Raw genomic sequence first — 57,671 nt, 5'->3', positions numbered from 1 at the left:
GGCGGCATCATCGGCACGCTCGTGTCCGGAACGTTCCTGTATCTCATCGCGGCGTTGAACATCGCCGTGCTCGCGGGAATCGTCGGAGTCTGGCGACGTGCGAAACGAGGTGAGTTCACCGAAGCCGGCCTCGACGAGTTGCTGGCCAAGCGTGGGCTGATGAATCGACTGTTCCGCGGCCGCTACGACAAGCTGATCAATCACTCGTGGCAGATGTACCCGCTGGGTCTGCTGTTCGGGCTGGGATTCGACACCGCCACTCAGGTCGGTCTGCTTGCGATCGCAGGCACGACGGCCATGGCAGGCGGACTTCCGCCGATGGCGATCATCGCGCTGCCGGTTCTGTTCGCCGCGGGCATGACCACGATGGACACCATCGACGGCATCTTCATGTCCAAGGCGTACGGATGGGCGTTCGTGACGCCGGTGCGCAAGATCTACTACAACATGACGATGACGGGCCTGTCCGTCTTCGTGGCATTGGTGATCGGCACGGTGCAGTTGTTGTCGCTGCTCGCCGAGCAGTTCGAGCTGACCGGCGGCCTGTGGGACGCGCTGGCCGTCATCGATCTCAATTTGGCCGGCCAACTCGTCGTCGGCACGTTCTTCGTCGTGTGGATCGGTGCGGTCGTGTATTACAAGGTGGCGCGCATCGACGAACGCGGTGGCTTCGCGCACTCGAACGGAATGGAGACCCAGTGACCTCTCGTCGTCTGATCGGTGCTCTCGCAGTTGCCGCGACTGTCGCGTCGAGCATGGTGACGGCGCTGCTGGCCGCACCTGCTTCCGCAGCACCGGCGATCACTCAGGAGATCGGCGACGTCGTCTCCACTCGTGATCTGCCGCGGGAACTGTGGGTTCCCGGCGCGGCCTCGGCCGAAGTGCTCACCTACGTCACCACCGACACGTTCGGCGACAAAGCGCTGAGCACCGGCACCGTCTTCCTGCCGCCCGGCACGCCGCCCGCGGGTGGTTGGCCGGTGATCTCGTGGGCCCACGGCACATCCGGTCTTGGGGATTCGTGTGCGCCGTCGATGATCGGTCCGGCGTACGCCGAGCGCGATCTGCCGTACCTGGGAAACTGGCTCGCGCAGGGTTACGCCATCGTGGCCAGCGACTATGCCGGCCTCGGAACACCCGGCTTGCCGACGTATCTCGACGGTCGAACCACGGCACACAACGTCGTGGACATGGTCAAGGCGGGCCGCAACCACAGCGAAGCCCTGTCGCGATCCTGGGTGGCCGTCGGCCAATCGCAGGGCGGCGGAGCAGCGATCTACACCGCCCGGTACGCAACGGAATTCGGCGGCCCCGAGCTCGACTACCGAGGGGCGGTCGGCACCGGAACTCCCGCGTACATCGAGAAATTGGTCTCGATCGGTGGACCGGGCGTTCCGCCGGTGGAGCTGCCGTCGGGACTGACCGCCTACGTCGCGTACATCGGCGCATCACTGCGCTACGCGCATCCCGAGCTCGGACTGGACAACATCCTGACCCCGCTCGGAAAGAAGTACGCAGACCTGGCCGAGACGGAGTGCGTATCGGACTTCGAGGAACAACTCGACGGTGTGACGATCGGCGACTTCTTCACCGCGCCACTGACGAGCCTGCCCAATTTCACGGCCGTGCTCGACGACTACATGGCGATGCCCGAAACAGGATTCGACAAGCCCTTCTTCATGGGAAACGGTCTCCAGGACATCGACGTTCCGTTTCCGACCACCGCGGCCTACGTCGCGCGTCTGACCGCCAACGGTCAGCCGGTGACGTTCCGGGCCTACAACACCGACCACAGTGGAGCCCTCGTCCAGTCACAGGCCGACACGATCCCGTTCGTCGCAGGACTGCTTCGCTAGCCGACCGGGCGTTTGCCGGGCAATCCGTATGCGCGGGCCGTGAACTTCTCGAGCACGGTGCGTGGTAACAATCGCTTGGCGAGAAACACTGCGGGCGCATTGCTGCCGACGGCGTAGATCGGGAGGGTCTTCTTGTCCTCGACCGCTCTCAGCACGGTCTTCGCGACCGTCTCGGCCGTGATGCCCTGTGCCTCCTTGGCGTCGAGCTTCGCGATCACCGTGGTGAAATCGCGTAGGTAGGGCGAATGCGGTCCGCAGTACTTGGTGCGACGGGCGGACAGGCCGGTGGCGATCGAGCCGGGTTCGACTGTGGTGATGTCGATTCCGTACGGTTCGAGCTCGAACCGTGCCGCAGTGCTGAAGCCCTTGATCGCGGCCTTGGTTGCGGCGTACGAGGAACGGTAGGCCAGGGGGAAGCTCGCGAGCATCGAGCCGATGTTGACGATTCTGCCGCGGCCGCGCTCACGCATGGCCGGCAATACGGCCTGGGTCAACTCGATCGCGCCGAACACGTTGAGCTGAAACAATCGAGTGATCGCCTCGATGGGGAGTTCTTCGAGTGGGCCGCACTGGCTTTCGCCTGCGTTGTTGATCAGCACATCGATCGGGGAGTCGCCGAGTTCGTCCACGAACGCACGGATCGATTGCGGATCCGTCAGGTCCAGATCGCGGTAGTCGACCCCCGGGATCGGGGTGGCCACCTTCGAGCTGTTACGGCTGGTGCCGATGACGTGATAGCCGCGGGCGATCAGAGTTTCGGCGACGGCCTCGCCGATTCCCGACGTCGCTCCGGTGACAAGTGCAGTGTTCATCTACGCCTCTTTGTTGCTGTGCGGGTAGGGCTCGGCTTCGTCGCAACGTGTGCCGGGCAGTCTCGCCGACGAAAAGCGGTGGTCGGTACCTTGGTGTGCAGGGAAGGTACCGAGGTGCCCGACGCCATGACGGTGCGGTCCGGTCGGACTATGGCAGCGACAGCATGCCCGCTGCGCAGCCAGGCCCCGAGATCCGACGACGCCGCCACTTCGACGACGACGGCTCCGCGACGTTCGACCTCTCGACGGTGCCCGATGGACAAGGGCGTCGACGAGACGAACAGGAATTGGCCGGGCGCGAGGTCGTCCAGGCGCATTCCATTGTCCAATGTGCTGTTGGGGCAGAGCTTTCCGGCCAGAGTGCGAACCGGCACGGGCGGACGCAACACGTACTGCGATCGGCCGAGTGACGGCGTGGTGCTGGCGGTGACCTTTGCGCCGATGAACGGCAGATACCCCAGAGCGGGTGCGATGTTCGTGCGCATGATGCCGGTGAGCCGGCTGCCGCCGGTCATGGCCCATCCGATCGCGACCGCCAACTCGATCATCTGCTTGGCGTGCGTCTTTCGTTCCGTCTCGTAGCTGTCGAGCGAGGTCTCCTTCAGATGCCCGTCGAGCACGCCGACGATCTTCCAGGCCAGGTTGCGCGCATCTCGGAGCCCAGCGCCCATCCCCTGTCCGATGAAGGGCGGCGTCAGATGCGCGGAATCGCCCAGGAGGAAAACCCGGCGATCACGCCACCGGTCGGCCACCTGTGCCCGAAAGGTGTACTCGGCGCAGCGAATCAGCTCCATCTCGGGCTCGTCCACAGATTCCAGCCACGGCGCGATCAGTGGACCGATCGACGCCAGGTCGGTGAAGGCGTCCATGGTCTCGTCGTCGTGCAGACGGAATTCCCAGCGATAGCGGGTGGGGCCGATGCGCATGTAGGTCGCCGATCGCTCGGAATCGCACACCTGGTGCACGCCGTCCCACTGATCGAGGTCCGCATCGGTGGCGATGTCGACCACCAACCATCGCTGTGCGAAGCCGAGATCGTGCATCTTCGAACCGATGGAGGCTCGAACGATGCTGTTGGCCCCGTCGCAGCCGAGTACGTAGTCGGCGGTCACCCAGTGTGGGGTCCCGTCCACGGTCGAGTCGTACCGGACCCGCACCGAATTCTTCAGATTCTGGACGTCGGTGATCTCGCAATTGCCGCGCATCTCCACGCATTCGAATTGTGAGATGTGTTTGCGCATCAGCTGTTCGAGATCGGGCTGATCGAACATGTTGGCTTGCGGATACCCGTGCGGTCGATCGTCGGGATCCCGCTCGAACTCGGCAAGCGTGCGGATCTGTTTGTCGCACAATCGCAGTCCGCGACCGGGGCGCGAGATTCCCGCGAAGTCCTCGGCCAGGCCGATATCGCCGAGAATGCGGAACACCTCGTCGTCGAGATGGACCGCGCGAGGCTGTGGGTAGACGTCCTCCCACCTGTCCAACACGAGGCAGGGCACGCCGTACCGACCCAGCAGCAACGCAGCGGTCATGCCCGTCGGACCGGCGCCGACGATCACCACGGGAAAGTGGCGACCGTCGGACGTGTTTTCGGTCATCGGTAGGAGACCCGGGTGCGCTGGACTCCCAGATCGAGGGCTCCGTCGGGAGTGGAGCACGTCAGTTCGAGCACGTCACCGTCCTTCAGAAACGCCGGATTCTTGGCCTGCTTCTTGAAGAAGACCTTCCACTTGACCGACGGTGGAACCAGCGATCCGATCATTTCGATCGGCTTGGCGGGGGCCTTCAGTGCGGTGCCCCCCGGCGTACCGGTGAGCAGTAGATCGCCCGGATCGATCCGCTGAAACTTGCTCAGCGCCTTCAGCGATTCGACCGGACGGTAGATCATGTCGGCGACCGTACTGTCCTGCCGGACCGAACCGTTGACGCGCAAGGTCAATGCGAGGTCTCCGAACCGGTCGAACTCGCCGGCCTCGAGCAGTACGAGGCGCGGCCCGACCGGCGTGAAGGTGGGGTACGACTTGCCCTCGTAGAACTGAGTTTTGGGCAACTGGACATCGCGCGCCGAGACGTCGTTGGTGATCACGAGCCCGGCCACGTACTCGGCCACGTTGGACGCGTCGATCTTGGTGCCGACGGTGAGGGTCTTGCCGAAGACCAAGCCGATCTCGATCTCGTAGTCCAGCAACTTGACGTGCGCGGGCTTGATCACGTCGTCGGTGGGTCCACTGATCGAGCCCGAGGTCTTGCGGAAGAACGTCAGCGGCACCGTCTCGGGGTTCATTCCCGAGTCCTTCACATGCGAGACGAAGTTCGTCATGTTCGCCATGATTCGGCAGGGCGCGGTGACCGGCGAGATCGGCGACAACGTCTCCACGGCAACGACATCGGTGGACTCGCGCGCCGACTCGATGGCCGCTCGATCGGCGAGTAGCTCGGCGGTGGTGGTGGCCGAGGTGTCGATTCGGGACGCCCCGGCCGGGGTCTCCACCCACCAGGCGTCGGCGGTGCGCAGTACAGCGATGCTCATGAGGAAGCCACTTTCATCAGGCCGCGAAGGCGTTCGGTGTCGAATTCGTTGTCGGTGCGTAGCGAGGAGATGATCGATTTGAGCTCGTGCAGAGACGCTTTGCTCGGCGCGATCCCGAGGAAGTCCTTGGACGCAGGCGGCCCCCACTGAGCCAGGCCGGATGCGGTCATCGGTGCCCAGCCGGGCTCGAGGGAGCTGTCGAACATATCGCCGTCGCTGAAATGTTCCACCAGGAAACCGTCGGGATCCCGCCAGTAGTCGAAGATCTGGCTGCCCTGGATGTGCCTGCCGATACCCCACGAATGCCGGTACCCGCGCTGGGTCAGGTACTCCCCGCCCGCGGCGATGGCGTCGAGATCCGACACCTGGTAGGCCGAGTGTACGTACCGGTTGGACGGACCGAGAGTCATTGCGAGAGTGTGATGATCGGCCGGAGTGTTGCCACGATCGCAGCGGATGAAGCTCATCACCGGACCGCGATCACGCTGGCCGTCGTAGTAGAGGAAGTCGCTGACGATCAGTCCGAGATGATGCAGGTACCAGTTCAGGTTCTCGAGGTAGCCGGTGCGCTGGAGCACCACGTGTCCCAGACGTTGGACTCGGGCGGGCTGACGCGGAGGCCGCTGCGTCGCATTGAGTCGGTAGCGCGGGTCGCCGAAGTTGTAGGTGTGCGCTGGCTGGCCGGGCAGCTCGGGATGCTCGGTGTACCCGGACACCACCTGGACGGGTTGTCCACCCGGGTCGGTGAGATTCACGGCTACACCGCCGAGTGTGTCGGGTAGTCGTTGGACGCGCTGCCCGGTGGCCTCGGCCAGCCTCATCAGGTCGGCATCGTCTGCGGCGGCGAAGGCTGCGCCCACGAAGCGTGTTCGCTTGCCGCGACGGATGATCACGCACGGTGCGCCGACGTGCGTACCTCGCAGATGGATCTCTTCCGGAGTGCGAAGCGAGACGGTGAAACCGAAGGCCACGGCGAACGCCTCGGCCTTGGTCAGATCCGGCTTGCGAAACTCCAGCCACGCAATGTCCCGAACCTTGATGATGGGATCCTTCGCGCGACCGGGGTGCTCGCCGGTGAGCGCGCCTTGGTCCACGTGCATGTCCTTGTGGCCGTCGACGTCCTGTGCCATTGAGCCTCCCTCGTTGGTGACAATATCGTCACCTATGACAGTGCCGTCAGTCAATAGTGTTGACAGAATCGTCAGCCATGAGGAAGAGTCAGGCCGTCGACCAGCGCAGACAGAAGTAGGGACCATGACCGAAACCCCGAATCGACTCGAGCGCCGCAAGGCCCGCACGCGTGGAGCGTTGATCGAAGCGGCGCAGGGCTTCATCGCCCGCGGCGAACTGAACGCGCCGATCGCAGAGATCACCCAGGCCGCCGACGTGGGTATGGGGTCGTTCTACAACCACTTCGTCAGTCGAGAGCAGCTGTTCCAGTCGGCGGTCGACGGTGCCCTGGAGTTGCTGGGCGGCTACCTCGATTCGCTGACCGACGTCGACGCCGACCCCGCCGAGGCGTTCACTCGATCGTTTCGAATCTCCGGCCGACTCTTTCGCCTGCAACCAGAACTCAGCCGCGTGCTCATCCACTCCGGTCCCGAGTTGATCACCTCGCAGCACGGTCTCGGTCCACGTGCGGCGAGGGACATCGTCGCCGGAGTCGATGCGGGGTACTTCCGGGTCGAGGACATACAGCTGTCCTTGGCTCTGGTGGCAGGCGCATTGCTCGGTCTGGGCCAGCTACTGCTCGAGCAACCTGATCGTGACGACAACGAGGCCGTGGATCGAATGGCGTACAGCGTGCTGCTCGCGCTGGGAATGTCCGACGCCGATGCGCGTGACCTGTGCGCCCGGCCGCTCCCGCCGATGAGTGACGTTCCCAGCGTGGACGGTGAGAGCGCATAGCCCACGCGGCTACGGAACGTCAGCGTGCGTGTGTCTCCTCCAGATCCCGGATGATCTGCGCAACCCGACGGTCCCGGACGAGCCTGCGTTCCAGAATCGGGTTGAGCATTCCCCGGAACCAGAAGTACGGAGTCCACACGGCAGGGGCGATCAATCGTGCCCGACGGGTCCGGACCGCGTGTACGAGCAACTCGGCGGCTCGCTGAGACGGCAGGCGTCGGCTCAGCGGCCACGGAAGAAATCCTCCGATTCGCCGACCGATCGGATCGTCCTCGAGGGTGTGCCGTGCCAGATCGGTGTCCACCACTCCGAAGTACGCGAGACCGGCCGATGCGCCGACGGCAGCAAGTTCGATGCGCAGAGCGCGGCCCAGCTGTTCCACGGCCGCCTTGCTCACCATGTACGCGGACCCACCCATCCCGGGAGTGAATGCAGCGCAGGACGATACGAGCAGTATGTGTCCGCCGCTCGCGACGATCTCGTCGGCGGCGGCCCGCACGATGTTGAGGACGCCGCCGAAGTTCACCGCCATCACCGAGTCGAAGACGGCGCGGTCGATCGACCTGATGGTGGCCGGCGGCGGGGTGATCCCGGCATTGGCGATCACGATGTCGAGGCGGCCGAACCTGTCGATCGTTGCCGCGACGCAGTCCGCCATCGCTGCCGGATCGGTGACGTTACCGACGAGCAGAAGTGTCCTTTCCGTACCGGTCGGATCCGCGGGAAAATCTCGATCCACCACCGCGACAGACGCTCCCGCCGCGCGCAATCTCTCGACCGTCGCGGCTCCGATTCCACGGGCTCCGCCGGTGACCAGTGCCACCTTTCCCGCGAGTTCGATGGTGCCGCTCATGCGAGCTCCTTGCTGGTCGCGAGCATCGGATCTACCTCGGAAAGCGCGCTGCGGCAGTGATAATGACGCAGTTCGATGGTGGACATACGCCGGGTGAAATTGCGTACCGAACCGGGCCAGTACGTCACGTTGCGTCCGGACGGGCTCAAGTAGTAACTGCTGCATCCTCCCGAGTTCCACACCGATCCCGCAAGACGCTCGTCGGTGTGATCCGCGAATTCGATCTGTGCCCGCATGCTGACCTCTAGGGCCGCCAGTGCGTTGTCGTCCATCGCGCGCAGTGCCGCAAGGATGTAGTTCACCTGAGCCTCGATGGTGACCACCTGGGAGGTGTACACCACCGAGTTGGGGCCGAGAAGCATGAAGAAATTCGGGAAGCCGTGCACCGTGGTGCCCCGGTACGACGACATTTCCCCTTTGGGCCAGTGGTCCGCCAACGACTTTCCGTCACGACCGACGATCCGCCGGAAGCCGGTGTGGCCGGACACGGTGAATCCCGTCCCGAGGACGATGGCATCGACCTGGTGCACGGTCCCGTCGGTGGTGACGATGCCCTCGGGCACGATCCGCGCGATGCTCGTGGTTTCGACGGTGACGTTCTCACGGCACAGGGCGGGGTAGAACTTGTTCGAGAACGTCGGTCGCTTGCAACCGAATTCGTAACCAGGTGTGAGCTTCTCGCGAAGTACAGGGTCCTTCACCTGACGACGGAGATGCGCGCGCCCCAATGCCGTCAGCGGTGCGAGCAACGATCGATGGCCGATGAGTCCGGGAACCAACGCTTCCTGGAACAGATCGAACGTGCGGCGCATCGCCCGCTGGGCCCGGGGGAACTTCCTGAGCAGGGACCTGCCGGATTCGGAGATCGGCCGGTCGGGATGCGGAAGGATCCATGTCGGTGTCCGCTGGAACAGCGTCAGGTGCGCGGCCTCGGGGGCCAGACGCGGAACGAACTGCACCGCGGATGCTCCGGTGCCGATGACGGCGAGACGTCGGCCCTGGGCGGAGTGCTGATGGTCCCACTTCGCCGAGTGGAACACGGTGCCCGAGAACGATTCCAGTCCTTCGATGTCGGGAGTTGCCGGTTCACTGAACGGGCCGAGTGCTCCGATGAGGATGCGCGCAGACCATGTTCCCTCGCTCGTCCGCACCACCCACTGGGCCTGTTCGTCGTTCCACGTCGCGTCGAGTACCTCGTGCCCGAAACGGATGCGATCGCGGATACCGAAACGATCGGTGCAATCGTTGAGATACGCCTCGATCTCGGGCTGAAGCGGGTAGAGCCGCGTCCAGTCGGGGTTGGGTGCGAACGAGAACGAATACAGCGCCGACGGAATATCGCACTGCGCACCGGGATAGGTGTTCACGTGCCACGTTCCACCGACCGCCGTATCGCGCTCGAAGATCAGAAAGTCGCTGCGGCCTTCCTGCTCGAGCCTGATCGCGGCCCCGAGGCCACCGAAGCCCGCGCCGATGATCGCGACGTCGGTGTGCGGTACGGGCGTGGCACTGTCGAATGGTGTTGCAGGCATGAGGGTATGGGCTCCTTCTACAGATCGAGGACGAGAGCTTCGCCGTCGACGGCAGCGCGCGAGACACACAGGGTGAGTGAGTTCTCGCGTTCGGACGGGCTCAGGACGCGATCTCGGTGCTCGACGCGTCCGGCGACGAGACCGACGACGCACGCTCCGCAGAAGCCTTGCCGACACGAGAACGGCTGATCCGGCCTGGACCGGCGGAGTGCGTCGAGAGCGGTCTCCTGCGCACCGACCTCGATGGTGTCTCCCGAACGATCGAGCTGTAACACGAACGGCATGCCGTCGACCACCGCTGCAGGCGCGAACAACTCGGTGTGGAATTCACGAACGGCCGTACTGGCGAGGGACTCGTCGCGGAGCCTGCCCGACAGCGCCGCGGGCCCGCAGACGTACATCGCGGAGTTGCCCATCCCGAGATCGACGATGTCCTCCGGAACCGGAAATCCGTCGATATCATCGGTTTTGACGATCACATGCCCGCGCGAGGTCAGTGCCAACTGCTGCAGTAGGGCAACGAACGGCAGTCTCGCTCGAGAGCGACCGTGGTAGTACAGCGTCCACCGCGCCCCGTCCCGGACGGCGCGTTCGATCATCGCCCGGATGGGGGTGATGCCGATTCCGGCGGCCACGAAGAGGTAATGCTCGGCCTCCGCCATCGGAAAGGCATTGCGGGGCCCTCGAACTCGCAGGACATCGCCTCGTGAGAGCGCGTGGATCTCGGTGGACGCTCTACCGCCGGGGATCTTGCGGACGCTGATGCGGTAGTGATCACCTGACCCGGGTCGACCGGCGAGTGAGTACTGCCGCACCGAACCGGACGGAGTGGTGACGTCGATGTGAGCTCCGGGTTGCCATGTCGGTAGTGGTGCACCGTCCCTGCGCGACAGCAGCAGCGAGCGAACGTCCTCGGCCTCGTCGATCGTATCGTCGACGACGGTCTCGAATTCGTATCCGACGCTTCGTCGGGGCCGCGCCGGAGACAGGGCCGTCACGATCGGCGAATCGGTGACGAGCCTGGCGTAGAAACGGGACGCGGCACCGATGGCGCGAAGTCCCCGTCCCGGTGCCGTCACGGTGATCTCGCCGAGATGGCTGTGCACCGGAGGCACTGTGGTCGTCACTGCTGGGCCGCCAGCGCCGCGGGGGAGACTGCCAGGTACTGCACGGCCTTGTCGATGTCGCCCATCTTCGAGGGGTGGAAGCCGGGACGGATGTACAGGGCGAGCTGCACGAACAGGAACGACAGGCCCGGTATCAGGTGCTTGCGTGACGCTCGTGCGAACGCGATCGGCCACGGGGCGCGCAGCCGCCGCGTACCGGTTCGTGGCGTGGCGACCGAATTCCGGTACAGGTACGCGGCGGTACTGAACCACAACACGGCCAACCCAGCGCTGGCGATCACCGCGGTTCGGGCGCGGCGGAATGCGCCACCGTCGACGTACTGGAACGCATCGAATGCGACATTGCGGTGTTCGAGTTCTTCCGCTCCGTGCCAACGCAGCAGATCCAGCATCGTCGGGTCGACGCCGATGCGGTCGAATTCGGCATTGTCGAGCAGCCACTCGCCTACCACTGCGGTGAAATGCTCTGCTGCTGCATAGATTCCGAGGCGCTCGTTGAGCCATGCTTTGCCTGCGCGGCCGGTGAGGCCGTGATCGCCGAACACCACACCCACGGCGAAGCGGATGCGCTGCAGAATCGGTTCGATGTCCACTCCGTGCGCGACGAGGTAGGTGCGGAAGCTTTCGTGAGAGGACGCGTGTGTGGCTTCCTGGCCGACGAATCCCACGACTTCCTCGTGCAGTCTGCGGTCGTCGATGTACGGCAGCGCGCGGGCGAACACGTCCGCCATCGCTCGTTCTCCCTCGGGCAGAACCAGGTGCATGACGTTCCAGAAGTGGGTGGCGTACCACTCGTGGGGGATGTACTGGAGTGGAACTCCGGACCAGTCGAATGTCACCGCGCGCGCCACTATCGCGTAGGACTCGTCCGTGTACTGCTCGTCCGAGTCGCCCGCCTTGTTCCGAGACATTCGAAACTCCGTTTCTTCGAGATCGTGCTGCTGCTGCCAGTGATGCTACATAGCAACATATTATGTTGCAATGTTGCACAGAATCGACGGTGGACGGCCGATAGGATCAAGCGATGCATCCAGATGGGGACGACGGGCCGATTCTCGATGCCGCCTTGGAACTGTTCGGTGAGGTCGGAATTCCTCGAACCACCATCGGCGACGTCGCGAAGCGCGCCAAGATCAATCGCGTGACCGTCTATCGCCGCATCGGATCGAAGGACGAACTCGTTCGGGCCGTCATGGCGCGGGAGTCGTCGCGGCTGTTCGCGGCGGTGGCAGCTGCGGCTGCCGAACAGAGGTCACGTGCGGATCGGGCGGCACACGGATTCGCCACGACCATCGACTCGGTGCGAACGAACCCTGTGCTCTTGAAGATGTTCGACTCCGAGAGCTCGCTGGTGCTCGAGCAATTGACCACCAACGCATCGGCACTGCTCGTGACCGCGATCAACGCTGCCACGCACATCACCAGGGGTGAACTGGAATCGGACACCTTCGCCGTGCCGGACGCACCGGAAATTGTTGTGCGCGTGGTCCACTCGATCCTACTGACACCCTCGGCCGCCGCCCCGCTCGATACCTACGACGAGCTGCTCGCGTTCGCGCACCGCAACATCGTGCCGTTGCTGGTCAGCGGAGACCACCGCAGCGAATAGTTCAGACCGCCCTCTGCCGGGACGAACTTGTCGTATGCGGTCACAGGAACGACTCCTCGTCGACGTTGGTGACCTCGTCGGGGTCGGGCTGGCGTTGGTCGAGCAGGATCTGTGCCTTCTCGGGGTCCCGCATCGCTCGGCGGAGGCGGTGATGGCGGTATTCGGGCCGCCGGACCAGTACACCTTCAGAACCGGACGGTTACCCAAAATCTTCACCAGAGCTACGGGTTTCGGGATCGCGGCAAGACCGTCGACGGTCATGATCGGTTGCTTTGACCCGGACTGCGACTTCGAAGTCGAGCCAGTGTCGAACATGCCGCCGTTGCGCGAGGCCGACCAGCGTTCGACATCGCGATCACCGACGAGCGCGGATAGGTCCGACAGTGTGGTCTTGTCCTTGATTCCGCCGCCGTACCAATGGAAATTCGCCGTATCCTGGAAATCGCTTGACCCCATCCTGGCCCCACACCTTCCGAGCCTGGGAGAGGTTCTGCACGATCGTCATCATGCAGATGTCCCGCGAGCCGAGGTGGGAATAATAGTAGGGTGCTTTCGCGAACTCCACGTGTGGGTCGTGGCCATCGCGGCTGTTCGAGGTGAACAACGCCGGGCCCGGCGCGGTGCGCAGATCGGCGATCGCCATCGCGGCCGTCTTACCCTTGTGGGGCTGCCAGGGCGAACATCATGTCCTCCCACAACGTGAACACCTTCTGGTTGGCTTGGACCGTGCGGCCGACTATGCCCCCGATGTAGGCGTCGTCCAGCTTGTCCCGGTCGGCGAGATCCGCACGCAGCGACTTCGCGCGGTCGCGGGCGTGCTTGCCCGTCACCCCGGACAGGTTCGACGTTGAGCTCATCAGATGAGCCTTGGCACCGACATCGTTCTTACCGCCGCGTGCCGCCCGAGCGGCCGCACCGACGCCGGCGGGACCGGAGTCGACGATCCCCGCCATCACCAAGATCAATGTCGACACTGTTGGCCAGGTGAGTTACCCGCCGACGACGGAGAACAGTGCCTCGAACGGATTGCCTGGGATCGACTCGCCGGCGCCGGCGCCCGCGCCGGCGAACGCGTGCCGAGCCACAGCGACCCGTATCCGAGGGCGATCGGCACGATCACCAGCGAGATCGCGATCAGCAGCACCATCGACGAGGATGCGCCGGTACCTTTGGCGGTCGGTCTCTTGGTCACCATGCGTCCACGCCACCCTCGATGGCCGCGTCGACGCCGCGGTCGATCTCGATGACTTGCGCGACCCGGTCGGTGATGTCGATGACCGAACCCGACGACCGCTTCTGACGCGGTGTCTCATGGAGCAGGTCGACCAGCCTCAGGGGTGCGACGTCGGCGGAGGTGTCTGAACAAGACGACGACACCACGATGCCCGTGCAACGGCGGCTGCACGGGCATCGTGGACGAACTGCTGACGGATGTCAGTGCAGAACGACGACCTTCGTCGATCGAACCGACGTCGACACCGTGATCGTGGGCTTGCTGGACTTGCTTCCCGGGCTCAGCTTGATGGTCTGTATCCCGCACTTCGCCGAGGTCTTGCCGCTGCTCAAGCAGCCGGATGTGGATGTGATGGCGCGGAACAGCTCTTCCGCGTTGCCCTTCACGTATCCAGTGCGAGATTTCGCGTCGGGCCCCGGTGCCTGCTTCGCGAGGAGAACCAACCGTTCAGGGCTATCGACCGACCCCGCCGAGACGGAAGGGATCGACGCCCAGAATTCCGCCGCAACGGCCTCCGCACTCTGCGGCCCCACGAAGTTCAACTTCTCGATGCCCTGGGCCACTACCCATTGGATGACGCCCTCCACGACGGTCTTGTAGATCCAGGTTACCGTCGACTTGACCTGTTGTGCGCTCGGTCTCTGGACGGGGATGGGCGCGTCCGCCCGGTGGAGATCGGTACGGACGATCTCACTTTGGATCGGGGCGGCATGCACAACCTCCGCACCCGCCGTAGTCGGGCCACTGATCACAACAGCTCCGGCAAGTGCCAGACCGGCGAAACCCTTGGCTGCTCGATTGGTATTCATGATGGGGTGTCCTTTCGTCGAGATAATCGGCGAATCACGCCCGGTCCGACCTTGTGTCAGTCCGTGGAATAACTATGTACTGGCCGCGAATAGACGCGCAATAGATAGTCATTAATACCGGGCAAGTGCCCAAAATTTGAAGTGGTAGGCAGATGCACCTTTTTAAAATTTAGGGCACTTGCCTGATTCTTTCAGAATGTCGGCTCGAGACTCTGGCGAGCAACGACAGAACGGTATATACCTATTCGCTATGAACCAATCTGAGCGTCGCAGCAGGATCGCCTACCAGGTCGCACTTCAGAGGGTCGGCGACTATGGGTTCCGAGCCGCTATGACGCGGCTGGGAGCGTTGGTCGTCCTTGCGGTGACCTTGGGGTTCAGCAGTCCGCCGTGGTTCGTCTGGCTGATTCTCGCGTTTGCGCTGTTCTCCACGTATCTATCGGTCAGTGACAACTTCTACACCGACAAGCCCGAGGACGTCACCCCGATCGACCCGATCGCTGCCAAGAGTCTGGCTTACTCGAACCGGACCCTCGGGCTGAACCGCCCCAATATTCCCGGCATCCTCGAAGCACTGAGCTACGTTCCGCTCGGCATACTCGGGCCTTGGCTCCTAGCCGACCAGCCCCCTGCTGTTCGGTTGGTGTGTGTCGCGGCCTCGTTGGTCTACGTCGGGAGCTGCCTCGGCGCGGTGTTCGGTGATCCCGCGTTCTACAATCCTGACGTCAGGATGCCGACCTTCATCGAGGGTGTGCGGGCGTCCGTCGGGCTGTTGAGTGCCGGCATAGCTGCTGCCGTCATCCTTCCCGCGCCCTGGAGCTCGGATGCGAGGTGGGCTGCTCTAGCACTGTGCGCCGCACTTATCGCGGTCCAGATCCGTCTCCGGGAGACGGACCGGGCATTCGTTCTCGCACGAGCATTTTCGGACAACGAGCAGATCGTCGGTCGTCAAGCGATCACGGCGTCACTGCACTCGAGGGTCGGTGCACCACTCGACGCACTGGCGCGGTACATCACCCGTAACAAGGATGCCGATCCAGATCTGCACGATCAATATCGGCTGCTGGTGGGTGGCTATCGGGAAGTGCTCGAACAGGACAGCGAAGCCGATCTCGACATCGAGTGGCCTGGCGTCCTGGCGGGTCAGTTGCAGCAACTCCTGGGTTCGCGGGGCATCGACATGACCTTCACGCATCCGGAGGACCCGCTTTCTCGGTGGGACCGCTACACCGCGACGCTGGTGCTCGCCGACTTCGCTCAAAATGCGGTGAAGGCCAATGCCACCGCGTGCACTGTGTCCTTGGGATTCGACGCGAACACGATGGTGTACACGGCCACTTCGATCGACAACGGCGACCCGATCAACGCGGATGCGTGGATGCGGGAGGGCGGCGGGCTCGTGCGACTCGATGCCAGACTGAGGGAGCGCGGCGGGCGGATTTCCTACCGGACTCTCGACGACGGGTGGAAAGAGGTAATGGGTCACTGGCAGTCGTCGAGAGACTGATAAATCGGATAATTAGCAAGGGGGAGTCATCATGGTTCGAGTTCTGCTGGTAGAGGATCACATAGCATTCGATCGTCAATTCAATGACATATTCGGTGAGACCGGAACTGTCGACAAATTCGAGAACTACGAAAGTCTGTCGGAATCAAATATGTCCGGTTGGGACTATGCTTTCGTCGACTTCGAGCTCGGGCCCGGTGAAGATGGAACTGCTGCGACCGGGTTTTCGGTGTTGGAATATCTGCGTGCCCATAGTCCGGAAACCAAAGTTATCGGTTTTACCGCCCTGACCGAAAATTCGCGCCCGCTGTTCGCCATGGCGGCGCACCATTGGTTCGGAGCGTGGGCGGTTCGGGAAAAGCGCGGATGTACAGACGAGATCCTCATCGCGATCCGCGACGAGGGTCGCAACCCGACTTCCGAGCTCATCGCGAAACTTCTGCGCGAGGAGTCCTGGCGGATCGATCAACTGTTCCCGGAAGCAAACGCTCTGGCCCTGTGGAGAGTATGGACCGAGCATCGCGGAGTGGCGCGAGTCATTGCGTCTGCTTTCGGTCACTTCAACAAGAACCAGGTCGAGGCGTTCAGCGCAAAGGCCTATGCCGCAGTTCTTGGTATTCGCGAGAAGGTGAAGGTGCTGTACGGCCAGAATCGCCGTCCGGGTATCCCGACCGGGGGCGGCCGAAACGACAACAAGGGCGTCACTCTCTCGTTCGTTCAGGAGAACTCGGAGTTCTTCTTCGCCCCCGACCTGCAGACAACCCTAACCAGAGTCAAACCGTGGGACTCTCCTGCATCCGCCCCGGCCGGCACGGATGGGGGCTGATCGTGCGCTCGACCTGTGCGCTCTACGTCGATACCGGGTACCTACTGGCGTCCGCTGCCAAACGCGTCACCGGTACCTCGCTTCGCAGTGGAATCCACGTCGACTACGCATCCCTGATCGCGTCGTTGATCGGCATTGCCGAAGCCCAATCAGGGCTACCGGCCCTCCGAGTGCACTGGTACGACTCCGCCCGCCACGGCGTGCCCGACGCCCAGCAGGAGCGCATCGGTGAACTGTCGAAGGTCAAACTCCGACTCGGGCGGTTCGGTGTGAATGGGGAGCAGAAGGGTGTCGATCTGCGCATCGGTCTCGATCTCGTCGCACATGCTCGAAACGACGCGTCGGACGTGTTCTTCCTCGTTTCGGGGGACGACGACCTCACCGAAGCCGTAGAGGAAGCACAGGCACACGGTGTGCAGGTCGTGCTGCTGGCGGTTCCCACCACAGCGGGAGCACCGCACGCGGTGAGTCGGCATCTCATGCGAGCTGCAGACGAACTCGACACAATCGACGGTGACATCGTCGATGCTGCCGTGACCAAGATCGAGCGACGATCACCGCCAGCACCCGCGATCCCGGCACCCACAGCCCCGAATGATCGCTCCTCGCGTGCTCGTCCGACTCCGCTCGACATCGTGACTTGTTCAGGACGCAACACCGCCGCACCTCGGCCCGCTCCGTCGCCCCACGCGCCGGTTCCCGCGTACAGCGGATCGACCGGGCAACCTTCATGGATTGCACCCAGTTACGAGGAGCAAACTGCGCAGGACGACCTCATCGAAAAGGTGGTGGTCAACGTCCTGGACTCGGTCCTGAACAGCAACACCCAGGACGAAGTGCGCGAACTCGAACGCGCACGTCCGTCCATCCCGCCGGACATCGACCGCGCGCTACTGCGCGACGCGTCCGATGCGTTGGGCGTCGACGACCTCGACGCGAACATCCGCCACCGCCTCCGCGCGTGCTTCTGGCGGAAGTACGAAGGATCGGTGAGTGGATGAGGCCGTAGGCGTGGATCATGAAGGGACCAATCGGTCCGGGCTGTGACCCGCGGCCTGGAACGACCACGAGGATGAGCGTGACTGGTGATTCAAAGCACTACGAGGCGATACTACGTGCAGCTCAAGCCATGGATACCGTATCGGCGATGTTCTGGAAGCTCAGCGCTACACGTCTACACGGTCCCCGTGGTGCAGCACGATTGAACGAGCCGGCGTTCACCGAGCTTCTCCTACTTCTACTCGAAGGCCACCAGGTACTTCAGCAATACCAGTTCACGGGTGGGCAAGAATCCGCAGTTGGTGCCGATTGGGAGTGGTGGATCGGAGCAGACGACCTCGGGTGGAGGTGCGCTCGTATTCAAGCCAAACGTGTTTTCCCCAGAATCGACACTGCGTCTCGACCTATTCCTGACGGTGTACCGCTTTACAAACAGCTCGACCATACCGTCGGGCGTACAGGCGGCCCGCTTCAAATGGATGTTCTCATCAATGGCGCTAACCTCGGCGTCGATCCGGATACGAAGAAGCCGGACCGTGATCTTGTTGGAGTGCTCGACCCGTACTACGTCTTTTTCAATGGATGGCCTGAACGAACCTTCTCCAGAGAGTCAATTAGTGACGTCGATGTGGCACAGGCCGATGAGCTACGCGTTGCTATCAATGCCATGATTCGCACGGATCAACCGGCCTGGGGTGATTGGGCGGTTCGCCGGTTGCAACACCAAATGTTCTGCGGTACCTGCCCGCCACCTCCCGGGCGCGTGACAAAGCAACACGAGAACGCGGCACCTGTAACCCACTTATCCAGGCTAACGCGCGAACAACTTCAATACTGGGGTGTCAGTGCGATGCCAGCCCTCACCGTCCGCAACGAGTATCGACGTACCTCGGACGTATCTGTTATGCCGTACCTCGCACAGTCTCTCCCTTTGTCGACCATATTGTTCGACCAATGGATGGTTCTGAGCCACCAGCTCGGCCCTGACCGCCGTGTCCGAAGTGCGCTACCACCATATGCCGACGCAGTACGAAACTTTGGTGGAGGAGAGGACGGCGTCGCAAATGCCCTCGGGTGGTTGTCGAACTTCGACGAACAGCGCGGGTTTGGGGTCAGCCGCGTCGCGGTCACAGACATCGGTATATACACGAATCAGCAGCAGGTCCGTCGATAAAGTAAGCATTCTTTGCTCTGCCTCCGATCGCTCTAAAGAGGTCCCGGGCGGAGTCGCCGATTGAGGCGCTTCAGACGATGCCTCTAGCTGCGAAAAAACGTATCGTAGGTGAAGAATTTCACCCTACGGTCCACGCAACGACCTCCGACAGCCGAACGCGCACCACCTTGTCTTAGCCATGCTGATCGTCCGACGTAACGGTCATATGCATGTAGTCGAAATCAGGCTCTGGGGACATCGTTCCGTTATAACCCGAGGTGATGCCCAGCTGGTTTGTCGCCCAAACCCAAAAGTCTTCGTGCGAGGTTGTGTGTCCGTGCACGTCACCCGCAGCCGTCCGAAGCTCCAGTTGGATGGATTCTTCAGCCTCGGTGGTATCACCTACGAGCTGACGAAGGAGCGGACCGATACCTGTCATGCGCCCATTCTGCCAATTCAGGGTCTTTGCCGACCCAAGAATGTTCACTCGAACGATTTGGAGTGCAGGTGACGGCGGGTCGACCGCATCTCGTAGATGTGCAGTCGACCCACCGTACCGACCGTGATCGGCTTTCGCTATGCGCCCTCTACTTCTGCCCGGTTCCGTTACAGGCGGAGCAGTTTACCCAGTTGCCAAAATCGCTGTGTCCGCCGGATCCGCCGCAACGCGGGCACGTTGCTCGCAACCGAAATGTGTTGAAGATTGCCATCTTTAGCTCCAATCATGAGATGCATGCTGAAGTAGCTACATAAGCATCCTGGGTTCCTTGCGCACCATCCGTCGTTTGATCGACACTGCTCACTCGGCCTGCGCGGGAGCGATTGTGATCGAGCGGGCCACGGCAGCTACCGCGGTGAACTCACGGTTCCTGTGTGGTGGAGGTCGACGTTTACCGACCGAGGGTCGTGGACGTTTGCCGCCGGATGCTGTTCGACTGCGATGCGTCTACGACTGACAAGGTCGTCAACAGCGTTGATTCGCAAACCATTTCGGGGTCCGCCGGTGTGAGGTTCGAATTGCTCGACGCGCCATCCTTGCACCTGGTCGCGTTCTGGCACCGGATCGGCCCGGTGAGAGCTACCCACCGGGCCGGTTTTCCCAAGGGGAGGGTGAAACTTGACGCAGGGTTTGCAAGGCCGTGGACGACTTTCCGATCGACGCGTGCGCCAAGCTTCGCGAAAGTATCTCGGGGATCCCGTCGCCGCCGGTCTATTGGAAAGTCAAAGTCAATCGTTGGCGCGGAGCAGTCTATGAAGACGCCGACGGGCAGGCGTGGCTTATCGCTGCTGGCACTCGGACAGCGGGATCTCGAAAAGACTTCTACAAGCAGTTCATGAGCTTGTCGAAGCACGCGGACATGAGTACCTTCTACCCACGGTACAAGACAAGACTCTGGAAGCGCGCGAGCTGGCCGAAGACGACCTCATTGAGTGGGAGCTTGAAATAGTTCGAGACTCGGTGAGCTGTGTTCACTCAGCGCGTAGTTCGGGCGACCTGATCACGAAGACCGTTGCAGACCCGAGCGGCAAGGCCCTCTGCATGATTTCTGTTATGTATGTGCGGGCGGAAGACGGCATGCCGCACGAGTTGCTTGTGGAAATCACCCCGTTGAGCTGGGCTGTGCCTGGATTGCTCGAATGGGCAGAGCAAATAGTACTGGCGTCCATTTGTCCACGCGAAAGCCGCTGGGGATCAACGTTTTCGGCAACTCGAATTCACTCAATCGACGTAGACAGTACTGAAGAGTTAGACGGCATTTGTCGTGGGGAGCTGTCGGCAGACCATCCGGGAAGAATGGAGCCGGGCACGCTCGCCCACGTCGTCCATACCTATCGGCTAACGGAGAGCATCGTGGATGGCGACCCGGTTCAAGGGGTCTGTGGCCAGTGGTTCGTGCCCCGTCAGGACCATGTCTCCATGCCACTGTGTGACGTATGTCGAACCGTCGGCGAAGTTTCGGTATCGCCGCTGCTGTCTCGAACACATAGGGCGACGCCCTTCTCTGTTCCGCTCGGAGCGAATTGCTGGCGTCAGAATTTCTACGAAACGCCGGGCCGGAGCTGCGGTACTTGCGACGGACCAGCGACAATAGGATGGTGTCGATCCCGGTCTCTGAGCAGCGCAAGTTGCATCAACGTTCCGGTAATCGATGTGCATTCGCAGGTTGCAGGAGAGTGCTGACCGCCGCCGCAACCCCGCACAACAGGATGGCAGTCCTTTGCGAAGACGCGCACATCGTGGCCGAAAGCCCGGCCGGCCCGCGTGGGGATTCGCCATTGACGCGCGCCGAGCGCAACCGGTACGAAAATTTGATTCTGCTGTGTAACTACCACCATCAACAGATCGACTCTCAGCCCGAGTCATTTCCCGTGGAGCTGCTCCATCAGTGGAAGGCCGACCACGAGGAGTGGGTCGAGGCGGTGCTGGCTGGTGAAGCCGCGCCTACCGCGCTGACTGCAGCTACCCCGTATGTACTTCTGGGACAGGAGAAGTACCTCGACATCGCGGCCGAGGCATCCGAGCAACGCCGCCGGCAAAGGCGTCTCGGGGCGGGACTGGAAGGCGCTCAGGTTGAGCGATCCCTGACCCAGCACATTGCGATCCCAACTGGTCTGCAAGCGCTGGCAGCCGGAGACTCTTGTGTCTTGGTCGGCCCTTTGGGGTCGGGCAAGTCGGATATGGCAGAAGAATGGCACCGCGCATCGCTCGTCACCGCGCGTAAGGACTCGTCGGCTCCAGCGCCTGTCTGGCTCAGCTCAGGGTCCCTCAACAAAACGATCGAGGACTTTATTGTCCGCGAGATCGGCGCCGAAGCACTCGCGGCTCAGGGTGTCGATGTGGTCGTCGATGGCCTCGACGAGCACACCGAGGACGCAGCCACTTTGCTTCTAGAGTCGCGGTCTTTCGTTGACCGTTGGCCGAAATCGCGGGTAGCACTCACCGCTCGGGCCATCGACAAGGGCTCACCCGTTCGCGAGGTGGCCGCACCCCTTCTTGAGGTCGGTCATGCCAATCGGTTGATGGCGACCGTTGCGGGCCAGCAACTACCACCGCTGAACGATCAGCTCGCGGAGGCTGCTCGACGCCCTCTGTTCGCGCTCCTAATCGCCCGACACGCCTCAGCGGCGGAAGGGGCAACCGGCATTCCGGAACTTGTCGACCGTGTGGTCGATGATGTTGTCGAACGCGAGGGCTTCGACCTCTACGCCGAACTGAGACGTTTGGCGGTCGAGACCATTCGCGACGGTAAGCCGATCGACCCCGCCAGATTCACCACGACGCAGATCGCCGCCCGTATACGGGGGTCGTCGCTGGTCACCCGGACAGGGCGGACGTGCGGGTTTTCGCTTGCGACCTTCGAACAGTGGTTCGCCGCCAAAGCGATCATCGAAGAAGAAGTCGACCTCGACGAGGAGCTGACCTCGCTCGAGACATTCGATCAGTGGAAATACGTTCTGGCTATCGTGCTGGCCGCGTCGGAGCCCGTCCGGGCCGACGCCGTGATGGGCAAGCTCGTCCGGTGGAATCCTGGCGCCGCAGCATGGGTCATCAAAGAAACTCATGCTGGAGGGCTTGCACGCACGAATCCCGACTACAACTCGGAGGATTGGGCCAGAATCGGTACCCGTCTGCGATTTGCTGCGGAGGCATGGATGGGGGGATTGGGACCGCTCGCCCTCGCGACAACTCCGGCGCAATTCACTGGCACGGTTAGTTTGGAGCGGATCGCGCTTGCGGTCGACGTGCAGGCATGGTCTCTGCGGATCTCGTGGCTTGTCCGGGATGAGCTGCCGGGTCGACCGCTTGACAAGGTCATCTCACTCGCCGGCACCTCACCCTTTGCTCTCGATCGATCTATCTCGATGAGAACTCACGCCATCACGACCGGACCCAACTGGGTCTGGGAAACGATGCGAGACCACCTTGGCGCTGATTTCGGCGATCGGCTCGGGCTGGTTGCTGATCGGGTGGCGACCCAGCATGCCGGGGTTCTACGCGACGAGTTCAACGACATGGTCCGATCGAAAATCCGATCTCCGAAAGGCGAGTCGACGAGCCCGACGCCTTCGCTGTACCCGGCACCAGATTTGCCCCCATATCCTGGAGCGCCATGGGGGCAATACAGTCCAAAAACAATCTTGGCCCGCGCCGAGGCGGTCGCCGCCGCAGCTATGCGGTGCTATCTCGAGCTGACGGCCCTCCTCGCTCCGAATTTCGGAGACACACTCGGTGTCCGAGGTCTGATGCCCGTCGAGTTCTACGGAGACGTGCACTACACGGCATCCGACGCAGATGATCCCGACAGTTGGGGTCCCCCGGAACCAGGTTTGGCATGGCTGATGAGGCCAATCAGTCGTCATGGGACAGCGCCGTCGGATTGCAGTTCCATAGAGAACGCGGTGTCGCTCACACTCAATGACAAGACCCGTACCACAGAGCTGCGTCACAACCGCGACGAGCTCTACACCTGGCACAAGAAGCGGATTCTCGATCGACCTGCTTATGAACCGTTCGCGGCGTCCTTCTCGACACACTTCGGTAACTTTGATGTCCTCGGCGACAGACCCGCAACCGCACTGGCACTTGGGTGGCTGTGGGCTGACCTCGTACGCCTTGGTTGGGTGAAGGGCATGGCACCCAGGTTCCATAGGTAGCGTTCCGGCCCGCAGTTTCTCGTACGCCATGCGGCGTAATTGCGTGCCGTCATGACCTCGTAGGTGGTTGTACAGCCGCCCACTGGGGTTGCTGTAATCAACGCAAGTCGAATGATCACGAAAACCACTACCTATCATATTTTTTACGACAAGCAATAGCTTGAAAAGCTTGTTATGCACAGCAGTTTCAGTCAAACTGACGCGATTCTGTCGGTACTCGACCCCGCTCTGACTGAAAATGCAACGCGGTTTGGGCGGACTCGTGTCAGTGGCAGGGCCCCGGCTCGTGCCGTGCACTCGAGCAGCTGCCTGCACCTGCGCGCGCATGCGATCGTCGAGGTGGCTCACGACGATGATGTGCTGGACGTTCGATTGGCGGCCTCGGTGACGATGGACTGGCGGGTGGCCGGAAACGGCCGCGCACCATCGGAATTGCCCGATGCCGTTCGCGCGTACGAGATACCGGCGGGAACTGGCTACGTTTGGTTCGGTGGGGAGGCCGCAGCAGCTAGAGCTGTACGCAATTACTTGCGCGGTGACATCGGCATACCCGCGAAACGGCTGGCCATCGTCGGCTACTGGCGTGACGACAAAGAGGCATGGCTCGAACGCTATGAGCGCGTTGCCGATTCACTGATCGACGACTACGACCGAATCGCGGCCACCGGAATCGGCGAGGCCGAGGCCGAGCTCCACTGGGACGAAATCCTCGAGCGCGCCGGTTTGTAGCAACGCGGACTGGAGTCAGGGCGTTCGATCGTACGAATCGAGGACCCGAAACAGCGCGTCTCGCAGTTCGGCCCGATTGCCACCCGGCGTAGGCCTGGCGATCTCGTGCAGGGTGTAGCCGTCGATCAGGGCCAGGAAATGTCGAGCCGGTAGGTGTGGTTCGGCGATCCCGAATGCCCCCAACGCCGCTTCGGCCGCCTCCTCGATCATCCGCATGATTCGGTGCACCGAATCCGCCAGCTCGGGCCGTCTACGCACGGCGAGGTACGCCTCGAACTGGACGAGGGAGTCGTCGTCCTCGGGGGAGGACAGCAACGAGACGAGGTCCATGATCGCGTCGGCCAGATCGTCGCGAGTGAGCCCGCCTGCGTTCGCGACGTCCAGTAGAGCCGTGACCTTCGCCGTCACGTTCTCGGCGATACGAGTGATTGCGGCATCGATGAGTTCGCCGACCGAGCCGAAGAAATAGCTGGTGGTCGACGGCGGGAAGCCGGCGGTTTCGGCCACGGACCGAAACGAGACGCGTTCGAGTCCGCGTGTTCCGATCACGCCGATGGCCGCGTCGACCAGCGCGTCGCGGCGCTCCCGGCCGCGCGCGTATCGAGTCTTCCGGCGCTCTTCGGTCATGGCCGCAACGTTAGTCGGAGTGCTGTCTTCCACCTCCATCGCTGTGCTCTCCAGCAGGCACTTTTCGTCAATCCTGGCCGGATGGCCAATATTGGGTTACTGTCGCCGCTACATCGAACAGCCCGGAAAGGAGTACCCATGACCGAGATGTCGCAGGCCCCGCACGTGGACGTAGTGGTCGTCGGCGCAGGACTCGCGGGTCTGACCGCCGCCAGGGAACTGACGGCCGCAGGATTGACCGTGCAGGTCCTCGAGGCCAGGAACCGGGTGGGTGGGCGCACGGTCAACCACGCACTCGGTGAGAACTCGGTCGTCGAGACCGGCGGGCAGTTCGTGGGTCCGACGCAGGACCATGTCCTCCGCCTGGCCGCATCGGTGGGCGTCGGGACGTTCCCCGCGTACGACACCGGATCGAGCATGTACGTCAAGAACGGAAACGCTCGACGCTTCGACGGCGGGGTGCCGCCGGATCTGGCGGCGCTACCCGACGTCGGTGTGCTCGTGGCGCGAATCGATCGGGCTGCCAACCAAATCCCCGTCGACCGACCGTGGTCGGCACCCCGAGCACGCGAGTGGGACACCCAGACTCTCGCCACCTGGGCCCGGAGGCACTCGGCCACCGCCGGTGGCGTGGAACTGCTCGACATCCTGCTCGGTTCGGTGTTCGGTGGCACGTCCGCCGACGCATCGGCGCTCTTCGGCCTGGCGTACGTAGCCGGGGCGGGAAACGAGTACACCCCCGGTACCGTCGATCGGTTGATGAGTGTCGCCGGTGGAGCACAACAGTGGAGATTCCTCGGTGGCTCACAGGCGATCTGCATCGAAATTACGAAGCAGCTCGGTGACGCCGTCCGGCTCGACACCCCGGTTCGACGTGTGGAGCAGCATCCGGATCGCGTGGTGGTGTGCAGCGACACCGAATCATGGATCGCTCGATCGGCGGTCGTCGCGATTCCGCCCGTTCTGGCCACCCGAATCGATTGGAGCCCTGCGCTTCCCGCACCCCAGGAGGCGTTGTTCCAGCGAATGAACTTCGGGGGCCTGGCCAAGTGCGAGGCCGTGTACCCCGAACCGTTCTGGCGCGCGAGCGGGCTGTCGGGCCAAGCGCTCTTTCGCGACAGCGACGTACCGGTGTCCTCGATGTTCGACAACTCACCCCCCGACGGAAGCCAAGGAGTGCTGATGGGATTCGTCGGCACCTGGGGTGCACGCCACCGCGGCGGCCGGAACTGGTCGGACGGCACCGACGCCGAGCGACGCGGCGAGGTGCTGCGCGCCTTCGCTTCCGCCGTCGGGCCGCGCGCGCTCGAACCGACGGAATGGATCGAGCTCGACTGGACTCGCGAGCACTGGACCCGCGGCGGGCCCACCGCCGTTCTTGCCCCCGGAGTGCTGACCGAACTCGGCCGGTGGCGAGACACTGCGTTCGGCCGAGTGCAGTGGGCTGGAGCCGAACACTCCGACTACTGGAACGGGTACATGGACGGGGCTGTGCGATCGGGTGAAAACGCAGCAGCAGCAATACTTTCGACCGAAGGAGAACTCTCGTGGAACAACGCTTCGTAGTCTCGGCCCATCGCACCCTCTCGGTGAGCCCCGAGGAAGTGTGGGCATTGACCGCCGACACCGGTCGGTACGCAGAGTGGGTCACCGACGTCCGGTCGGTCATCGCTCATCATGGCACCGCACGCACAGGTGGTGTGTACACGGAGGAGGTGGCGACGCTCGGCCGCTTCACCACTCACGCCACATGGACCGTCCGGGAGCTGGAACCGAACCGACTGCGAATCGATTCGGGTCAGGGTTTCGCGCCACTCGTCAACGTGGCGAACGTCTTTCGCTTCGCGCCGCTCGCCGGCGGTACCTCCACCGCGATGACCTTCGAATTCTGGTTCGATGTTGCACCGAGCTGGATGGGGCGTGTGGTGCGGCCCATCGCGACCGCCGGGATGTCCGCGCGATTCGACGTCTCGATGTGCAACCTCGAGGCGCTGATCCTCTCCGAGCGAACCGCGACGATCCGATGAGAGCACCGGCGGAGGTCCTCACCCTGGGGGTGCACATACTCGACACTCTGGTGCGGCCGGTGACCGAGATTCCCGACGGTCAGGCGGCGGTCCTGGCGGAGCAGATCGCGATGTCGGCCGCGGGTACGGCCGCGGGAACGGCACTGGTGCTGTCCCGACTGGGTGCCGCGGTACACACCGCGGGAGTGGTCGGTGGTGATTCGGCAGGCACGTTCCTACTGCAGCTCCTCATCGACGACGGAGTGGACGTCTCCCTCGTTCACCGCATGGACGGGGTCCAGACCTCGGCATCGGTACTGCCGATCAGGCCGGACGGATCCCGGCCGGCTCTGCACGTGATCGGAGCCAACGGCTATCTGGCTCAGCATGTTCCGTGGAACATGTTTCACAACGTCGACTTCCTGCATCTCGGGGGGCCCGAGTTCTACGGACCGGACACCGCGCGCGACATCGCGCGCCGCGCCCACGAGGACGGTGTCGTCGTCACCGTGGACAGCCTGGCCCCGTCCGGTCCGGAAGGGCTCGGTGCGTTCGCGGCCGCGCTGCCCCATGTGGACTACCTGTTGCCCAACGACGAGCAGGTCCTCGGCTGGACCGGCTGCGCCACTGTCGAGGGCGGGTGTCGTCGACTGCTCGAGCTCGGAGCGTCCTGCGTGGTGGCCACCGCGGGCGCGTCGCCCACTCTCGTCGTCACGACCGACAGTGTCGTCGAGGTCCCCGCGTTCTCCGTGGACGTGGTGGACACCAGCGGATGCGGAGATGCATTCTCGGCCGGGTTCGTTCGCGGCCTGTCCCTGAGCATGAACGTCGTCGAGGCAGCCGAACTCGGCAATGCGACCGCGGCTCAGGTTGCGCAGGGACTCGGTACCGATTTCGGCACCTACGACCTCGAGTACGTTCGGACGTTCGCACGCACCTGCCGGACTGTCTGATGTCGGTCGACGTGGAGGAGCTACGGCAGTCCGTCGCCGAGACCGCCCGGCAACTGGGCCGCAAGGGCCTGGTTCTCGGCACCGCAGGCAATGTCAGCGCACGCGCGGGTGATGTGGTGGCGGTGACGGCGACCGGGCTGGTGTTGGCGGACGCGACGATCGAGGACGTCACGCTCGTCGGTACGGACGGAATCGTCCGCGCAGGACCAGGTGAACCGACCTCGGAACTGGGTCTGCACCTCGGCATCTACGCGTCGTCCGAGGTTCGTGCCGTCGTGCATGCGCATTCCTCGGCGGCCGTTGCACTGTCGCTCGTCGCGGACGAACTGCCGCCCGTTCACTACGCGCAGCTGTCCCTCGGCGGCAGGGTTCCGGTGGTGCCGTTCGCGCCGTTCGGTACGGCCGAGCTCGCCGACCTGGTGGTGACCGCGATGCGCTCGAGGTCGGCGGTGATCATGGCCCATCACGGATCGGTGGCCACCGGTCACGATCTCGCGGCCGCACTGTCGAACATCGAACTGCTCGAATGGCTGTGCGGGGTGTATCTGTCCGCTGCCGCAGTGGCGACGCCACGCGCCATGACCGACGCGCAGTTGGCGGCGACCCTCGACGAGGTGGTGCGACGGTCGTACGGCACCACCGCGCGGCGCGCAGAGGACTGACCGATCACCGACGGTGACGGAGCCCGAGCAGGCGGTCGATCAGCGGCATGACCCAGCGCTTGCGGTGGAGCGTCACCAGCTCGAATCCGGGGATGTCGAACAGCTTCGTGACGCGGCTGTGAGTGCGGCAGAACTCGGCGAACCCCTCGTCGCCGTGTACCCGCCCGAAGCCGCTGGCACCGACGCCGCCCATCGGAACAGATCCCATTCCGGCGAACGCGATCACCGAATTGACGGTGACCTGACCGCACACCAGCTGCGCCGCAATCTCTTTGCCCTGCCTGCGGGAGAACACCGAAGCGCCGAGAGCGTACCGATGATCGTTGCTCAGCTCGATCGCCTCGTCGATGCTGTCGACCTCACGGACGGTGACCGTGGGGCCGAAGGTCTCCTCGCGAACGGCCGAACAGCTTTCGGGGGTGTCCACCAACACGGTGGGCCCGACGAATCGCTCGCCGATCGAGGACAGTCCGCCGATCAGTGCTCGACCACCCGCCGCCTCGGCGTCGGCGAGATGGCGTCGAACGATGTCGATCTGGCCGGGCATCGTCATCGGCCCGTAGGTGGCCGACGCATCACCACCGGGCCGGATGGAGCGCGCATGCTGCACGAGAGCGCCGGTGAATTGTGCTGCGACACTCCGCTCGACGTACACCCGCTCGACTCCGACGCACGTCTGCCCGCTGTTGCCGAATGCTCCCCAGGCCACCGCCTCGGCTGCTGCCGCGATGTCCGCGTCCGCAGCGATGATCACCGGATCCTTGCCGCCGCATTCCACGACCACCGGGGTGAGCGTCTCGGCGCACGTGGCCATGATCTTCGAGCCGGTTCTCGTCGAGCCCGTGAACGCGATCTTGTCCACACCCGATCGGCACAGTGCGGCACCGGTTTCGCCGTATCCGGTGACGAGCGACAGAATGCCCAGTGGCAGAGACGGATTGGCTTCGTGGAACGCGCGGACGTATCGGGCCGCTACCGCGGGGGTGTATTCGCTCGGCTTGAACACCACGCAGTTACCTGCTGCCAGCGCCGAACCGATCGCACTGTTGGGTGCATACAGGGGGTAGTTCCACGGACCGATGACGCCCACGACACCGAGTGCCACCGTCTCCACGTGAGCGGAGTAGTTCGCGAGCAGCAACCCGGGGCCGACTCGGCGTGACCGCATGAGCTTCGGTGCCTGCTTCTCCGCCCACGCGATGTGCTCGAGGGTCAGTACGATCTCGAGCAGTGCATCGTCGGCGGGTTTGCCGTTCTCGCGGTGAATGAGATCGACGAATTCGGTTCGATGACTCCAGATTTCGTGTCGCCATGCCCGCAGGTGTCGGGCGCGAGAACGTGGCGGCAGCGAGGCCCATGTGCGCTGTGTCTTTCGCGCGAGTCCGACCGTCCGCGCGACGGACTCCGCCCCATCGACGGGGAACGAGGCGACCGGACCGTCGTCGATGGGGGAGAAGGAATCGAACGTGGTTCGCGCCTGGACCTGGCTGGTCACAGGGACGCTCCGAGCGCGTCCTTCGCCACGTGGGCGACCCGCAGTTCGCGCTTGAGGATCTTTCCCGCGCCGCTCATGGGCAGCGCGGTGACGAACTCGATGGTGCGCGGGGTCTTGTATCCGGCAACGTAGCTGCGGGTGTGATCGCGAAGTTCTTCGACCGTCGGCGAGGTGCCATCGGCCAACACGACACAGGCGTGGACGCGCTCGCCCCATTCGCCGTCGGGCACACCGATCACGGCGCAGGCCAGGACGGCGGGATGGCGGCTCAGTGCGCTCTCGACCTCTGCGCTGTAGACGTTCTCGCCGCCGGTGATGATCATGTCCTTGAGTCGATCGACGACGAACAGGAATCCGTCGGCGTCGAGGTAGCCCACATCGCCGGTGTGCATCCAACCGTCGCGAACGGCCGCGGCGGTCTCGTCCGGCTTGTTCCAGTAGCCCAGCATCACGTGTCCACCGCGAACACAGATCTCGCCGACGGATCCGGTGGCCAACTGCTCGTCGTCGGGGCCGAGAATCCGGATCTCCGAGTGCGGGGCCGCGCGACCGGCCGAGCCGATGCGTTCTCCCACATGGTGTTCCGGCCAGAGCAGGGATGCGACCGGTGCGAGCTCGGTCATGCCGTAGGCCTGAGTGAGACGGGCCTGCGGGAGGCGTGCCAGGGTGCGCTCGAGGACGCCTGCGGAGATCGAGGATCCTCCGTACAGCACACGACTGAGCGAGGAGGTGTCGAACTCGCTCAATGCGGGGTGGTCGACCAGAAGCTGAATCATCGTCGGTACCAACAACACATCGGTGATCGAATGCTCGGCGATCGCGCCGAGCACGGCGGTCGGCTCGAAGAACGGAACCATGACGTGGGTACCGCCGAGCATGACCTGTCCCACCCACGCGGCCAGATCGGCGAGGTGGAACATCGGAGCGGCATGGAGCAGGATCGATGCGTCGTCGAGCAGCTGTCCGGTCGCCACCGTTCCCAGGCCGGAGGTGACGAGGTTCGCGTGCGAGAGCATGACGCCCTTGGGGAAGCCGGTGGTGCCGCCGGTGTAGAAGAGTCCTGCGAGTGCGTCGCCGCTACGGCGGGCGTCGGGGACGGGATCGTGGGACGAGACCAGGTCCTCGTACGAGACCATGCCCTCGGGGGTGGTGCCGTCTCCGCAGTAGACGATGGTCTGCAGGCCGGCACATGCCGGGCGCAGTGCCGGGACCATCGCACCGAAGGTGTCGTCGACCAGCAGGACCTTGGTGTCGGAGTCGTTGAGTGCGTACGCGACCTCCACGGGCGACCATCGGATGTTCACGGGGTTGAGCACGGCGTCGGCCCACGGCACCGCGAGCAGGTACTCCGAGTAGCGGTCGCTGTTGAACGCCAGCATCGCAACTCGATCGCCGGACTCGACGCCGATGGAGTGCAGGCCTGCCGCCAGTCGTGCCACTCTGTCGATCTGTTCGGCGAAGGTGCGAACGCGATCGCCGAACACCGTCGCTGCGCGGTTCGGAGTCGTTGCGGCGGAGCGATGCAGGCCTTGGGTGAGATACATGTCGAGTCCCTTGTGCGAGAGGGGGCGAGGGCGCCCGGGTGAATACCGTCACAGTTCCACCTTGTTGGCACTGTGTCAATAGTGGAGGTGTAGGGCGACCCGTCTGGCGATTCCGCGAAAACGGTTGTCTTGCTAACGTTCCCGAGCGTCGTCGAAGGAACGTGCGGTTGCGAGAACGGTGACGAGCACATCCGTCAGCAGGGTTTCGACCTGTTCACGCGTCAGTGTTCCGCGGACCAACCACTCGCGGCCCGCTGCCTTGACCATGCCGCCGAACGCGCGCACCGCAGACGTCGCGATGCGACGGTCACCGCCTCTGCCCTCGAATGCCGTTGCGTCGAGCACGCGTTCGGCAGCCAGATCGTCGGCCTCGTCGAGAATCTGCGCCACCTGTTCGTCCACACCCGACCCGCTCGCCATCGACACCCATGCCGTGCCGTGTGTCTCGATCACCCCCACCAGCCAGTGCACACTGCCACGGGCCCGCTCCTCGAGTGAGCCCGTGGGCAGATGTACGTCTTCGATCGGCGGCACGGTGACCAGGAATCGAACGCTCTCGAGGTACAGATCGCGTTTGCTGCCGATGTAGTGGTGAATGAGCCCGCGGGCGACGCCGGCCGAGGCGGCGACGTCCGACATCGACACCTCGGCGTACGGCTTGTCGCCGAACAACCGAACGGCGCTGGCCAGGATCTGTGTCCGACGCTCGTCCGGTTCGAGTCGATTCCACTTGGGTGTACTTGCAGCCGGCATGGTTCTCATGATCGCACCGAGCCGACTCCGTGAGGCGTCAGAGGTACCGCTCGGTGCGCGAGCGCAGTGACCTCGGTACGACGAACCGATCGCCGTACCGTGCCCGCAGCTCGTCGGCTCGATGTACGAACCCCTGCGGCCCGCCGCCGAACTGATTGACGAACTGCAGCACCCCGCCGGTCCAGGCGGGATAGCCGATGCCGAGGATGGAGCCGATGTTCGCATCGGCGACCGTGCGTAGGACTCCCTCGTCCAGGCATGCGACCGAGTCCAGGGACTGTGCGATCAACATCCGATCCATCATGTCCTCGAACGGAATTCCGTGGTCGGGGCGGTGGTAGTGCTCCACCAGGCCCGGCCACAGCCCCGCCTTGGTGCCGTCCTCGGCGTACTCGTAGAAGCCGCGACCGCCCTTGCGGCCGGGTCGATCGAACTCGTCGACCAGTCGATCGACCAGGGCATACGAGTTCGAGACGATCCACGGTCGACCCTCGGCGCGGGCGGCCTCGGCCATGCCCTCGCGGATGTGCCTGGACAGGGTCAACGAGATCTCGTCCATGAGAGCCAACGCACCGGACGGGTAGCCCGCCTGGAGAGCGGCCTGCTCGACGGTGGCGGGGTGCACGCCCTCCGCGACCAGCGAGATCGCCTCGTCCATGAACCGGCCGATGACGCGAGTGGTGAAGAAGCCGTGACTGTCTCCGACGACGATCGGCGTCTTGCCGATCAGACGGACGAAGTCGAATGCGCGGGCCAGAGTGGAATCACTGGTGTGTTCTCCCACAACGATTTCCACCAACGGCATCTTGTCCACCGGAGAGAAGAAGTGCGTGCCGACGAAGTCCGAGGTGCGCGAGACTCCCGTCGACAGCTCGGTGATGGGCAGGGTCGAGGTGTTCGAGCACAGCAGTGCGTCGGCGGTCAGATACTTCTCGACGGCCTCGAACGCTCCCTGCTTGACGGCTGGATCCTCGAACACGGCCTCGACGACCAGATCGCACCCCTCGGCATCGGCCGCGTCGGAACTGGGTGTGATCAGCGCGAGCACCGTGTCGGCGTCGGCCTGGGTCGTGCGCCCCTTCGCGACGGCCTTGCCGAGAATCGAACGCGCGTAGTCTTTTCCACGCTCGGCGGATTCGATGGAGACATCACGCAGTACGACGGGGACCGTGGCCGACGCGACGACGTAGGCGATGGCGGCACCCATCATCCCGGCACCGATCACCAGCACCTTCTCGGGTACCCGGTGCGGTTCGCCGCTCGGACGAGAGCCGCCCTTGTTGATGGATCCGAGATCGAAGAACATCGATTGGATCAGATTGCCCGAGACCGGACCGCAGGCGAGTGCCGTGCAGTGTCGGGTTTCCACGATCGACGCCGACTCGAAGTCGAGCACCGACCCTTCCACCGCGGCAGCAACCACCGCGATGGGGGCGGGCATGGGTGCACCCTTGACCTGCTTGCGCACCGTGGCCGCGAAGGCAGGCAGCTGCGCAGCCAACGCGGGTGAGGCCGCGGTGCCGCCGGGAATCTCGAACCCCTTCCTGTCCCAGGGCTGTACTGCGACGGGATTGGCGACGATCCAGGCACGTGCGTTCGCCATCATCTCCTCGTGGGTGTCGACGACCTCGTCGATCAGTCCGATCTCGAGTGCCTTGGCCGGCCGGTAGCGTTGGCCCTGGCCCACCACCTGGGTCAATGCGCCGACGATTCCGAACATCCGCACCGTTCGGGTGACGCCGCCCGTGCCAGGGAGCAGACCGAGGGTCACCTCGGGAAGGCCGAAGCGAGAGTGGCTTCTGTTCAATGCAATTCGGTGATGACAAGCCAGCGCGATCTCGAAGCCGCCACCGAGCGCGGTGCCGCCGAGTGCAGCGACGACGGGCTTGCCCAGCTTTTCGAGCCGACGGAACTTGTCCTTGGTGAAGTCGAGGGCATCGGCTATGCGTGCATGGTCTGCGGGGCCCGCGTCGCGCAACAACTCGAGGTCACCACCGGAGAAGAACGAATCCTTTCCCGAGGTGACGATGACGCCGTCGAATGCGTCTCGATTGGCCTCGAGCCAGTCGACGGTCCGACCGAGCGATTCACCGAACGCGGTGTTCATGGTGTTGGTCGACTGCGTCGGGTCGTCGATCGTCACCACGAGTACGCGGTCGGTCCCGATCTCGCCGGTGATCGTCGACGTCGTCAGTGCAGCAGAGGTATTCATCGTGTCCTCGGGTCGTTGTTCGAGCGCGGGGGTGGTCACAGGCGCTCGATGATGGTGGCGACGCCCATTCCGGCACCGATGCAGAGCGTGATCAGCGCATAGCGCTCGCCCCGGCGCTCGAGCTCGTCGAGAGCCATTCCGGTGAGCATCGCTCCCGTTGCGCCCAGTGGGTGGCCCATCGCGATCGCGCCGCCGTTGACGTTGATGCGCTCGTGGTCGATGTCCAGCTTCTTCGCGTAGTTGAGCACCACCGAAGCGAATGCCTCGTTGACCTCGAACACCGCGATGTCGTCGAGACCGAGTCCCGCCGCGGCCAACACCTTGTGGGTGGCCGGAACCGGGCCGGTGAGCATCAGCGTCGGGTCCGATCCGGCGACGACCCCGGCCACGACGCGTCCGCGTGGGGTCAATCCGCCTGCGCGACCGGCCTCTTCGGAGCCGATGAGAACCATCGCGGTGCCGTCGACGATGCCGGAGGAGTTACCGGCGTGGTGTACGTGATCGATGCGCTCGACCTCGGTGTACTTCTGCATCGCGACGGCGTCGAACCCGGCGAGCGAACCCATCTGTGCGAACGATGGTGTCAGGGCGGCGAGATCGGCAGTGGTGGTCTCGGGTCGCATGATCTCGTCGTGATCGAGCATAAGCCGGCCGTTGGCGTCGAAGACGGGGATGACCGACTTCTCGAAGTGACCCATCGACCAGGCATGCGCCGCTCGTTGCTGGCTACGTACCGCGTAGGCGTCGACCTCGTCCCGATCGAACCCCTCGATCGTCGCGATGAGATCTGCGCTGACTCCCTGTGGGACGAAGTAGCTGCCGTAGTTGGTCAGCGGGTCGCACGGCCACGCGCCGCCGTCCGCCCCGAGCGGCACACGAGACATCGATTCGACGCCACCGGCGACGATGAGCCGATCCCATCCGGACCGAACACGTTGCGCCGCAGTGTTGACGGCCTCGAGCCCCGATCCGCAGAAGCGGTTGAGCTGAACGCCGGCCACGCTGTCCGGTAGGCCGGCCGCCATCGCGACGGTTCGGGCGATGTCGCAGCCTTGATCGCCGACCGGGGTGACGACACCGAGCACGACGTCGTCGATCAGGGCCGGATCGAGCTGGGAGTGTCGAGAGAGCAACGTGGACAACGTGTTCGCGGCGAGGTCGACCGGTTTGATGGTGTGCAGTGAGCCGGAGCTCTTGCCGCGGCCACGTGGGCTGCGCACTGCGTCGTAGAGGAATGCCTCCATGGGGTGCCTTTCTAGGGCAACAAGATTGCCGAGTTCTACAGGGAACGGGAAATGAGCTCTTTCATGACTTCGTTGGCACCGGCGTAGATGCGGGCGATGCGTCCGTCGACGAACATGCGGGCGATGGGGTATTCCTCCATGTAGCCGTAGCCACCGAAGAGCTGCAGGCACCGGTCGACCACCTCGAACTGTCGGTCGGTGGTCCAGTACTTGACCATTGCGGCCGTGGTGACGTCGAGTGTGCCCGAAATATGCTGTGCCATGGCGTCGTCGACGAAGGTACGCACGACGCGGCCGATGGTGGCGCATTCGGCGAGCTCGAACTTGGTGTTCTGCAGATCGAACAGTGTCTTGCCGAACGCGCTGCGCGACTTGGTGTACTCGACGGTCTGCGCGACGGCGGCGTCGATCATCGCAGCGGCTGCGATGCCGCAGATCAAACGCTCCTGGGGGAGTTGCTGCATCAACTGCGCGAAACCGCGACCCTCATGACTTTCCTGGTCGTTCCTGCCGGCTCCACTCCCGCCCCCGAGCAGATTCGAGGCGGGAATGCGAAGACCGTCGAAGGTGAGTTCGGCTGTGTCCTGGCCCTTCTGGCCGATCTTGTGCAGCACGCGTCCGCGGTGAAAACCTTCGGTGTCATCGGAGACCTCGGCGACGAGCAATGACAGTCCCCGGGCTCCCGCGGACGGATCGGTCTTGGCGGCGATGATGAGCAGATCGCAGTGAGCTCCGTTGGAGATGAACGTCTTTCCGCCGGTCACCACGTAGTCGTCGCCGTCACGCACGGCGCGGGTTGTAATGCCTTGCAGGTCCGATCCGGTGCCCGGTTCGGTCATGGCAATGGCACCGATCCATTCGCCCGAGCACAGTTTCGGCAGCCACCGCTGCTTCTTCTCCTCGGACGCGTAGGCCAGGATGTAATGCGGAACGATGCCGCTGTGCACGCCGAGCTGCATGGCCGAGTCGCCGGCGCGGACCTGTTCTTCGAATAGCACTGCCTCGTGGCGGAAGTCGCCGCCGCCTCCGCCGTATTGCTCGGGTACCGACATGCCGAGCAGCCCGAGGCTGCCTGCGGTGCGGTAGACCTCGCGGCTGGGGCGTCCGGCCGCCGCGAATTCCTCCCGGTGCGGTGCGACCTCTTTCTCGAAGAATCCACGGGCGAGCTGGCGCACGTCGGCGAGCTCGGTGGTGAGGTCGTCGGTGGAGCGATCTGCGAGTGCAGTCATAGGGGGGTCCTTGGCTCGAAGCGCGACTGTGGTTTATTGGCGCTGTGCCAATAATGATGGCGCGACGATGTCGTGGATGTCAACCATGGGTGCTGCCCGAGCTGCCGAACTCGAAGTCATGGACGGATTCGGGTCAGAATTCATCCATGACTTCGAGCTCGGCGGGCAGTTCTCTAGCTGTCGACCGAGCGCAGTAGAGCCACATCCGAGACGAGTCGGATGTGGTCGGCCATTGCCCGGCCTGCCTCGGCCGGATCCTGATTGCGGACGGCCTCGGCGATGCGTCGATGATGCTCGAGCGAGGCCTGGGGGCGGTCGGACTGCGACAGCGACTCGATGCGGGTCTCGCGAATCAGCTCGGCGATTTCGCCCATCAGGCGGGCGAGCAGCGGTGAGTGCGCGGCCTCGGTGATGGCGTGATGGAAGAGCTCGTCGCCGGAGTCTCCGCGATCGCCGTCGGTGATCTCGGTGGCCATCACGGACACCGCGTGGTCGATGGCTGCCATCTCGTCGTCGCTGCGCCGCGTTGCGGCCAGTTCGGCGAGCTTGACCTCGAGTGCCTCGCGGGCTTCGATCACTTCGGGCAGTCGATCGGCGTGCTCGCGCAGGGCGCGAATTGCCATGTCGCCCACGGGCCGTCGGATGAGTACCGCCCCATCGCCGTGGCGCACGGCGAGGATGCCCTGCACCTCGAGTGCAACGAGGGCCTGACTCAGCGACGCTCTGCTGACTCCCAGGTGGCCGGCGAGTTCGCGCTCGGGTGGAAGTCGATCGCCGGGGTTCATGTCGCGATCGGCGATGTGCTTGCACAGCTGTTCGACGATGACCTCGTACAGCCGTGGTCGGGTCACGGGGCGAATTTGCTCAGCCACTGTGTCACTCGCTCTCTGCTCCTCTGGAACTCCACCTTAACTGTCCGGTAACCGGTGACTCAGGTCATGGCAAGTATTGACAAGTGATCCAGTTCACTGGTTGAGTCCTTAATGACTCAGTGGCCAGTCCAATTAGCCACTGAAGATCTCGGGCGACCGCTCGAGTGACACCAGAGACGGACCGGAGACCTTCGATGTCGACCGAGTTGATACCCATCCTTGCGCTCGTCGTCATGTTCCTCGCCGCAACCGTGTTCCCCGTGAACATGGGTGCGTTGGGGTTCGTGGCGGCGTTCTTCGTCGGAACACTTGCCGTGGGCATGGGTGCCGACGACATCATTGCCGGCTTCCCGAGCAGTCTCTTCCTGACGCTCGTCGGCATCACCTACCTGTTCGCCATCGCGCAGAACAACGGCACGGTCGACCTGCTGGTCCGTGGAGCCGTTCGACTCGTCGGTGGGAGGGTGGCGCTCATCCCCTGGGTGATGTTCGGCATCACCGGCGTCCTGACCTCCATCGGGGCGCTCGGGCCTGCCGCTGTGGCCATCGTGGCCCCCATCGCGCTCGGCTTTGCCGCGCGCTACAAGATCAACGCCCTGCTCATGGGCATGATGGTCATCCACGGCGCGCAGGCAGGCGGATTCTCGCCCATCAGCATCTACGGCGTCACGGTCAACAACATCGCCGCCAACGCCGGTCTGGTCAACAGCCCGCTCACGCTCTTCCTCGGCAGCCTGTTCTTCAACGCCGCAATCGGTGCGCTGCTGTTCATGTTCCTCGGTGGCCGCTCCCTCATCGGACGCAGCGTGCACGACGAGGACGGCAGTCGTCCCGACGGCGACACCGGCGGAGTCGGCGGTTCGGGTTCGCGAACGGTGATGCGCGGCTTCGGTGCCTCGACGCCTCGTCCGTCCGGTCAGACGGTCACGGTCGAGAACGCACCGCCGCTGGCCACCGCGGTCAAGGCCATCACCTTCGATCAGATTCTCACGCTCGTCGGCCTGGCCTCGCTGGCGCTGTTCGCACTCGTGCTCGATCTCGACGTCGGCTTCATCGCGATGACGGTGGCCGTGGTTCTCGCTCTCGCATCGCCGAAGGCGCAGAAGGGTGCGATCAACCAGATCAGTTGGTCGACGGTTCTGCTCATCGGCGGCGTGCTCACGTTCGTCGGGGTCCTGCAGGAAGCCGGAACGGTCGAATACGTCGGCGATTCGGTCGCGAGCATCGGTATCCCGCTCCTGGTGGCGCTGCTGCTCTGCTACATCGGTGCCATCGTCTCGGCCTTCGCATCGTCCACCGCGATCCTCGGCGTCACCATCCCGCTGGCCGTCCCGTTCCTGCTCGCGGGTGAAGTAGGTGCTATCGGAGTCATCGTGGCCCTGTCCATCGCCTCGACCATCGTCGACGTCAGCCCGTTCTCCACCAACGGAGCCCTGGTGCTCGCCAACGCCCAGGACATCGACCGAGATGTGTTCTACAAGCAGATCCTCAAGTACAGCGCTCTGGTTGTGGTCATCGGTCCACTGGTCGCCTGGGGATTGCTGGTGGTACCCGGCTGGATGTAGCTCGACAGTAGCTCGGATGCGGTTCTCGATGATGGCGGCGCGTGTGTTCGACGTGCCGCCATCACGCGTCTGAGCTGGGCAAAGTCCCGAAAATCGTTACTTGACTTCTCTGGGGTTCGCTGGTCCAATGGAATTGGCTAGTCCACTAGCCCAGTCATCCAATCGGACTTCGGGTCCGGCTCACACCTCGCTTCGACGTAAGGATCAATTCGATGCCCCTCAACACGACAGGCAGAACCGGACCGCTCGAAGGCACCGTGGTGGTCGATCTGACCCGTGCCCTCGCCGGCCCGCACGCGGCGATGATGCTCGGCGACCTCGGCGCAGACATCATCAAGGTCGAGACCCCCAAGGGCGGCGACGACACCCGAGTCTGGGGTCCACCCTTCGTCACTCCGCGCGACGCCGAACGTGAGTCGACCTACTTCCTCTCGGCCAACCGCAACAAGCGATCCATCGCACTCGATCTCAAGACCGACGACGGCCGAGAAGCGTTGGAGCACATGATCGAACGAGCCGACGTGCTGCTCGAGAACTTTCGCACCGGAGTGCTCGACCGCCTCGGCTTCTCGCCCGAACGCATCGCCGAGATCAACCCACGCACGGTCGTGCTGTCGATCAGCGGATTCGGTCACGACGGCCCCGAGGGTGGCCGCTCCGGCTACGATCAGATCGCCCAGGGCGAGGCCGGGCTGATGTCGTTCACCGGCTCCGGTCCCGAAGACGTCCAACGCGTCGGCGTTCCCATCGCAGACCTGCTGGCCGGAATGTACGGGGCCTTCGGCGTTCTCGCCGCACTGCGTGAACGCGACCGCACCGGACGCGGCAAGGTCGTCCGTACCTCCTTGCTCGCCAGCGTCGTCGGAGTACACGCCTTCCAGGGCACCAAGTGGACCGTTGCCGGCGAGATCGGCACGGCGCAGGGCAACCATCACCCATCGATCTGCCCGTACGGATTGTTTCCGACCTCGGATGGCGCAGTGCAGATCTCCGTGGGCAGCGAGGGCCTGTGGCATCGGTTCTGCGAGGGCTTCGGTATCGACCCCGATCTCGAAGGCATGGCCACCAACCCACAACGCGTCGACAGTCGCGACGACGTCATCGAACTCGTCTCCAAGATCTTCCGCACCTACGACACCGAACCGCTGCTGGCCCTTCTCGACGAGATCGGTGTTCCCGCAGGCAAAGTGCGCAACGTGCAGGAGGTGTACGAGTGGGAGCAGACCAAGTCTCAAGGCCTGCTGGTCGACGTCGAGCACGCGACGTTGGGCACGGTCACTCTTCCGGGGCCGCCGCTGCGCTTCTTCGAATCCGACGGCACCGAGGTCACCGAAACCAATCATCTGGCTCCGCCGGTACTCGGTGCCGACGACGAGCTCGTCCGCGACTGGCTGAAAGAAGCGATCCGATGACCAGAATGACCGCCCTCGAACTGCTCGATCTGGTGATCGATCCCGGCAGCTTCGACTCCTGGGACACCCCGACCGCGGACTACGTCATCGACGACCAGTACGCGAGCGAACTCGCGGCGGCCCGTGAGAAGACCGGTCTCGACGAATCCGTCCTCACCGGGTCCGCGACGATTCGGGGCCGCAAGGTCGCAATCCTGCTCGGCGAGTTCGCATTTCTGGCCGGCTCGATCGGGGTTGCGGCGGGTGAACGGCTCGTCACCGCCGTGCACCGGTCGACGGACGAGCGGTTGCCGCTGCTCGCGTTGCCGACCTCCGGCGGAACCCGCATGCAGGAGGGTACCGTCGCGTTCCTCCAGATGGTCAAGATCACCGCCGCGATCACTGCGCACAAGGCGGCGAACCTGCCGTACATCGTCTACCTGCGGCACCCCACCACCGGTGGAGTCTTCGCGTCCTGGGGATCGCTCGGACACGTCACCGTCGCCGAGCCCGGTGCCCTCGTCGGCTTCCTCGGGCCTCGCGTCTACGAGGCCCTCTACGACGCGAAATTCCCCACGGGCGTGCAGACGTCGGAGAACCTCCAGGCCCATGGGCTCATCGACGCCATCCGCCCGCCCGAGCAGCTCGGCGAAATCGTCGATCGGGCGCTGCGTATTATGACCGACATCCCGTCGTGCCGGCCCCGCACCGTCGAGGCGCTCGAATGGTCGATCGATGACGTGCCCGCATGGACGTCGATCCTGGCCTCCCGTAGGAACGATCGTCCCGGCGTGCGCGAGTTGCTGTTCAGTACGGCGGCAGATGTGCTGCCGCTCAACGGAACCGGGCAGGGGGAGTCGGATCCGGGTCTGATTCTGGCTCTCGTTCGGTTCGGCGACATGCCGTGCGTACTGCTCGGGCAGGATCGACGTGGGCAGACGACCAGGACCCCGCTCGGTCCCGCAGCGCTTCGCGAGGCCCGACGCGGTATGCGTCTGGCTCAGGATCTCAAGCTTCCGCTCGTCACCGTCATCGACACCGCGGGCGCGGCGTTGTCGAAGGAGGCCGAGGAAGGTGGCCTGGCCGGCGAGATCGCGCGGTGCATCGCGGACATGGTCGACCTCGAAACACCGACGCTGTCGTTGCTGTTGGGGCAGGGGACGGGCGGAGGCGCTCTCGCGCTGGTGCCCGCTGATCGCGTTCTCGCTGCTCAGCACGCGTGGCTCTCGCCGTTGCCGCCCGAGGGTGCGTCGGCCATCGTGCATCGGGACACTGCTCATGCGGCCGAGATGGCCACCAAGCAGGGAGTACGCTCGCTCGATCTCTTCCGAGCCGGTGTCGTCGACATCATCATTCCCGAGCTGCCCGACGCGGCGGACGAATCGCAGCAGTTCTGCGACCGGGTGGGTGCGGTGCTGCACCGGGAGCTCGCCGACCTGATCGCCCAGGATCCGTCGATGCGGATGATCGCCCGCGAAAAGCGCTTCAACAGAATCGGCTTCGCGGCTGCCGCGGTCTGATGGCCGCCGAACTCGAAGTTGTGGATGACTTTCGGCTGAAATTCGTCCATAACTTCGAGCTCGGCGATGACCGGGGAGGCTATCGTCGTGCAGGTGGCGGGCAATGCGCGGGATCCGGGGGTCTCGGTGGCGTCTCGACTGCTGGCGTTGCTCGGCGTGTTCGACGAGCAGAAGCCTGCGTTGACATTGACCGAATTGGCAGACGGCGCAGGTCTTCCCATCGCCACGGCTCACCGCTTGGTGCACGAGCTTCTCGGCTGGGGAGCACTCGTTCGCGGCGACGACGGCAAGTTCGTGGTCGGACGTCGGCTGTGGAAGCTGGGTATGTTGGCCCCGGATCAATCCGACCTGCGCGAGATCGCGTCGCCGTTCCTGCACGATCTCTACGGAGCCACGCTCGCCACGGTGCATCTGGCCATTCGTGACGGCGACGAGGTGCTCTACCTCGACAGGTTGGCCGGACACGCGTCGGTGCCCGCGATCAGCCGGGTCGGAGCCCGTCTGCCGTTGTACGCGACCGGAGTCGGAAAGGTGTTGCTGGCCTACGCCCCGCGCGAGGTGCACGACCGAGTGCTCGGGAACTTGGCCCGCATCACCCCGTACACGGTGACTCACCCGGGAAAGTTGGACAGTGAACTACGCCGAGTGCATCGCGAGGGGTATGCGCAGACGGTCGAGGAGATGACACTGGGAGCGTGTTCGGTGGCCGTACCCGTCCGCGGCGAGAGCGAGACGGTGGTGGCCGCACTGGGAATCGTGGTTCCGAGCATCGGTCGAGATCGCGCCAGACTGGTTGCAGCTCTGCAGGTTGCGGCCCGAGGAATCGAGCGAACACTACGGGGGTGAACGCGGGCTTTCACTGAGTGGAAACTGCCTCTTGTCCGGAGGTCGCATGCGCGGTGTACTCGATGCATGCGTACACAGGTCGCCATCATCGGTGCAGGGCCCGCGGGTCTGCTGCTGTCCCACCTGCTCGGGGAGCAGGGAATCGACTCCGTTCTGATCGAGTCGCGCACGCAGCAGTACGTGCTCTCGCGAATCCGCGCAGGCATCCTCGAACATTCGACGGTCCGGCTGCTCGACGACCACGGCTTGGGCGAGCGGTTGCATCGCGAAGGCCACGAGCACCGCGGAATCTATCTGCAGTGGCCGGAAGAGCGACACCACATCGACTTTCGCGATCTGGTGGACCGAAGCGTGTGGGTGTACGGGCAGACCGAGGTGACGAAGGATCTCGTTGCGGCCCGCGAGAAAGCCGGTCAGCAGATGTACTACGACGTCTCCGACACCGCGTTGCACGACGTGGAGTCCGACGCCCCGTACGTCACGTTCACCGACGCGTCGGGAACATCGATGCGGATCGACGCCGACGTCATCGCCGGATGCGACGGTTCCTTCGGTCCGAGCCGCGCGGCGATGCCGGATTCGGTGCGTAACACTTGGGAGCGAACGTACCCCTACTCCTGGCTCGGGGTGCTCGCAGACGTCGCACCGTCGACGGACGAGCTGATCTACGCCTGGCATCAGGATGGATTCGCGATGCACTCGATGCGATCGTCGACGGTCAGCCGGCTGTATCTGCAGGTTCCGAACGGCACCGACATCGCCACCTGGTCCGACGAGCGTATCTGGGATGCGTTGGCACGCAGGCTCGGTCATGGTCAGGACGGCTGGGAGCTGACACCGGGACCGATCACCGAGAAGAGCGTGCTGCCGATGCGCAGCTACGTGCAGTCGCCGATGCGACACGGCAGACTCTTTCTGGCCGGCGACGCCGCGCACATCGTGCCGCCGACCGGAGCGAAGGGCCTCAACCTCGCGGTTGCCGACGTGGCCCTGTTGGCCCCGGCGCTGACATCGTTGCTGGGCAAGAACGACTCCCGTGCCGCCGATGCCTACAGTGACGACGCACTCCGACGCGTCTGGCGCTGCACGCACTTCTCGTGGTGGATGACGACGATGCTGCACACCGGCGACGACCCGTTCGACGCGCAGTTGCAGCTCTCCCAGTTGCGTTGGGTGGCCTCCAGCGAGGCAGGAGCAACGGGACTGGCGGAGAACTATGCGGGACTGCCCATCGGATTCTGAGCGGGTGGACTGTCGAACTCGAAGTTATGGACAGAATTCGGCCGGAATCCATCCATAACTTCGAGTTCGGCGGCGATCGCTGCGGCCGGCCCCTCGTTCGTTACCCTTGCGGAACAGCGAGAGAAACAGGGTAATTCACAGTGTCTGATATCGACGCGACCTCGGCGCGCACGACCACCGCGGTACGGGCCACCTACATCGCGTTCATCGGAGCCGGTTTCGCCTTCGCCAGTTGGGCATCGCGTATTCCGCAGGTGAGGGACCGGCTCGAGCTCACGTCGTCCCAACTCGGCATCGTGCTGCTGGCCATCGCCGTCGGGTCGTTGCTCGCCCTGCCGCTGTCCGGCATCATCATCAACCGCTTCGGGTCTCGGCTCACGGTGACTGTGATGTCTGTCGTCCTCGCGGCCGGTCTGACCATCATCTCCACCGGCTATCTCGTTGGTGTGGTGCCGTTGCTTCTCGGGCTGTTCGTGCTCGGATTCGCCAACGGCGCATGGGATGTTGCCATGAACGTCCATGGCGCAGTGGCCGAACGACGGCTCGGGCGGTCGATCATGCCGCGCTTTCACGCGGGTTTCAGCGCGGGCACCGTGGTGGGAGCCCTGATCGGAACACTGATGGTGGTGCTGAACGTCTCGGTGACGGTGCATCTGCTGGCGGTCGCAGCCGCGATCGTCGGGGCCATCCCGTGGGGAGTCCGTAACTTTCTGAACGAGTCCGACGCCGAACCCGAACAGCCCGCCCCCGACACCTCGCGGCCACACGCCCTCGCTCGGTGGAAGGAGCCGCGCACCCTGTTGATCGGTGTCGTGGCCTTGTCGTTCGCGTTTGCCGAGGGCAGCGGAAACGATTGGCTCAACATCGCATTGATCGACGGATACGGTGCATCGGCCGTCGCAGGGACCCTGGCGTTCACCACGTTCCTGGTCGCCATGACCGCGGTGCGGTGGTTCGGCAACGGTCTGCTGGATCGGTACGGTCGCGTCGTCGTACTGCGAGGTCTCGCGGGAGTCTCCGTGGTCGGCGTGCTGTTGTTCGTGCTCAGTCCGATTGTGCCGCTTGCGTTTCTGGGCGCGTTTCTGTGGGGATCGGGCGTCTCCCTCGGCTTCCCGGTTGCCATGAGTGCGGCGGCCGACGAGCCGGCAGCTGCCGCCGCTCGCGTCAGTGTGGTCGCCTCCATCGGATACTTCGCCTTTCTCGGCGGTCCGCCCCTCATCGGCTTCCTCGGCGGGCACGGTGACGTACTTCGAGCGTTGCTCGTGGTCGCTGCGCTCCTGGCGTGTTCGTTGATCGTGATGGGGGCATTGCGGCCCCTCGCTGGGTCGAACTCGCGGCATTGATTCCGCTCCGAGGCCGACATGGCCTCGGATACTGTGGCCGGTATGCGCATCGACGAGTATCGCCAGTACGACGGCCTCGGTCTGGCCGGTCTCGTGGCCGCAGGAGATGTGACACCGCGCGAACTGCTCGATTGCGCACTGGCGCAGGTCGAATCGATCGATCCGCGGATCAATTCCGTGATTCGGGTGATGCGGGAGCAGGCCGACGACCAGCTGACGCGACCGTTGCAGGGCCCCTTCGCCGGCGTGCCGTTCCTGATCAAGGATCTCTCGCAGGACTACGCGGGCCTGCCCACATCGAGTGGATCGCGTGCGTTGACGAACCTGCCGATGCCCGAGCATTCCACGGTGGTGCAGCGCTGGCTCGATGCCGGCCTGGTGATCTTCGGTAAGACCAACACTCCGGAATTCGGGGCGAAGGGAATCACCGAACCGGCGGTGCACGGCGCGACTCGAAATCCATGGGATCGCAGCAGAACTCCCGGTGGATCGTCGGGTGGATCGGCCGCTGCGGTGGCGTCCGGCATCGTCCCGGTGGCGGGAGCCAACGACGGCGGCGGTTCCATCCGGATTCCGGCGTCGTGCTGCGGTCTGGTCGGACTCAAGCCGGGACGCGGACTGGTGCCGTCGGGCCCCACGTTCGGTGAACCCATGCACGGGGCAGCAGTGCAGGGCGTCGTGTCGCGGTCGGTGCGCGATACCGCCGCGATGCTCGACGTGCTGGCGGGCGGTGAGGCGACGTCCGGCTATCTGCCCGCGCGTCCGGACGGAACGTTCCTGTCCCGAGTGGGCAAGGACCCCAAGCCTTTACGCATCGGAATGTATGCCGTGACATCGGTCAATCCGTCGCCCCACCCGCAGGCCGTCGCCGCGATGGAGTCGGCTGCGAAGGCACTCACCGATCTCGGCCACACCGTCGAACTTCTCGACGCCCCACCGTACGACGACGCGAATCTCAACCGCGAATTCCTGCTGGCCTGGTTCACCTACCTGGCGTGGGAGATGGACGAGGTGAAACGCAGAACCGGTTGCGGCGACGACAGATTCGAGCGTGACACCCGCATCATGGCGGCGCTGGGCAGATCCGCCAGTGGTGTCGACTACCTCGAAGCAGTGGAAGGTCGCCATGTGCACGTGCGTGCGCTGGCCACCTTCTTCGAGACCTACGACCTGCTGCTCACGCCCACTCTCGCGGAGCTCCCCCCGAAGATCGGTGCCTTCGATCTGGCGAAGCCGTTGGAGCTGGCATCGGAGTTGTTGCTGCGCAGCCGAACTGCAGGAATCCTGCGCTACACCGGCATCGTGGATCAGATGATCGACGACAACATCTCGTGGATTCCCTACACGCAGCTGGGAAACGTCACCGGGCGTCCGGCGCTGTCGGTTCCCGTGCACTGGACCCCCGAGGGTCTTCCGATGGGCGCGCACTTCACCGCACCCCTCGGTGGCGAGGCATTGCTCGTCCAACTGGCCGGTCAGTTGGAGCGAGCCGTGCCGTGGGCCCACCACTACGCCGATATCGGCTAGCGGGTCACTCCGAGCAGAGCCTTTCCGACGATGCCCGACGGCCGTTGCCGCACATGGCCGTCGACGATATCGACGACTCCGCCTGCCCACTCGGGATCGGTGTCGGCGGCAGCCTGGGGATCGGCGTGGGCATCGGTGCCCTCCTCCGCGGTGACGGTGATCGAACGCTCCAGGGCCTCTCGGACGCTCATCAGCGGTGTATCGGGCTCGGCGAACACCTCTGTTGCTGCGTTCCCGCGGCGCACCACCATGTCGTGGGTGAGGCTGTCGACCAACGAGATCACCGTGCCGGCAGGCATGGCGGTGATCTTGGCGACGGCGCGCCCCACCAGACCGGTCGGCAACAGCGGTACCGGAACCTGGATGCGACGCAGACCGGCGACGCTGCCGTACGCCTGCAGTAGCTCGGGGTAGCTCATCGTCTCGGTTCCGCCGATGTCGAACGTTCCCGGGCGTGCGGTGTCGCCGAGAGCGCGGGCGATGATGGCGACCACGTCGACGACGGCGATGGGCTGGACCTGCCTGCGCATCCACGTCGGGATGGGCGTGAGCGGCAGCCGCTCGGTCATCCGTCGCACCAACTCGAACGACGTCGATCCGGAACCGAGAATGATCGCCGCCCGCAGCGCGGTGGCGTCGACGGAACTGTCGAGGAACGTCTCCTCTACCTGCAGGCGAGAGCGCAGGTGATCCGAGAGCGGCGTGCCGTCGTCGGGAATGAGTCCGGAGAGGTAGACGATCCGGCGCACACCGTTGCGTTCGGCCGCGGCGGCCATGGCCTGCGCGGCATGCCGATCCTTCTCGACGAAGTCGCCCTCGTCCATCGAATGCACGAGGTACACGACCGCGTCGACATTCTCGGTCGCGGTGTCGAAGGTCTCGTGCTCGTCGAGGTCGAAGTGCACGGCGGTGACGTGAGCGCCCCAGGCGAAGCGCGATTTCTTGCTCGGATCGCGCATTGCGGCGTGCACGTCGTGACCCTGTTCGAGCAGGACCGGGATCAGCCGAGACCCGATGTATCCGGTTGCGCCGGTGACCAGCACTCGCATGACTTTCTCGTTTCTGTAGACAAGGGCAATACCCCGTCGGAGCAGTCTCACTCCCCGGTGTCGGAAGCAGATGGCAGACTGTGCGGGTGAGTGCGCGTATCAGGAACAACGTCAGGGTCGTGGGGGCTGTCGACGGGCCCGTGGTGATGCTGGCTCACGGTTTCGGTTGCGACCAGACGCTGTGGCGTTCGGTGACCGATATCCTGGCTCCGAATTTCTCGGTCGTGCTCTTCGATCACGTCGGGTCGGGAGCCTCGGACCCCGCGGCGTGGGATGCCGACAAGTACGCGCCGCTGGAGGCCTACGTCCGCGACATCGTCGACATCGCCGAGGAACTCGATCTGCACGATGTGACGTTCGTGGGGCATTCGGTGGCGTCGATGATGGGTGTTCTCGCGGTCCAGGCGGCTCCCGAGCGATTCTCCAAACTCTTTCTCCTGACGCCGTCCCCCCGATACATCGACGACGGTGACTACCGGGGTGGCTTCAGCCGCGAGGACATCGACGAGTTGCTCGAGTCGTTGGACAGCAACTATCTCGGGTGGTCCGCGTCGATGGCAACGATCGTGGTGAACGCACCGGATCGGCCGGATCTCGAGAACATGTGGACCGCGAGCTTCTGCCGAACCGATCCCGAGTGCGCACGGGTGTTCGCCCGTACCACCTTCCTGTCCGACAATCGCGCCGATCTGGCCGGGGTCGCCCTGCCTACGATGATCGTCGACTGTGCTCGGGATTCGCTGGCACCGCCTCAGGTCGGCAGATACGTCCACGAACACATCGCAGGCAGCACTCTGCAGACTCTCGACGCCAGCGGGCACTGCCCGCACGTCACCCAGCCCGAACAGACCGCCGAGGCGATTGCGACCTTCGTGAGATCGTCGTGATCCACGAACTCGACATCGAGGACCTGTACGAGAACGCGCCGTGCGGCTACCTCTCGGTGCTGCCGGACATGCGGATCGTGAGACTGAACTCGACGCTGGCGAACTGGCTGGGATTCGAGGTCGACGCCTTGATCGGTACCGACTTCACCCAACTCCTCACCGCTGGTGGCCGGATTCACTACGAGACCCATTTCGGTCCGATTCTGCGGATGTACGGCCAGCTCGACGGCATCGCGATCGATTTCGTGACGTCCGATCGGCGACGGCTGCCCGTGTTCATGACCGCGAACGTCAAGACGGACGAGACGGGTGCGCCGTTACTGATTCGCATCACCGCGCTCGACGCCAGGGACCGTCGCACCTACGAACGCGAGTTGCTCGAGTCCCGAACTCGAGCGGAGCTGCTGGCGAAGACCCTGCAGCGGTCGTTGCTGCCGCCTGCCCTGCTGCCGCCGTCGGGAATGACCGCTGCCGCGCACTATCACGCGGCATCGAGCGACGAGGTGGGTGGAGACTTCTACGATCTGTTCCCGCTGTCGGACGACCGGTGGGGATTCTTCCTCGGCGACGTGTGCGGCAAGGGTGCGTCGGCCGCAGCCGTGACGTCGTTGACGCGGTACACCCTGCGCGCGGCCGCGGTGTACGACCACGATCCGGTCGCTGTTCTGCACAACCTGGACTCGGTTCTGCGGCAGGAGTTCCGCGAGAACGATGCGCAGTTCTGCACCGCGGTGTTCGGGGTGCTCAGTCGCTCGGACGGAGGATTCGAGGTGTCGATGGCCAGCGGCGGTCACCCACCTCCGCTGGTGATGCGGGCCGACGGCAGCGCGCACTACGTACACATGACGGGTGGGCAACTCGTCGGAATTCTGCGTGCCGCCCGCTTCGTGCCTGCCACCGTGACGTTGAGCGCAGGCGACACCCTGATGCTCTACACCGACGGCTTGACCGAGGCCCGGGTGGGCACGGGTCGATACGACGACGAGGGCGCGCTGCTCGAGTTCGCGACAGCCCACGCCCCGGCGACGGCAGCGATCATCGTCGAGGATCTGCGAGTCCTACTGAACAGCTTCGGCGACGGATTGGCCGACGATGCAGCAGTGATGGCGCTGGGGGTGTCGTCAGTCGAGAGCGGCGAGGGCTGACGCCAGATCTGCGTGTAGCGCGAATTCCTGATCGAGACCCATCAGTTTGATCGGGCGGCTGGTGGTCGGCCCATCGGCGACGACCGAGAAGGCGACGCTGTCCCCGTGGTTCTTCTGCGTCGATGCCAGCACCGTCATGGCAGCCGAGGCCAAGAACGAGACCTTGCTCAGATCGATGATCAACGCGGCAGGCGTGGTGGAAATCTGGGCGTCGATCGCGTTCGACAACGCGGGGGCCGTGGTGACGTCGAGTTCACCGGCGACAGCGATGACGGCCGCGCGGCCGTCGTTGCTGGACTGGATGGAGAATCCGGCGGTGTTCGTATCGGCTGACATCTGCACTCCTGAATCGTTACCCGCCGCGCTCGTCGACGGGGGATGCGGACCATTCAATCAGTTGGTCCTACTCGAACGTGACCTGCGTTCCTCTGAGCGCGGGAGCGCCGACCGTCGTGGTCCAGGACGGCACTGCGGCGGGGTCGATTCCGGTGGCCCCGCCGTAGACGACGGCCAGGGTCTGCTGCTCGGTGACCGAATTCGCGTACGAGGCGGGCACGGGGGAGAGCTGCGGTGCAGGCAGCGTCGGAATGTCCTGGTCACCGGGGTTTCGAGTCGGCACCTGGTACGAGCCGTCGTTCGCGGAGCCGCCCGGATACTGCGGAAAGTACTCGCCGGTCGAACGCTCGATGGGAGCAGGGCAGGTCGGGCCGCGGTTCTGCTCGAACAGTCTCGGCTCGTCCTGGTTCGGTAGGTACCGACCCTTCGGGTTGACGAACGGCATCGAGACGTTGATGCCGGGGTACTCGTCGCCGACGCCGGTGACGATCCGTCCACGCCTGGCCCCCTCGGCGAACTGGGCGACGGTGCAACCGAGCGCGGGTGAGAATTCGGCGAGGACTTCGAGGGCCTCTCGTGAGTTCGCGGCCAATCCGATGACGTTCGCGGAGTTGGCGTCGAGGAAATCGGCAGTGGTGGACGAGGCCGAGGTCACCGAGGCGTACAGCGATTCGAGGGCCGGACGCTTCTCGACGACGGTATTGCCGGTGGTCCGTAGGTTGTCCAGTGCGTTGATCAGCTCGGGAGCGGCATCGGCGTAGGTCTGCGAGAAATCGGCGAGCCCGCGCAGGTCTTCCTGGATTGCGGGCAACTCCGTGTTGAGGCCGGCAAAAATGTTCTCGAGTCTGTCGATCGTGAGACCGAGCTGCTCACCACGCCCGCTCAGTCCCTGAGCCAACGCACCGAGGGTGTTCGACAGGTCCTCCGGCGGAACCGCCTGGAGCAGCGGCAACAGGCCGTCGAGTACCTGCCCGACCTCGATGGCGTTACCGCTGCGATCCTGCTTCAGCACGGTGCCCTCGGTGATCGCGGACGCCGGCTTGCCCTCGGGCAGGACCAGTGCGACGTACCGCTCCCCGAACAACGTCTTCGGCAGCAGTCGCGCAGTGGCGTTCGACGGAATCATCTCGGCCATGTCCGGCTCGATGGCCAACTCCGAGGTAACGACGCCATCGGCCGTCGTCGCCGAGCGGACTTCGCCGACGATCATGCCGCGAACCTTCACATCCGCATTGCGGGGAAGCGCGTTGCCGACGCTGTCGGTCTCGAGCGACACCGTCACCACGTCCTCGAACGTCTTGTTGTACGAGGTGACGCTCCACCCGACGAACATGACGATGAGCAGGACAAGGGCGATTCCGAGGAGTCGGTTCTGGACCGGCGAGGGGGAGCCGGTCATGCGACCGTGGAGACGACAACAGCAGCCATGTCGCGAACCTTAGTGGTACACAACGTCACACTTACTACCGAAGATCGGTTTGTGAGATGGACCTAGCACTTCGGCAGAAATGTGATGGGCACCACTATCCTCAGTCGGCAACCAAGTGGGTCGAATGGAACCAGCCGCCCTGTCCGCGTTCTCGCTGCCGGCCGATGACGTATGTCCCCGGCGCGATTCCGGTGGCTCCGTGTTCGGGATGAATGAGGTATGCCGTCTGCGAGTTGGTCAGGATGCCCAGGGCCAGACCTCGGACGTCGTGCACGGGAGTGGCCCACGAGCAGACGCCACCGTCGGCCACCAGGCTGTGGGGGTTACCGCCTGCGGCGCTGCGCAGTAGTTCGATTCCCGTCAACGGCACCTTCTCGCGTCGCGTCTGGCCGGTGGGGACGACTATGCCGTCGAGCAGTACGTACGGAACGACGATCAGATCGCCTTGAGCTTGCAGCCCGTCGATGACGGGCACGGAGATCTCCTTGTCGAGATAGTCGAATACGTCGAGGCCGGTGAGGTCGATCAGTGCGGACAGTGTGATGTTCGAGTTCATGTGAGTCACCTTGGGTGTTGTCGGGGTGTGTGTAGTCGGGGTGTGGTGGCGCGGTGAGGTGTCAGGTTCTGCGGAGTAGCCGGCCGTAGTCGGCTCCGGCCAGGCCGTAGGTCCAGCCCGCGGCGTCGACCGCGGACGAGAACGCGCCGGGGACGCGAAGTCCGTAGCGTCGGCGCTCGCCGTCACGTTCACGAGAGCCGTTGACGGCGCGAAGGATTCGACCCTCGCTGCCCCAGCCCGCCGGGGTGGCGAACAGTTGCAGGGTGCAACCGGGATTGCCCGGATCGGCGTCGGTGTCGACCAGTCGCAAACCGGCTCGGTCGAGATAGTTGTCCCAACCGATTCGTTCGATGGCGCTCCGTCGGATCTCGACGTTGCGTTCGACGGTGATGCGCTCGACCGTCGGATCGTGGATCACCCACTTGGGAACCACGGTCCCGTTCAGGACATGGACGCCGCTGCCGTCACCGAACTCGACTGCTGGAGAAGACGAATTGTGCAGGCGCACTTCACCGTGCACCGGATTGGGAACCGGCTCGGTGTGCACTGCGGTGGGGCGTTCGGACATCACTGCGACGTCGTCGAACGCCCACCACCATCCCGTCGATTCGACGAGGGCCGATTGAATGTCGAGAAGCTCGTTGTCCTCGCGCTCGAACGCGGCGAGGTGAAAGGTGCGATAGATGTCGTAGTAGGCGACGCGATGCGCTTCCTGCTGGCCGTACCAGGTGATACTGCCGAACGAGTGCGGAGCGAGGCTTCTCGTCGCAGAAGCGACACCGTCGAACAGACTGGTGCGCAACGAATCCCACACTGTCCGGCGAATGATGGGATCGGGACTGATGCCGGCTCGGGCCGCGTCCTCCGGTGAACGTGTTGCAACGGTCATCCGCGCTTCTCGATCGCTCGGCATGTTCGGATTCTGGTGGAAGGACCACCGCGGCCATTCGATTCTTCGCTTGTCGATTCGCTCGTCCATTCGTCGACGGGAATTCGACAGCAACGATGCGATGCGTGCAGGTGACTTCTCGGCTTTTGCTGCGGTCGTGGGGATTTCGCTCACCAATTGCTCTGCCGTGACGAAGGACGCGGCGGCAGCGGGGGACGGTACCCACACGAACTCGGGGGCGTCGAAACCGGCTCTTCGATACAACTGTGCCACGGCTGATTCCGCCGTGGTTCTATCGGAGGGGCCGGCCTTCAGGCCGTAGCGGAGCCATCGATCACGCTGCGCGCAGACCGCACTGATGCTCTCGGCGTATTCATCGGGATTGTCACTGAATGTGCCGCGACGGGGAAATGTCGACGGCATCGGCACGGCGCTCACGTGAGGGAGGCGGTGTCCGCCTTTCCGGTTGTCATGAAGAAAAGAGTGACACGAGAATCGGGTGAGCGCAAGAGGGCACCCATGTGCACGAAACTTCGACCCCTGCTACGAAGTTCCGCTCACATGGGTCAGCCGCGTGAGCGAAGGATCAACTGGGCCGCGCTGATGTCGTCGATGACGAGGTCGGTGATCAATCCGCCGCGCAGCGCTGCGGTGAGGGCATCGAGTTTGGACGCTCCGGCGACGATGCAGACTCGGCGCGGAACCACCTTGAGCCGATCCAGGCTCGGTCCACTCGATCTGTCGTTCAACGCAATTCGGTCGTGGCTGCCATCGGAGCGCAGGAACACGGTGGCGATGTCGCCCACGACACCGTCGCGTTGGAGCTCGGCTCGATCCTCGCGCTCGAGGTAGCCGGAGCTGTAGACGTGACTCGGAACGGCACCGCTCATGACGCCGATGCTGAACACGGCGAGGTTCATCCGGTCCTGTAGTTCGAGTACTCGCTTGATGCTGCGTTCGCGCCACAGGTGTCGGCGGGTTTCGGGGTAGTCGAAGAAGGCGGGCACCGGAAACCCCTGCGCGACAGCACCGTAGGCGTCGGCAAAGGTTCGGACGATGTCGGTGGCGTAGGAGACTCCGGTGGTTCGGGTGTTCGCTGCGCCGTTGAGCTGCACGACGGTGGAGTTGTGGGTTCGTTTGGGTGCGAGCTTGCGGCTGACGGCGCTGACGGTGGTTCCCCAGGCGACGCCCATCACCATGTCGGATTCGAAGAACGACGTCAGCAATCGGCCTGCGAAGGTGGCGACGCGATCGAGGCGCTGCAATTCGTCGACGGTTTCCGATACGGGGACGACATGTGCACGAATGTCGTACAGATCGGCGAATGCACGCTCGATTCGCGGTGCCTGACCGAGCGGGGTGGAGATCTTGATTTCCACCAGTCCCGATGCCCGCGCGAACGTGATGAGTCGTGAGACCGTCGAGCGAGATACGCCCAGCTCACGGCCGATCGCCGCCATCGTCATGTCCTGGAAGTAGTACAGGCGCGCTGCCTGGGTGGCATGGCCGGTCCGTAGGTCCGATTCGGGCACGCTGAGTGGGTCGGTCACCGGCACCAGTGTACGACCGATTTGCACATATGTGCACCAGCTGTGCAACGCAGTGCAGGCCGTCTACCGTGGCAAACAGCACGCAATGTGGCGTGCATCACCAACTTTGCGGAGGCTACACAATGGCTCGTAAGGAACCGGAATGGGGACTGCCGGCGCACATGGCTGCCGAGTTCGCCGGAACCATGATTCTCATTCTGTTCGGCGTCGGCGTCGTCGCGCAGGTGGTCTCGGGCGGTGAATCGGGAAGTCTCGGAGACCACGACTCGATCGCCTGGGCATGGGGCCTGGGGGTGATGTTCGGCATCTACGTCGCCGGTCGAATCACCGGCGCGCACCTCAACCCCGCGGTCACGATCACGTTCGCACTCTTCCGCGGATTCAGCTGGAAGATGGTTGCGCCCTACATCCTCGCGCAGACCGCAGGTGCCTTCGTGGCCGCGCTGCTGGTGCGCTGGAACTACAACGACATGATCAATGCAGTCGACCCCGGGCACACCACCGCCACCCAGACGATCTTCTCGACGCTTCCCGGCAACGGAACGTTGCCCGTCAGCGTCTCCTCGGCACTGATCGATCAGATCATCGGCACCGCGATCCTGCTGTTCCTCATTGTGGCAGTGACCGATTCGCTCGGCACCGCGCCGATGGCCAACATGGCTCCACTGATCGTCGGCCTCATCGTGGTCGCCATCGGCTTCGCATGGGCCACCAACGCCGGATACGCGATCAATCCGGCCCGAGATTTCGGACCTCGCCTGGCGTCGTACATCACCGGATACGGTGGAGCCTGGCGAGATCAATACGGCGGCCTGTACTTCTGGGTCCCGATCGTCGGACCTCTAGTAGGCGGACCGATAGGAGTGTTGTTGTACGACCTGCTCATCGGTAGGAACCTGCGCAAAGACGAAGGTTCGACGCCCGAGCCGCCATCACGACTCCCAGCAGACACCCAGACCACAGGAGAGAAGCCATGACCGAGTTCGCAGGAAAGTACGTCGCCGCGATCGATCAGGGAACCACGTCCTCACGCTGCATGATCTTCGATCACGCCGGTACCGTCGTCGCGGTCGATCAGAAGGAACACAAGCAGATCTTCCCGCAGGCCGGCTGGGTCGAGCACGACGCGTCGGAGATCTGGGACAACGTGCGCGCCGTCGCGGCCGGTGCCATGGCCGCTGCCGATCTGACGCGCGAGGACATCGCTGCAGTCGGTATCACCAACCAGCGTGAGACGGCGCTGGTGTGGGAGCGCGCGACGGGCAAGCCGATCTACAACGCCATCGTCTGGCAGGACACCCGTACCGATCGGATCGCCACCGCACTGGGTGGGGGCGACGCCAACAAGTACACCGCGAAGACCGGGCTGCCCCTGGCGACCTACTTCTCCGGACCCAAGGTCAAGTGGATCCTCGACAACGTCGACGGTGCACGCGCCAAAGCCGAAGCGGGAGAACTGTGTTTCGGCAACATGGACACGTGGGTGCTGTGGAACATGACCGGCGGAACCGACGGTGGGCTGCACTACACCGATCCGACCAACGCCTCGCGTACCCTGCTCATGGATCTCGACACGTTGCAGTGGGACGAGCAGATCTGTGCGGACATGGACATCCCGATGTCGATGTTGCCCGAGATTCGCTCGAGCTCCGAGGTGTACGGCACCGGCCGTGCGCGCGGTCCGTTCCGCGGGGTACCGATTTCCGGCATCCTGGGCGACCAGCAGGCAGCCACCTTCGGGCAGGCCTGCCTGTCTCCCGGCGAGGCCAAGAACACTTACGGCACAGGCAATTTCGTGCTCCTCAACACCGGCACCGAAAAGGTCATGAGCAAGAACGGCCTGCTGACCACGGTCTGCTACAAGATCGGCGACCAACCGACGGTGTACGCGCTCGAGGGTTCCATCGCCGTGACGGGTTCGCTGGTGCAGTGGCTGCGCGACAACCTGGGCATGATCTCCTCGGCCGCCGACATCGAGACCGACGCACGGTCGGTGGACGACAACGGCGGTGCCTACTTCGTCCCCGCGTTCTCCGGTCTCTTCGCCCCGCACTGGCGGTCGGACGCCCGCGGTGCCATCGTGGGACTGACGCGATTCGTCAACAAGGGACACCTGGCCCGCGCCGTCCTCGAGGCCACCGCGTATCAGACGCGTGAGGTGATCGAGGCCATGAACGCAGACTCCGGTGTCGATCTGGAGGTACTCAAGGTCGACGGCGGCATGGTGGTCAACGAGCTGCTGATGCAGTTCCAGTCCGACATCCTGAACGTCGACGTGGTGCGGCCCGTCGTGGCCGAAACCACCGCTCTCGGAGCGGCATACGCGGCCGGCCTCGCCGTCGGGTACTGGGAGAGCGAGGACGACATCCGTCAGAACTGGGCCGAGGACAAGACATGGACGCCGTCCATGGACGAGGACCAGCGGGCGAAGCTCTACGCCGGCTGGAAGAAGGCAGTAACACGTACTCTCGATTGGGTTGATGAAGAATGAGTTCCACCACAACGGCTTTGAGCCCGCAGTCGCGCGCCGACGCGCTGGCGAGGATGGAAGCCGAAGAGCTCGACATCCTGGTGATCGGCGGCGGCGTCGTCGGCGCGGGCACCGCACTCGACGCCGTAACGCGCGGCCTGAAGGTCGGTCTGCTCGAAGCGCGTGACT

Annotated in this window: 54 protein-coding genes and 1 pseudogene (2 of these 55 only partly in view); 27 read left to right on the top strand and 28 right to left on the bottom strand. The window is 64.2% G+C overall.

All coding sequences use genetic code 11. From position 1 onward, the window contains the following. Window positions 1-702: the 3' portion of a Nickel transporter NicT gene (gene nicT / locus CH273_RS14405; protein ID WP_082073880.1), read on the top strand. Its footprint begins 423 nt before the window's first position; 702 of the gene's 1,125 nt are visible here — the last part of the coding sequence; its start codon lies off the left edge, out of view; the stop codon is at window positions 700-702. 53 nt (window positions 703-755) lie between these two features. Beyond that, on the top strand, window positions 756-1,856 hold the full coding sequence (locus CH273_RS14400) for an alpha/beta hydrolase family protein (protein ID WP_179275501.1): 1,101 nt from the start codon (window positions 756-758) through the stop codon (window positions 1,854-1,856). Here the strand turns inward: CH273_RS14400 and CH273_RS14395 are convergent. From CH273_RS14395 to CH273_RS14380, 4 genes are read right to left on the bottom strand one after another with little or no spacing between them, the layout of a single operon-like run. Continuing rightward, window positions 1,853-2,668, bottom strand: coding sequence for an SDR family oxidoreductase (locus CH273_RS14395; RefSeq protein WP_032395481.1), 816 nt, complete (start codon window positions 2,666-2,668; stop codon window positions 1,853-1,855). The two genes, CH273_RS14400 and CH273_RS14395, sit on opposite strands and share 4 nt — an antisense overlap. Then, window positions 2,665-4,266, bottom strand: a complete 1,602-nt coding sequence (gene mhpA, locus CH273_RS14390; RefSeq protein WP_082322480.1) for a bifunctional 3-(3-hydroxy-phenyl)propionate/3-hydroxycinnamic acid hydroxylase MhpA — start codon at window positions 4,264-4,266, stop codon at window positions 2,665-2,667. Before mhpA ends, CH273_RS14395 begins: the two co-directional genes overlap by 4 nt. After that, window positions 4,263-5,198 carry a fumarylacetoacetate hydrolase family protein gene (locus CH273_RS14385; protein WP_032395480.1) on the bottom strand — a complete coding sequence of 312 codons (936 nt, stop codon included), beginning with the start codon at window positions 5,196-5,198 and terminating at the stop codon, window positions 4,263-4,265. The genes mhpA and CH273_RS14385 overlap by 4 nt, the downstream gene beginning before the upstream one ends. Further along, on the bottom strand, window positions 5,195-6,328 hold the full coding sequence (locus tag CH273_RS14380) for a VOC family protein (protein WP_032395479.1): 1,134 nt from the start codon (window positions 6,326-6,328) through the stop codon (window positions 5,195-5,197). The genes CH273_RS14385 and CH273_RS14380 overlap by 4 nt, the downstream gene beginning before the upstream one ends. A gap of 124 nt (window positions 6,329-6,452) precedes the next feature. Between CH273_RS14380 and CH273_RS14375 the strand changes: the two genes are divergently transcribed. Beyond that, complete coding sequence (locus CH273_RS14375) at window positions 6,453-7,106, top strand: TetR/AcrR family transcriptional regulator (RefSeq protein WP_032395478.1); 654 nt, start codon at window positions 6,453-6,455, stop codon at window positions 7,104-7,106. Between the two features lie 19 nt (window positions 7,107-7,125). Here the strand turns inward: CH273_RS14375 and CH273_RS14370 are convergent, their stop codons facing one another. Genes CH273_RS14370 through CH273_RS14355 form a run of 4 tightly spaced genes read right to left on the bottom strand, consistent with a single transcriptional unit; the run spans window position 7,126 to window position 11,529 of the window. Continuing rightward, window positions 7,126-7,959: an SDR family NAD(P)-dependent oxidoreductase gene (locus tag CH273_RS14370; RefSeq protein WP_032395477.1), complete on the bottom strand. Its 834-nt coding sequence runs from the start codon at window positions 7,957-7,959 to the stop codon at window positions 7,126-7,128. Continuing rightward, a complete protein-coding gene (locus CH273_RS14365; RefSeq protein ID WP_032395476.1) occupies window positions 7,956-9,491 on the bottom strand; it encodes a flavin-containing monooxygenase in 1,536 nt (511 codons plus the stop codon). The genes CH273_RS14370 and CH273_RS14365 overlap by 4 nt, the downstream gene beginning before the upstream one ends. A 17-nt stretch (window positions 9,492-9,508) precedes the next feature. Next, the gene (locus CH273_RS14360; RefSeq protein ID WP_052049524.1) at window positions 9,509-10,597 is read right to left on the bottom strand and encodes a PDR/VanB family oxidoreductase; all 1,089 of its coding nucleotides are present in this window, start codon (window positions 10,595-10,597) and stop codon (window positions 9,509-9,511) included. 17 nt (window positions 10,598-10,614) lie between these two features. Next, window positions 10,615-11,529, bottom strand: coding sequence for a metal-dependent hydrolase (locus CH273_RS14355; RefSeq protein WP_032395475.1), 915 nt, complete (start codon window positions 11,527-11,529; stop codon window positions 10,615-10,617). Window positions 11,530-11,642: 113 nt separating this feature from the next. Here CH273_RS14355 and CH273_RS14350 point away from each other — a divergent pair, with 113 nt between their 5' ends. Beyond that, the gene (locus CH273_RS14350) at window positions 11,643-12,227 is read left to right on the top strand and encodes a TetR/AcrR family transcriptional regulator (protein ID WP_032395474.1); all 585 of its coding nucleotides are present in this window, start codon (window positions 11,643-11,645) and stop codon (window positions 12,225-12,227) included. Between the two features lie 240 nt (window positions 12,228-12,467). On the opposite strand, the pseudogene CH273_RS28480 reads toward CH273_RS14350, so the two are convergent. The 5 genes and pseudogenes from CH273_RS28480 to CH273_RS14320 form a co-directional block, all read right to left on the bottom strand. After that, a pseudogene (locus CH273_RS28480) lies at window positions 12,468-12,683 on the bottom strand (TraM recognition domain-containing protein); the annotation flags it as partial. Next, a complete protein-coding gene (locus tag CH273_RS28475) occupies window positions 12,583-12,870 on the bottom strand; it encodes a TraM recognition domain-containing protein (protein WP_032395473.1) in 288 nt (95 codons plus the stop codon). The gene CH273_RS28475 and the pseudogene CH273_RS28480, both read right to left, overlap by 101 nt. 10 nt (window positions 12,871-12,880) lie before the next feature. Continuing rightward, complete coding sequence (locus tag CH273_RS14335) at window positions 12,881-13,201, bottom strand: hypothetical protein (RefSeq protein WP_143546238.1); 321 nt, start codon at window positions 13,199-13,201, stop codon at window positions 12,881-12,883. A gap of 214 nt (window positions 13,202-13,415) precedes the next feature. Further along, window positions 13,416-13,604: a hypothetical protein gene (locus CH273_RS14325; RefSeq protein WP_032395470.1), complete on the bottom strand. Its 189-nt coding sequence runs from the start codon at window positions 13,602-13,604 to the stop codon at window positions 13,416-13,418. A gap of 57 nt (window positions 13,605-13,661) precedes the next feature. Continuing rightward, on the bottom strand, window positions 13,662-14,270 hold the full coding sequence (locus CH273_RS14320; RefSeq protein ID WP_032395469.1) for a hypothetical protein: 609 nt from the start codon (window positions 14,268-14,270) through the stop codon (window positions 13,662-13,664). A 331-nt stretch (window positions 14,271-14,601) separates the two neighbouring features. On the opposite strand from CH273_RS14320, the gene CH273_RS14315 reads away from it, so the two are divergent. From CH273_RS14315 to CH273_RS27395, 4 genes are all read left to right on the top strand, one after another. Next, on the top strand, window positions 14,602-15,777 hold the full coding sequence (locus tag CH273_RS14315; protein ID WP_143546237.1) for a sensor histidine kinase: 1,176 nt from the start codon (window positions 14,602-14,604) through the stop codon (window positions 15,775-15,777). A gap of 31 nt (window positions 15,778-15,808) precedes the next feature. Beyond that, window positions 15,809-16,603: a response regulator gene (locus CH273_RS27400; RefSeq protein WP_032395467.1), complete on the top strand. Its 795-nt coding sequence runs from the start codon at window positions 15,809-15,811 to the stop codon at window positions 16,601-16,603. A 2-nt stretch (window positions 16,604-16,605) separates the two neighbouring features. Next, window positions 16,606-17,604, top strand: coding sequence for an NYN domain-containing protein (locus CH273_RS14310; RefSeq protein WP_179275500.1), 999 nt, complete (start codon window positions 16,606-16,608; stop codon window positions 17,602-17,604). Between the two features lie 77 nt (window positions 17,605-17,681). Further along, window positions 17,682-18,776 carry a hypothetical protein gene (locus CH273_RS27395; RefSeq protein WP_218829576.1) on the top strand — a complete coding sequence of 365 codons (1,095 nt, stop codon included), beginning with the start codon at window positions 17,682-17,684 and terminating at the stop codon, window positions 18,774-18,776. A 172-nt stretch (window positions 18,777-18,948) separates the two neighbouring features. On the opposite strand, the gene CH273_RS14300 is transcribed toward CH273_RS27395, so the two are convergent. Beyond that, the gene (locus CH273_RS14300) at window positions 18,949-19,194 is read right to left on the bottom strand and encodes a hypothetical protein (RefSeq protein WP_143546235.1); all 246 of its coding nucleotides are present in this window, start codon (window positions 19,192-19,194) and stop codon (window positions 18,949-18,951) included. A gap of 1,101 nt (window positions 19,195-20,295) precedes the next feature. Here CH273_RS14300 and CH273_RS28470 point away from each other — a divergent pair. The 3 genes from CH273_RS28470 to CH273_RS14285 all read left to right on the top strand — a co-directional run bounded on the left by CH273_RS28470 (window position 20,296) and on the right by CH273_RS14285 (window position 24,140). After that, a complete protein-coding gene (locus CH273_RS28470) occupies window positions 20,296-20,937 on the top strand; it encodes a DUF3039 domain-containing protein (protein WP_371828370.1) in 642 nt (213 codons plus the stop codon). Then, entirely contained in the window at window positions 20,931-23,411 is a 2,481-nt protein-coding gene (locus CH273_RS14290) for an NACHT domain-containing protein (RefSeq protein ID WP_052049522.1), read from the top strand. Before CH273_RS28470 ends, CH273_RS14290 begins: the two co-directional genes overlap by 7 nt. 291 nt (window positions 23,412-23,702) lie before the next feature. After that, window positions 23,703-24,140, top strand: coding sequence for a siderophore-interacting protein (locus tag CH273_RS14285; protein ID WP_052049520.1), 438 nt, complete (start codon window positions 23,703-23,705; stop codon window positions 24,138-24,140). A gap of 15 nt (window positions 24,141-24,155) precedes the next feature. On the opposite strand, the gene CH273_RS14280 is transcribed toward CH273_RS14285, so the two are convergent. Further along, entirely contained in the window at window positions 24,156-24,767 is a 612-nt protein-coding gene (locus CH273_RS14280) for a TetR/AcrR family transcriptional regulator (protein WP_052049562.1), read from the bottom strand. Between the two features lie 138 nt (window positions 24,768-24,905). Here CH273_RS14280 and CH273_RS14275 point away from each other — a divergent pair, with 138 nt between their 5' ends. The 4 genes from CH273_RS14275 to CH273_RS14260 are packed head-to-tail and all read left to right on the top strand — an operon-like array spanning window position 24,906 to window position 28,388. Beyond that, on the top strand, window positions 24,906-26,333 hold the full coding sequence (locus CH273_RS14275) for a flavin monoamine oxidase family protein (protein ID WP_094638015.1): 1,428 nt from the start codon (window positions 24,906-24,908) through the stop codon (window positions 26,331-26,333). Further along, on the top strand, window positions 26,315-26,794 hold the full coding sequence (locus CH273_RS14270) for an SRPBCC family protein (protein WP_032395463.1): 480 nt from the start codon (window positions 26,315-26,317) through the stop codon (window positions 26,792-26,794). The genes CH273_RS14275 and CH273_RS14270 overlap by 19 nt, the downstream gene beginning before the upstream one ends. Next, window positions 26,791-27,726, top strand: coding sequence for a carbohydrate kinase family protein (locus CH273_RS14265; protein ID WP_032395462.1), 936 nt, complete (start codon window positions 26,791-26,793; stop codon window positions 27,724-27,726). Before CH273_RS14270 ends, CH273_RS14265 begins: the two co-directional genes overlap by 4 nt. Then, window positions 27,726-28,388, top strand: coding sequence for a class II aldolase/adducin family protein (locus CH273_RS14260; protein ID WP_032395461.1), 663 nt, complete (start codon window positions 27,726-27,728; stop codon window positions 28,386-28,388). The genes CH273_RS14265 and CH273_RS14260 overlap by 1 nt, the downstream gene beginning before the upstream one ends. Before the next feature lie 4 nt (window positions 28,389-28,392). Here CH273_RS14260 and CH273_RS14255 read toward each other — a convergent pair whose 3' ends face one another. The 7 genes from CH273_RS14255 to CH273_RS14225 form a co-directional block, all read right to left on the bottom strand. Further along, complete coding sequence (locus tag CH273_RS14255; protein ID WP_032395460.1) at window positions 28,393-29,883, bottom strand: aldehyde dehydrogenase family protein; 1,491 nt, start codon at window positions 29,881-29,883, stop codon at window positions 28,393-28,395. Next, complete coding sequence (locus CH273_RS14250) at window positions 29,880-31,427, bottom strand: acyl-CoA synthetase (protein WP_032395459.1); 1,548 nt, start codon at window positions 31,425-31,427, stop codon at window positions 29,880-29,882. The genes CH273_RS14255 and CH273_RS14250 overlap by 4 nt, the downstream gene beginning before the upstream one ends. Before the next feature lie 132 nt (window positions 31,428-31,559). Beyond that, on the bottom strand, window positions 31,560-32,189 hold the full coding sequence (locus CH273_RS14245) for a TetR/AcrR family transcriptional regulator (protein WP_306436613.1): 630 nt from the start codon (window positions 32,187-32,189) through the stop codon (window positions 31,560-31,562). 28 nt (window positions 32,190-32,217) lie between these two features. Then, complete coding sequence (locus CH273_RS14240; protein ID WP_032395620.1) at window positions 32,218-34,392, bottom strand: 3-hydroxyacyl-CoA dehydrogenase NAD-binding domain-containing protein; 2,175 nt, start codon at window positions 34,390-34,392, stop codon at window positions 32,218-32,220. 35 nt (window positions 34,393-34,427) lie between these two features. Next, window positions 34,428-35,636 carry an acetyl-CoA C-acetyltransferase gene (locus CH273_RS14235; RefSeq protein ID WP_032395457.1) on the bottom strand — a complete coding sequence of 403 codons (1,209 nt, stop codon included), beginning with the start codon at window positions 35,634-35,636 and terminating at the stop codon, window positions 34,428-34,430. Between the two features lie 35 nt (window positions 35,637-35,671). Further along, window positions 35,672-36,865, bottom strand: coding sequence for an acyl-CoA dehydrogenase family protein (locus tag CH273_RS14230; RefSeq protein WP_032395456.1), 1,194 nt, complete (start codon window positions 36,863-36,865; stop codon window positions 35,672-35,674). Window positions 36,866-37,038: 173 nt separating this feature from the next. Further along, complete coding sequence (locus CH273_RS14225; protein WP_032395455.1) at window positions 37,039-37,737, bottom strand: FadR/GntR family transcriptional regulator; 699 nt, start codon at window positions 37,735-37,737, stop codon at window positions 37,039-37,041. A gap of 194 nt (window positions 37,738-37,931) precedes the next feature. Between CH273_RS14225 and CH273_RS14220 the strand changes: the two genes are divergently transcribed. From CH273_RS14220 to CH273_RS14190, 7 genes are all read left to right on the top strand, one after another. Beyond that, complete coding sequence (locus CH273_RS14220; RefSeq protein ID WP_032395454.1) at window positions 37,932-39,302, top strand: SLC13 family permease; 1,371 nt, start codon at window positions 37,932-37,934, stop codon at window positions 39,300-39,302. A 212-nt stretch (window positions 39,303-39,514) separates the two neighbouring features. After that, window positions 39,515-40,714: a CaiB/BaiF CoA transferase family protein gene (locus CH273_RS14215; protein WP_032395453.1), complete on the top strand. Its 1,200-nt coding sequence runs from the start codon at window positions 39,515-39,517 to the stop codon at window positions 40,712-40,714. Next, window positions 40,711-42,213 (top strand): carboxyl transferase domain-containing protein, encoded by a 1,503-nt coding sequence (locus CH273_RS14210; protein ID WP_032395452.1) that lies wholly within the window; start codon window positions 40,711-40,713, stop codon window positions 42,211-42,213. The genes CH273_RS14215 and CH273_RS14210 overlap by 4 nt, the downstream gene beginning before the upstream one ends. 93 nt (window positions 42,214-42,306) lie before the next feature. Then, window positions 42,307-43,059: an IclR family transcriptional regulator gene (locus CH273_RS14205; protein ID WP_032395619.1), complete on the top strand. Its 753-nt coding sequence runs from the start codon at window positions 42,307-42,309 to the stop codon at window positions 43,057-43,059. Between the two features lie 66 nt (window positions 43,060-43,125). Then, on the top strand, window positions 43,126-44,301 hold the full coding sequence (locus tag CH273_RS14200; protein WP_032395451.1) for a 4-hydroxybenzoate 3-monooxygenase: 1,176 nt from the start codon (window positions 43,126-43,128) through the stop codon (window positions 44,299-44,301). Between the two features lie 140 nt (window positions 44,302-44,441). Continuing rightward, complete coding sequence (locus CH273_RS14195; protein ID WP_032395450.1) at window positions 44,442-45,644, top strand: MFS transporter; 1,203 nt, start codon at window positions 44,442-44,444, stop codon at window positions 45,642-45,644. A gap of 42 nt (window positions 45,645-45,686) precedes the next feature. Then, window positions 45,687-47,171 (top strand): amidase, encoded by a 1,485-nt coding sequence (locus CH273_RS14190; protein ID WP_032395618.1) that lies wholly within the window; start codon window positions 45,687-45,689, stop codon window positions 47,169-47,171. On the opposite strand, the gene CH273_RS14185 is transcribed toward CH273_RS14190, so the two are convergent. Next, window positions 47,168-48,220 (bottom strand): NAD(P)H-binding protein, encoded by a 1,053-nt coding sequence (locus tag CH273_RS14185; protein WP_052049518.1) that lies wholly within the window; start codon window positions 48,218-48,220, stop codon window positions 47,168-47,170. The genes CH273_RS14190 and CH273_RS14185 overlap by 4 nt on opposite strands. An 86-nt stretch (window positions 48,221-48,306) precedes the next feature. Here CH273_RS14185 and CH273_RS14180 point away from each other — a divergent pair, with 86 nt between their 5' ends. Next, a complete protein-coding gene (locus CH273_RS14180) occupies window positions 48,307-49,107 on the top strand; it encodes an alpha/beta fold hydrolase (protein WP_032395616.1) in 801 nt (266 codons plus the stop codon). After that, entirely contained in the window at window positions 49,104-50,252 is a 1,149-nt protein-coding gene (locus CH273_RS14175) for a PP2C family protein-serine/threonine phosphatase (RefSeq protein WP_094638014.1), read from the top strand. Before CH273_RS14180 ends, CH273_RS14175 begins: the two co-directional genes overlap by 4 nt. Here CH273_RS14175 and CH273_RS14170 read toward each other — a convergent pair. The 5 genes from CH273_RS14170 to CH273_RS14150 all read right to left on the bottom strand — a co-directional run bounded on the left by CH273_RS14170 (window position 50,229) and on the right by CH273_RS14150 (window position 55,012). Next, window positions 50,229-50,588, bottom strand: coding sequence for an STAS domain-containing protein (locus CH273_RS14170; protein ID WP_032395449.1), 360 nt, complete (start codon window positions 50,586-50,588; stop codon window positions 50,229-50,231). The two genes, CH273_RS14175 and CH273_RS14170, sit on opposite strands and share 24 nt — an antisense overlap. Before the next feature lie 67 nt (window positions 50,589-50,655). Continuing rightward, window positions 50,656-51,987 (bottom strand): MCE family protein, encoded by a 1,332-nt coding sequence (locus CH273_RS14165; protein ID WP_032395448.1) that lies wholly within the window; start codon window positions 51,985-51,987, stop codon window positions 50,656-50,658. A gap of 130 nt (window positions 51,988-52,117) precedes the next feature. Then, window positions 52,118-52,573 carry a hypothetical protein gene (locus tag CH273_RS14160; RefSeq protein ID WP_032395447.1) on the bottom strand — a complete coding sequence of 152 codons (456 nt, stop codon included), beginning with the start codon at window positions 52,571-52,573 and terminating at the stop codon, window positions 52,118-52,120. 61 nt (window positions 52,574-52,634) lie between these two features. Continuing rightward, entirely contained in the window at window positions 52,635-53,900 is a 1,266-nt protein-coding gene (locus CH273_RS14155) for a DUF6745 domain-containing protein (RefSeq protein ID WP_032395446.1), read from the bottom strand. A 128-nt stretch (window positions 53,901-54,028) separates the two neighbouring features. Beyond that, window positions 54,029-55,012, bottom strand: a complete 984-nt coding sequence (locus CH273_RS14150) for a sugar-binding transcriptional regulator (protein ID WP_094638029.1) — start codon at window positions 55,010-55,012, stop codon at window positions 54,029-54,031. 122 nt (window positions 55,013-55,134) lie between these two features. On the opposite strand from CH273_RS14150, the gene CH273_RS14145 reads away from it, so the two are divergent. The 3 genes in view from CH273_RS14145 to CH273_RS14135 are tightly spaced (each overlapping or abutting the next) and all read left to right on the top strand, a layout consistent with a single transcriptional unit that may run on beyond the window. Then, window positions 55,135-55,989 (top strand): MIP/aquaporin family protein, encoded by an 855-nt coding sequence (locus tag CH273_RS14145; RefSeq protein ID WP_032395445.1) that lies wholly within the window; start codon window positions 55,135-55,137, stop codon window positions 55,987-55,989. Continuing rightward, window positions 55,986-57,503: a glycerol kinase GlpK gene (gene glpK, locus CH273_RS14140; RefSeq protein ID WP_032395444.1), complete on the top strand. Its 1,518-nt coding sequence runs from the start codon at window positions 55,986-55,988 to the stop codon at window positions 57,501-57,503. The genes CH273_RS14145 and glpK overlap by 4 nt, the downstream gene beginning before the upstream one ends. Next, on the top strand, window positions 57,500-57,671 hold the 5' end (the start) of the coding sequence (locus CH273_RS14135) for a glycerol-3-phosphate dehydrogenase/oxidase (RefSeq protein WP_032395443.1). The gene runs 1,535 nt beyond the window's last position; 172 of the gene's 1,707 nt are visible here — the first part of the coding sequence; its start codon is at window positions 57,500-57,502; the stop codon falls past the right edge of the window. Before glpK ends, CH273_RS14135 begins: the two co-directional genes overlap by 4 nt.

The organism is Rhodococcus sp. 05-339-2 (genome assembly GCF_002258965.1).
In the GTDB taxonomy this organism is placed as follows: Bacteria; Actinomycetota; Actinomycetes; order Mycobacteriales; family Mycobacteriaceae; genus Rhodococcoides.
This window is presented reverse-complemented; position numbering and strand designations above follow the sequence as displayed.

Coding starts and splice junctions, on each gene's coding strand:
- glpK (WP_032395444.1), top strand. CDS start 55,986: ATGACCGAGTTCGCAGGAAAGTACGTCGCCGCGATCGATCAGGGAACC.
- mhpA (WP_082322480.1), bottom strand. CDS start 4,266: ATGACCGAAAACACGTCCGACGGTCGCCACTTTCCCGTGGTGATCGTC.
- CH273_RS14220 (WP_032395454.1), top strand. CDS start 37,932: ATGTCGACCGAGTTGATACCCATCCTTGCGCTCGTCGTCATGTTCCTC.
- CH273_RS14260 (WP_032395461.1), top strand. CDS start 27,726: ATGTCGGTCGACGTGGAGGAGCTACGGCAGTCCGTCGCCGAGACCGCC.
- CH273_RS14320 (WP_032395469.1), bottom strand. CDS start 14,270: ATGAATACCAATCGAGCAGCCAAGGGTTTCGCCGGTCTGGCACTTGCC.
- CH273_RS14200 (WP_032395451.1), top strand. CDS start 43,126: ATGCGTACACAGGTCGCCATCATCGGTGCAGGGCCCGCGGGTCTGCTG.
- CH273_RS14380 (WP_032395479.1), bottom strand. CDS start 6,328: ATGGCACAGGACGTCGACGGCCACAAGGACATGCACGTGGACCAAGGC.
- CH273_RS14240 (WP_032395620.1), bottom strand. CDS start 34,392: ATGAATACCTCTGCTGCACTGACGACGTCGACGATCACCGGCGAGATC.
- CH273_RS27400 (WP_032395467.1), top strand. CDS start 15,809: ATGGTTCGAGTTCTGCTGGTAGAGGATCACATAGCATTCGATCGTCAA.
- CH273_RS14165 (WP_032395448.1), bottom strand. CDS start 51,987: ATGACCGGCTCCCCCTCGCCGGTCCAGAACCGACTCCTCGGAATCGCC.
- CH273_RS14280 (WP_052049562.1), bottom strand. CDS start 24,767: ATGACCGAAGAGCGCCGGAAGACTCGATACGCGCGCGGCCGGGAGCGC.
- CH273_RS14245 (WP_306436613.1), bottom strand. CDS start 32,189: ATGAGAACCATGCCGGCTGCAAGTACACCCAAGTGGAATCGACTCGAA.
- CH273_RS14275 (WP_094638015.1), top strand. CDS start 24,906: ATGACCGAGATGTCGCAGGCCCCGCACGTGGACGTAGTGGTCGTCGGC.
- CH273_RS14395 (WP_032395481.1), bottom strand. CDS start 2,668: ATGAACACTGCACTTGTCACCGGAGCGACGTCGGGAATCGGCGAGGCC.
- CH273_RS14185 (WP_052049518.1), bottom strand. CDS start 48,220: ATGCGAGTGCTGGTCACCGGCGCAACCGGATACATCGGGTCTCGGCTG.
- CH273_RS14235 (WP_032395457.1), bottom strand. CDS start 35,636: ATGGAGGCATTCCTCTACGACGCAGTGCGCAGCCCACGTGGCCGCGGC.
- CH273_RS14265 (WP_032395462.1), top strand. CDS start 26,791: ATGAGAGCACCGGCGGAGGTCCTCACCCTGGGGGTGCACATACTCGAC.
- CH273_RS14315 (WP_143546237.1), top strand. CDS start 14,602: ATGACGCGGCTGGGAGCGTTGGTCGTCCTTGCGGTGACCTTGGGGTTC.
- CH273_RS14250 (WP_032395459.1), bottom strand. CDS start 31,427: ATGTATCTCACCCAAGGCCTGCATCGCTCCGCCGCAACGACTCCGAAC.
- CH273_RS14350 (WP_032395474.1), top strand. CDS start 11,643: ATGCATCCAGATGGGGACGACGGGCCGATTCTCGATGCCGCCTTGGAA.
- CH273_RS14145 (WP_032395445.1), top strand. CDS start 55,135: ATGGCTCGTAAGGAACCGGAATGGGGACTGCCGGCGCACATGGCTGCC.
- CH273_RS28475 (WP_032395473.1), bottom strand. CDS start 12,870: ATGGCGATCGCCGATCTGCGCACCGCGCCGGGCCCGGCGTTGTTCACC.
- CH273_RS14365 (WP_032395476.1), bottom strand. CDS start 9,491: ATGCCTGCAACACCATTCGACAGTGCCACGCCCGTACCGCACACCGAC.
- CH273_RS14160 (WP_032395447.1), bottom strand. CDS start 52,573: ATGAACTCGAACATCACACTGTCCGCACTGATCGACCTCACCGGCCTC.
- CH273_RS28470 (WP_371828370.1), top strand. CDS start 20,296: ATGATTTCTGTTATGTATGTGCGGGCGGAAGACGGCATGCCGCACGAG.
- CH273_RS14400 (WP_179275501.1), top strand. CDS start 756: ATGGTGACGGCGCTGCTGGCCGCACCTGCTTCCGCAGCACCGGCGATC.
- CH273_RS14170 (WP_032395449.1), bottom strand. CDS start 50,588: ATGTCAGCCGATACGAACACCGCCGGATTCTCCATCCAGTCCAGCAAC.
- CH273_RS14215 (WP_032395453.1), top strand. CDS start 39,515: ATGCCCCTCAACACGACAGGCAGAACCGGACCGCTCGAAGGCACCGTG.
- CH273_RS14210 (WP_032395452.1), top strand. CDS start 40,711: ATGACCAGAATGACCGCCCTCGAACTGCTCGATCTGGTGATCGATCCC.
- CH273_RS14355 (WP_032395475.1), bottom strand. CDS start 11,529: ATGTCTCGGAACAAGGCGGGCGACTCGGACGAGCAGTACACGGACGAG.
- CH273_RS14230 (WP_032395456.1), bottom strand. CDS start 36,865: ATGACTGCACTCGCAGATCGCTCCACCGACGACCTCACCACCGAGCTC.
- CH273_RS14300 (WP_143546235.1), bottom strand. CDS start 19,194: ATGACAGGTATCGGTCCGCTCCTTCGTCAGCTCGTAGGTGATACCACC.
- CH273_RS14190 (WP_032395618.1), top strand. CDS start 45,687: ATGCGCATCGACGAGTATCGCCAGTACGACGGCCTCGGTCTGGCCGGT.
- CH273_RS14375 (WP_032395478.1), top strand. CDS start 6,453: ATGACCGAAACCCCGAATCGACTCGAGCGCCGCAAGGCCCGCACGCGT.
- CH273_RS14385 (WP_032395480.1), bottom strand. CDS start 5,198: ATGAGCATCGCTGTACTGCGCACCGCCGACGCCTGGTGGGTGGAGACC.
- CH273_RS14370 (WP_032395477.1), bottom strand. CDS start 7,959: ATGAGCGGCACCATCGAACTCGCGGGAAAGGTGGCACTGGTCACCGGC.